This is a genomic window from Fischerella thermalis PCC 7521, assembly GCF_000317225.1.
Taxonomy (GTDB): Bacteria; Cyanobacteriota; Cyanobacteriia; order Cyanobacteriales; family Nostocaceae; genus Fischerella; species Fischerella thermalis.
In genome coordinates this window covers 57,672-115,342 of record NZ_AJLL01000012.1, presented here as the reverse complement: position 1 = coordinate 115,342, position 57,671 = coordinate 57,672, and the positions used below count along the sequence as shown (strand labels likewise).

At 42.1% G+C, this 57,671-nt stretch carries 56 protein-coding genes (2 of these 56 cut by a window edge); 28 read left to right on the top strand and 28 right to left on the bottom strand.

Translation table 11 applies throughout. From position 1 onward, the window contains the following. The 4 genes from UYK_RS0103880 to UYK_RS0103865 all read right to left on the bottom strand — a co-directional run. Nucleotides 1-270, bottom strand: the 5' portion of a protein-coding gene (locus UYK_RS0103880; RefSeq protein ID WP_009457465.1) for a hypothetical protein. The gene continues 111 nt to the left of window position 1, outside the view; the window shows 270 of its 381 coding nt (coding positions 1-270); it begins with the start codon at nucleotides 268-270; the stop codon falls past the left edge of the window. Between the two features lie 230 nt (nucleotides 271-500). Next, nucleotides 501-1,760: a glutathionylspermidine synthase family protein gene (locus tag UYK_RS0103875; RefSeq protein ID WP_016870936.1), complete on the bottom strand. Its 1,260-nt coding sequence runs from the start codon at nucleotides 1,758-1,760 to the stop codon at nucleotides 501-503. 13 nt (nucleotides 1,761-1,773) lie between these two features. Next, nucleotides 1,774-2,070 carry a hypothetical protein gene (locus tag UYK_RS0103870; protein ID WP_016870935.1) on the bottom strand — a complete coding sequence of 99 codons (297 nt, stop codon included), beginning with the start codon at nucleotides 2,068-2,070 and terminating at the stop codon, nucleotides 1,774-1,776. 121 nt (nucleotides 2,071-2,191) lie between these two features. Beyond that, nucleotides 2,192-2,614, bottom strand: a complete 423-nt coding sequence (locus tag UYK_RS0103865; RefSeq protein ID WP_016870934.1) for a GxxExxY protein — start codon at nucleotides 2,612-2,614, stop codon at nucleotides 2,192-2,194. Nucleotides 2,615-2,676: 62 nt separating this feature from the next. Between UYK_RS0103865 and UYK_RS0103860 the strand changes: the two genes are divergently transcribed. The 6 genes from UYK_RS0103860 to UYK_RS0103835 all read left to right on the top strand — a co-directional run bounded on the left by UYK_RS0103860 (nucleotide 2,677) and on the right by UYK_RS0103835 (nucleotide 11,075). Further along, on the top strand, nucleotides 2,677-5,679 hold the full coding sequence (locus UYK_RS0103860) for a valine--tRNA ligase (RefSeq protein ID WP_016870933.1): 3,003 nt from the start codon (nucleotides 2,677-2,679) through the stop codon (nucleotides 5,677-5,679). A 299-nt stretch (nucleotides 5,680-5,978) separates the two neighbouring features. Next, complete coding sequence (locus UYK_RS0103855) at nucleotides 5,979-6,422, top strand: hypothetical protein (protein ID WP_009457477.1); 444 nt, start codon at nucleotides 5,979-5,981, stop codon at nucleotides 6,420-6,422. Nucleotides 6,423-6,512: 90 nt separating this feature from the next. Next, nucleotides 6,513-7,115, top strand: coding sequence for a DUF4129 domain-containing protein (locus UYK_RS0103850; protein WP_009457479.1), 603 nt, complete (start codon nucleotides 6,513-6,515; stop codon nucleotides 7,113-7,115). 6 nt (nucleotides 7,116-7,121) lie between these two features. Beyond that, entirely contained in the window at nucleotides 7,122-8,219 is a 1,098-nt protein-coding gene (locus UYK_RS0103845) for a DUF4350 domain-containing protein (RefSeq protein ID WP_016870931.1), read from the top strand. A 519-nt stretch (nucleotides 8,220-8,738) separates the two neighbouring features. Next, nucleotides 8,739-9,689 (top strand): AAA family ATPase, encoded by a 951-nt coding sequence (locus UYK_RS0103840; RefSeq protein WP_009457484.1) that lies wholly within the window; start codon nucleotides 8,739-8,741, stop codon nucleotides 9,687-9,689. A gap of 51 nt (nucleotides 9,690-9,740) precedes the next feature. Then, nucleotides 9,741-11,075 (top strand): DUF58 domain-containing protein, encoded by a 1,335-nt coding sequence (locus UYK_RS0103835; protein WP_009457486.1) that lies wholly within the window; start codon nucleotides 9,741-9,743, stop codon nucleotides 11,073-11,075. Here UYK_RS0103835 and larE read toward each other — a convergent pair. Both larE and UYK_RS0103820 read right to left on the bottom strand, forming a co-directional pair. Further along, on the bottom strand, nucleotides 11,067-11,873 hold the full coding sequence (larE, locus tag UYK_RS0103830; protein WP_009457488.1) for an ATP-dependent sacrificial sulfur transferase LarE: 807 nt from the start codon (nucleotides 11,871-11,873) through the stop codon (nucleotides 11,067-11,069). The two genes, UYK_RS0103835 and larE, sit on opposite strands and share 9 nt — an antisense overlap. 278 nt (nucleotides 11,874-12,151) lie before the next feature. Further along, the gene (locus UYK_RS0103820) at nucleotides 12,152-12,637 is read right to left on the bottom strand and encodes an allophycocyanin subunit alpha-B (RefSeq protein WP_009457489.1); all 486 of its coding nucleotides are present in this window, start codon (nucleotides 12,635-12,637) and stop codon (nucleotides 12,152-12,154) included. A 124-nt stretch (nucleotides 12,638-12,761) separates the two neighbouring features. Here UYK_RS0103820 and rlmD point away from each other — a divergent pair, with 124 nt between their 5' ends. Both rlmD and UYK_RS0103810 read left to right on the top strand, forming a co-directional pair. After that, the gene (gene rlmD / locus UYK_RS0103815) at nucleotides 12,762-14,135 is read left to right on the top strand and encodes a 23S rRNA (uracil(1939)-C(5))-methyltransferase RlmD (protein ID WP_016870927.1); all 1,374 of its coding nucleotides are present in this window, start codon (nucleotides 12,762-12,764) and stop codon (nucleotides 14,133-14,135) included. A gap of 429 nt (nucleotides 14,136-14,564) precedes the next feature. After that, nucleotides 14,565-15,020, top strand: a complete 456-nt coding sequence (locus UYK_RS0103810; RefSeq protein ID WP_009457491.1) for an ATP-binding protein — start codon at nucleotides 14,565-14,567, stop codon at nucleotides 15,018-15,020. A gap of 66 nt (nucleotides 15,021-15,086) precedes the next feature. Here UYK_RS0103810 and UYK_RS0103805 read toward each other — a convergent pair whose 3' ends face one another. Further along, nucleotides 15,087-15,365, bottom strand: coding sequence for a DUF6439 family protein (locus tag UYK_RS0103805; protein ID WP_009457492.1), 279 nt, complete (start codon nucleotides 15,363-15,365; stop codon nucleotides 15,087-15,089). A 44-nt stretch (nucleotides 15,366-15,409) separates the two neighbouring features. Here UYK_RS0103805 and UYK_RS0103800 point away from each other — a divergent pair, with 44 nt between their 5' ends. Together UYK_RS0103800 and asnS are read left to right on the top strand one after the other, a co-directional pair. Further along, nucleotides 15,410-15,778, top strand: a complete 369-nt coding sequence (locus tag UYK_RS0103800) for a sll0565 family protein (protein WP_009457493.1) — start codon at nucleotides 15,410-15,412, stop codon at nucleotides 15,776-15,778. A 106-nt stretch (nucleotides 15,779-15,884) separates the two neighbouring features. Next, a complete protein-coding gene (gene asnS / locus UYK_RS0103795; protein WP_009457499.1) occupies nucleotides 15,885-17,276 on the top strand; it encodes an asparagine--tRNA ligase in 1,392 nt (463 codons plus the stop codon). 449 nt (nucleotides 17,277-17,725) lie between these two features. Here the strand turns inward: asnS and UYK_RS0103790 are convergent, their stop codons facing one another. Both UYK_RS0103790 and UYK_RS0103785 read right to left on the bottom strand, forming a co-directional pair. Beyond that, nucleotides 17,726-18,403, bottom strand: coding sequence for a response regulator transcription factor (locus UYK_RS0103790; protein WP_009457500.1), 678 nt, complete (start codon nucleotides 18,401-18,403; stop codon nucleotides 17,726-17,728). Between the two features lie 278 nt (nucleotides 18,404-18,681). Continuing rightward, nucleotides 18,682-19,203, bottom strand: coding sequence for a (2Fe-2S) ferredoxin domain-containing protein (locus UYK_RS0103785; protein ID WP_009457501.1), 522 nt, complete (start codon nucleotides 19,201-19,203; stop codon nucleotides 18,682-18,684). Between the two features lie 143 nt (nucleotides 19,204-19,346). Here UYK_RS0103785 and UYK_RS25915 point away from each other — a divergent pair, with 143 nt between their 5' ends. From UYK_RS25915 to groL, 3 genes are all read left to right on the top strand, one after another. Continuing rightward, the gene (locus tag UYK_RS25915) at nucleotides 19,347-19,484 is read left to right on the top strand and encodes a hypothetical protein (protein ID WP_157221806.1); all 138 of its coding nucleotides are present in this window, start codon (nucleotides 19,347-19,349) and stop codon (nucleotides 19,482-19,484) included. A 225-nt stretch (nucleotides 19,485-19,709) separates the two neighbouring features. Then, nucleotides 19,710-20,021, top strand: a complete 312-nt coding sequence (gene groES, locus UYK_RS0103780; protein WP_009457502.1) for a co-chaperone GroES — start codon at nucleotides 19,710-19,712, stop codon at nucleotides 20,019-20,021. 105 nt (nucleotides 20,022-20,126) lie between these two features. Then, complete coding sequence (gene groL / locus UYK_RS0103775; protein WP_009457507.1) at nucleotides 20,127-21,764, top strand: chaperonin GroEL; 1,638 nt, start codon at nucleotides 20,127-20,129, stop codon at nucleotides 21,762-21,764. Between the two features lie 341 nt (nucleotides 21,765-22,105). On the opposite strand, the gene UYK_RS0103770 is transcribed toward groL, so the two are convergent. Continuing rightward, nucleotides 22,106-22,810: a hypothetical protein gene (locus UYK_RS0103770; protein WP_009457508.1), complete on the bottom strand. Its 705-nt coding sequence runs from the start codon at nucleotides 22,808-22,810 to the stop codon at nucleotides 22,106-22,108. Between the two features lie 286 nt (nucleotides 22,811-23,096). On the opposite strand from UYK_RS0103770, the gene UYK_RS0103765 reads away from it, so the two are divergent. After that, nucleotides 23,097-25,001: a DNA polymerase III subunit gamma/tau gene (locus UYK_RS0103765; protein ID WP_016870926.1), complete on the top strand. Its 1,905-nt coding sequence runs from the start codon at nucleotides 23,097-23,099 to the stop codon at nucleotides 24,999-25,001. Here UYK_RS0103765 and UYK_RS0103760 read toward each other — a convergent pair. The 3 genes from UYK_RS0103760 to UYK_RS0103750 form a co-directional block, all read right to left on the bottom strand. Next, a complete protein-coding gene (locus UYK_RS0103760; RefSeq protein ID WP_016870925.1) occupies nucleotides 24,998-26,155 on the bottom strand; it encodes an iron uptake porin in 1,158 nt (385 codons plus the stop codon). The genes UYK_RS0103765 and UYK_RS0103760 overlap by 4 nt on opposite strands. 631 nt (nucleotides 26,156-26,786) lie before the next feature. After that, complete coding sequence (locus tag UYK_RS0103755) at nucleotides 26,787-28,193, bottom strand: glycosyltransferase family 2 protein (RefSeq protein ID WP_009457511.1); 1,407 nt, start codon at nucleotides 28,191-28,193, stop codon at nucleotides 26,787-26,789. Continuing rightward, complete coding sequence (locus UYK_RS0103750; RefSeq protein ID WP_009457512.1) at nucleotides 28,147-29,121, bottom strand: radical SAM protein; 975 nt, start codon at nucleotides 29,119-29,121, stop codon at nucleotides 28,147-28,149. Before UYK_RS0103750 ends, UYK_RS0103755 begins: the two co-directional genes overlap by 47 nt. 291 nt (nucleotides 29,122-29,412) lie before the next feature. On the opposite strand from UYK_RS0103750, the gene ebsA reads away from it, so the two are divergent. The 3 genes from ebsA to UYK_RS0103735 all read left to right on the top strand — a co-directional run bounded on the left by ebsA (nucleotide 29,413) and on the right by UYK_RS0103735 (nucleotide 31,675). After that, a complete protein-coding gene (gene ebsA / locus UYK_RS0103745) occupies nucleotides 29,413-29,787 on the top strand; it encodes a type IV pilus biogenesis protein EbsA (protein WP_009457513.1) in 375 nt (124 codons plus the stop codon). Nucleotides 29,788-30,061: 274 nt separating this feature from the next. Next, nucleotides 30,062-31,156, top strand: a complete 1,095-nt coding sequence (locus UYK_RS0103740; protein WP_016870924.1) for a phosphotransacetylase family protein — start codon at nucleotides 30,062-30,064, stop codon at nucleotides 31,154-31,156. 147 nt (nucleotides 31,157-31,303) lie between these two features. After that, entirely contained in the window at nucleotides 31,304-31,675 is a 372-nt protein-coding gene (locus UYK_RS0103735; RefSeq protein ID WP_009457515.1) for an ATP-binding cassette domain-containing protein, read from the top strand. Between the two features lie 454 nt (nucleotides 31,676-32,129). On the opposite strand, the gene chlP is transcribed toward UYK_RS0103735, so the two are convergent. Beyond that, nucleotides 32,130-33,386, bottom strand: coding sequence for a geranylgeranyl reductase (gene chlP / locus UYK_RS0103730; protein ID WP_009457516.1), 1,257 nt, complete (start codon nucleotides 33,384-33,386; stop codon nucleotides 32,130-32,132). 181 nt (nucleotides 33,387-33,567) lie between these two features. On the opposite strand from chlP, the gene UYK_RS0103725 reads away from it, so the two are divergent. Both UYK_RS0103725 and UYK_RS0103720 read left to right on the top strand, forming a co-directional pair. After that, nucleotides 33,568-34,017, top strand: coding sequence for a PDZ domain-containing protein (locus tag UYK_RS0103725; RefSeq protein ID WP_009457517.1), 450 nt, complete (start codon nucleotides 33,568-33,570; stop codon nucleotides 34,015-34,017). A 377-nt stretch (nucleotides 34,018-34,394) separates the two neighbouring features. Beyond that, a complete protein-coding gene (locus tag UYK_RS0103720) occupies nucleotides 34,395-35,024 on the top strand; it encodes a hypothetical protein (protein ID WP_009457519.1) in 630 nt (209 codons plus the stop codon). Nucleotides 35,025-35,555: 531 nt separating this feature from the next. Here the strand turns inward: UYK_RS0103720 and ftsH are convergent. Then, a complete protein-coding gene (gene ftsH, locus UYK_RS0103715; RefSeq protein WP_009457520.1) occupies nucleotides 35,556-37,496 on the bottom strand; it encodes an ATP-dependent zinc metalloprotease FtsH in 1,941 nt (646 codons plus the stop codon). A gap of 86 nt (nucleotides 37,497-37,582) precedes the next feature. Further along, nucleotides 37,583-38,251: a DUF1614 domain-containing protein gene (locus tag UYK_RS0103710; RefSeq protein ID WP_009457521.1), complete on the bottom strand. Its 669-nt coding sequence runs from the start codon at nucleotides 38,249-38,251 to the stop codon at nucleotides 37,583-37,585. Between the two features lie 97 nt (nucleotides 38,252-38,348). On the opposite strand from UYK_RS0103710, the gene UYK_RS0103705 reads away from it, so the two are divergent. Both UYK_RS0103705 and UYK_RS0103700 read left to right on the top strand, forming a co-directional pair. Then, nucleotides 38,349-38,561, top strand: coding sequence for a hypothetical protein (locus UYK_RS0103705; RefSeq protein ID WP_009457522.1), 213 nt, complete (start codon nucleotides 38,349-38,351; stop codon nucleotides 38,559-38,561). A 160-nt stretch (nucleotides 38,562-38,721) separates the two neighbouring features. Further along, the gene (locus UYK_RS0103700; protein ID WP_009457523.1) at nucleotides 38,722-39,873 is read left to right on the top strand and encodes an AI-2E family transporter; all 1,152 of its coding nucleotides are present in this window, start codon (nucleotides 38,722-38,724) and stop codon (nucleotides 39,871-39,873) included. A 612-nt stretch (nucleotides 39,874-40,485) separates the two neighbouring features. Here the strand turns inward: UYK_RS0103700 and UYK_RS0103690 are convergent. Both UYK_RS0103690 and UYK_RS0103685 read right to left on the bottom strand, forming a co-directional pair. Then, entirely contained in the window at nucleotides 40,486-41,274 is a 789-nt protein-coding gene (locus UYK_RS0103690) for a helix-turn-helix domain-containing protein (protein ID WP_009457525.1), read from the bottom strand. 34 nt (nucleotides 41,275-41,308) lie between these two features. Continuing rightward, nucleotides 41,309-42,064, bottom strand: coding sequence for a pseudouridine synthase (locus tag UYK_RS0103685; RefSeq protein WP_009457526.1), 756 nt, complete (start codon nucleotides 42,062-42,064; stop codon nucleotides 41,309-41,311). A 164-nt stretch (nucleotides 42,065-42,228) separates the two neighbouring features. Between UYK_RS0103685 and UYK_RS0103680 the strand changes: the two genes are divergently transcribed. Then, nucleotides 42,229-42,945: an LmeA family phospholipid-binding protein gene (locus UYK_RS0103680; protein WP_009457527.1), complete on the top strand. Its 717-nt coding sequence runs from the start codon at nucleotides 42,229-42,231 to the stop codon at nucleotides 42,943-42,945. Between the two features lie 216 nt (nucleotides 42,946-43,161). On the opposite strand, the gene dps is transcribed toward UYK_RS0103680, so the two are convergent. The 4 genes from dps to cbiT form a co-directional block, all read right to left on the bottom strand. Next, nucleotides 43,162-43,710: a DNA starvation/stationary phase protection protein Dps gene (gene dps, locus UYK_RS0103675; RefSeq protein WP_009457528.1), complete on the bottom strand. Its 549-nt coding sequence runs from the start codon at nucleotides 43,708-43,710 to the stop codon at nucleotides 43,162-43,164. 420 nt (nucleotides 43,711-44,130) lie between these two features. Beyond that, nucleotides 44,131-45,024 (bottom strand): helix-turn-helix domain-containing protein, encoded by an 894-nt coding sequence (locus UYK_RS0103670; protein WP_009457529.1) that lies wholly within the window; start codon nucleotides 45,022-45,024, stop codon nucleotides 44,131-44,133. Between the two features lie 391 nt (nucleotides 45,025-45,415). Further along, nucleotides 45,416-46,297 carry a phosphatidate cytidylyltransferase gene (locus tag UYK_RS0103665; protein WP_016870920.1) on the bottom strand — a complete coding sequence of 294 codons (882 nt, stop codon included), beginning with the start codon at nucleotides 46,295-46,297 and terminating at the stop codon, nucleotides 45,416-45,418. Between the two features lie 91 nt (nucleotides 46,298-46,388). Continuing rightward, a complete protein-coding gene (cbiT, locus tag UYK_RS0103660; RefSeq protein ID WP_009457531.1) occupies nucleotides 46,389-46,991 on the bottom strand; it encodes a precorrin-6Y C5,15-methyltransferase subunit CbiT in 603 nt (200 codons plus the stop codon). 219 nt (nucleotides 46,992-47,210) lie between these two features. Here cbiT and UYK_RS0103655 point away from each other — a divergent pair, with 219 nt between their 5' ends. Both UYK_RS0103655 and UYK_RS0103645 read left to right on the top strand, forming a co-directional pair. Then, a complete protein-coding gene (locus UYK_RS0103655) occupies nucleotides 47,211-47,534 on the top strand; it encodes a YkvA family protein (RefSeq protein ID WP_016870919.1) in 324 nt (107 codons plus the stop codon). A gap of 194 nt (nucleotides 47,535-47,728) precedes the next feature. Then, a complete protein-coding gene (locus tag UYK_RS0103645; RefSeq protein ID WP_009457533.1) occupies nucleotides 47,729-48,520 on the top strand; it encodes a nucleotidyltransferase family protein in 792 nt (263 codons plus the stop codon). 308 nt (nucleotides 48,521-48,828) lie between these two features. On the opposite strand, the gene UYK_RS0103640 is transcribed toward UYK_RS0103645, so the two are convergent. Further along, complete coding sequence (locus UYK_RS0103640) at nucleotides 48,829-49,503, bottom strand: phosphoribosyltransferase (protein ID WP_016870917.1); 675 nt, start codon at nucleotides 49,501-49,503, stop codon at nucleotides 48,829-48,831. A gap of 255 nt (nucleotides 49,504-49,758) precedes the next feature. Between UYK_RS0103640 and UYK_RS0103635 the strand changes: the two genes are divergently transcribed. Then, nucleotides 49,759-50,457 (top strand): uracil-DNA glycosylase, encoded by a 699-nt coding sequence (locus UYK_RS0103635; RefSeq protein ID WP_009457535.1) that lies wholly within the window; start codon nucleotides 49,759-49,761, stop codon nucleotides 50,455-50,457. A 523-nt stretch (nucleotides 50,458-50,980) separates the two neighbouring features. Here UYK_RS0103635 and UYK_RS0103630 read toward each other — a convergent pair. The 3 genes from UYK_RS0103630 to tyrS all read right to left on the bottom strand — a co-directional run bounded on the left by UYK_RS0103630 (nucleotide 50,981) and on the right by tyrS (nucleotide 53,624). Beyond that, nucleotides 50,981-51,655, bottom strand: coding sequence for a hypothetical protein (locus UYK_RS0103630; protein WP_009457536.1), 675 nt, complete (start codon nucleotides 51,653-51,655; stop codon nucleotides 50,981-50,983). Then, nucleotides 51,652-52,371, bottom strand: a complete 720-nt coding sequence (gene pyrF, locus UYK_RS0103625; protein WP_009457537.1) for an orotidine-5'-phosphate decarboxylase — start codon at nucleotides 52,369-52,371, stop codon at nucleotides 51,652-51,654. Before pyrF ends, UYK_RS0103630 begins: the two co-directional genes overlap by 4 nt. A gap of 83 nt (nucleotides 52,372-52,454) precedes the next feature. Then, nucleotides 52,455-53,624, bottom strand: coding sequence for a tyrosine--tRNA ligase (tyrS, locus tag UYK_RS0103620; RefSeq protein ID WP_016870916.1), 1,170 nt, complete (start codon nucleotides 53,622-53,624; stop codon nucleotides 52,455-52,457). 176 nt (nucleotides 53,625-53,800) lie between these two features. Between tyrS and UYK_RS0103615 the strand changes: the two genes are divergently transcribed. Beyond that, nucleotides 53,801-55,720, top strand: coding sequence for a transglycosylase domain-containing protein (locus UYK_RS0103615; RefSeq protein ID WP_009457539.1), 1,920 nt, complete (start codon nucleotides 53,801-53,803; stop codon nucleotides 55,718-55,720). A gap of 113 nt (nucleotides 55,721-55,833) precedes the next feature. Here UYK_RS0103615 and UYK_RS0103610 read toward each other — a convergent pair whose 3' ends face one another. Further along, nucleotides 55,834-56,157 carry a DUF1825 family protein gene (locus UYK_RS0103610; protein WP_009457540.1) on the bottom strand — a complete coding sequence of 108 codons (324 nt, stop codon included), beginning with the start codon at nucleotides 56,155-56,157 and terminating at the stop codon, nucleotides 55,834-55,836. A gap of 334 nt (nucleotides 56,158-56,491) precedes the next feature. On the opposite strand from UYK_RS0103610, the gene UYK_RS0103605 reads away from it, so the two are divergent. Both UYK_RS0103605 and UYK_RS0103600 read left to right on the top strand, forming a co-directional pair. Then, entirely contained in the window at nucleotides 56,492-56,866 is a 375-nt protein-coding gene (locus tag UYK_RS0103605) for an NINE protein (RefSeq protein WP_026086346.1), read from the top strand. A gap of 119 nt (nucleotides 56,867-56,985) precedes the next feature. Then, on the top strand, nucleotides 56,986-57,528 hold the full coding sequence (locus UYK_RS0103600; RefSeq protein WP_009457542.1) for a ComEA family DNA-binding protein: 543 nt from the start codon (nucleotides 56,986-56,988) through the stop codon (nucleotides 57,526-57,528). Nucleotides 57,529-57,641: 113 nt separating this feature from the next. On the opposite strand, the gene lepB is transcribed toward UYK_RS0103600, so the two are convergent. Continuing rightward, nucleotides 57,642-57,671, bottom strand: the 3' portion of a protein-coding gene (gene lepB / locus UYK_RS0103595; protein WP_009457543.1) for a signal peptidase I. The gene runs 543 nt beyond the window's last position; 30 of the gene's 573 nt are visible here — the last part of the coding sequence; its start codon lies off the right edge, out of view — the gene reads right to left on this strand; its stop codon occupies nucleotides 57,642-57,644.

Below are 57,671 nucleotides of genomic sequence, written 5' to 3'. Positions count from 1 at the left end.
CTGTGTCATCATCCCTTGGACTGAACCTTGAAGCAAGTCCTCACGAAATTCTTGTTCGCAAATTACAGCACGCCACTTTTTCGCCAAAGCGTCCAACCACTCTGAGTTACCTGTTTCCGGCTGTTGTCCGGCTCGAATGGCTAGTGTCATTGTTGCATCTTCCAAATCACCATCACAATCCTCAATGACATCTAATGCTTCCATCACCGTGGAATTTTCTGCTAACTGAGAGCGAAACTGTGCTATTTCTTGCGCTGTGACTTTTGTCATAATTATACTTTGTTCTTAGCCGAGGGACTGAACGACCACTCAGTTATGTTATACTGCTACCACCATCTATTCCTAAAACATAACTCATATTATTTTGAATCTGAGATTGTGAAATAATACGGAACGAAGAATGCGATCGCCTTCCCTACCTGAAAATACTATACTATTTTTTCTTCCTTTCAATGAATAAATAGCACAGAAATCATACCAGGAACAGTTAATACTACAGATTAACACCCAACCGGACACCAATAGGCGATATTATCTGTAATTTCTCCCTCAGAAACGCGCATTCCTAAACCACCAGCAATAAACTTGTCATAGCCATTGTTATATAACCAAGCACCCCAAACAGCAGTCATAGATTGCCCAACAATTTCTACCTTGGGAAACTCTAATAACTCTTGATAAACATAAGCTTGTTCCGTGTACCATGGATTATTACTGGTACTTTTTGCAGTTATTCTTCCAGAATTGACAGCAAATCCACCCTCACCTTCCCTGCCTAAAATTGGTTTAGCAAAATAGGAATCCCTGATATCATTTTTATTCAATGACGTCTTAGGGAAATATTCAAAAATTGTCTCTGCATCTTTACCACTAAAAAAATCCAATCCCAAATCATAAATTAAAGCAAATACACTCTTTGGTTGCAGTGCAAAAGCCGAACCAAAATTCACAATCACAACCTTTCTTTCCAAAATCAACTTTTCCAAAGCCGGCCATAATCTTTCGCCATTTTCATCAGTATCATGGATTGCCCATTCTAGCGGATACCACATAAATAATATATCTATAGATTTGCCAGTTCTTTGGTCAAATAAACATTTACCATCTTGAATCCGCAAAAATTCCAGCGGCATAATAGTACTTCGATGCACATGGCTACTTAACCATTGCATCGTTCCTAAATCCTCCGCATTATTTAAAGTAGTAAAAACAACTTCACATTCCTCAAACGGTTTATCTAAAAATACTGCTGCCCTTTTTATATGCTGATTGAGTGTAAACTTGAGCGTATCGTGAGCATTTACATCAGGCGATCGCAAGCCAAAATGTTCTGCAACCCTATGATTCCCAACCGTACATTCAAACCAGAAACTCGGCGTTTGGGGATTAGTTTCCACAACCTTCTTCACCCCAGTTTGTTCATTCCAGCACCAATCAAGACGCATACAAAAAGGTGCAAGCGCATCATACTTCACCAACCTGATACTTTCTTCGGGAAAACCATAATAAAGTAACGCTTCCTCATCAAGATTGCGAATCACCGACCAAGCTTGCATCAGTACACAACCAACAACTTCCGAAGCTTGCTTAATTTCCCTGATAGTTTGCGGCGAAACTTGCTGACAATGGTAAAGAGCATAAGGACTTGCTTGCTCAGTCAACAGCATACCCGTTGTTTCATCAATTGGGCAAACATTATACCAACCCATTTTCATCGAGCCAAACAAGCGATCGCGCTGGGGACAATCAAAAATATTCATCGTACTACTCACTTTATCCACTCACCCGACTACCACTACCGAAACTACCAAAACCACCACGCCCTACTTTAGAACTGCTAGATTTGCTCTTTGTCGTGGAAGTACCAGACTTACTTCTGTAAGTGCTAGAACGATGGTGACTGCTGCTATGACCACCAGAGTCATCATCACAGTCATCAGCTTGCTGTGCAGATTGTTGCGGATTGTTGCAGTATGACTGATTTGTATTTGAGCTTGTGGTACAGGAAGCCAGTAGTGATACTGTCATTAAGACAACGATGAGTTGGAATAAGCTAGGTTTGAGTTTCATACTTTGGGTATAAGGTAGAAATTGATCAATAAATAAATACAAGGGTTGGGGGTAGATTTCGCTTTATGGTGTTATTTTTTAATGAACCGCACCAGACGCAGAGGACACAGAGAAAAGAGATTTAGGAGAGGATGATGCGTTTTATACCTTCTTTCAGGAGAGGAACGTTAAAGTTGATGAGTAGACCGAGTGAGTTTTTGGTCATTTTTAAGTAAGACATGACTTGTGCTTCGTGAATGGGGGCTAACCTTTCCACAGCTTTCAATTCAACGATAAGGAGATCACTAACGAGAAAATCTAATTCGCCCTCGCCAACTTGATGATTTTTATATTTAACTGCTACAGGGTGCTTAAACTTGTGAGGTATCCCCCGCATCTCAAACTCAAACCTTAAAGCTTGGTGATACACCGACTCCAAAAACCCCGGCCCTAATAACCGATGCACCTCAATCGCTGCACCAATTACCATTCCTGTCAGCCGACTCATCTCCTCTCCTAACTCTCTTTTCTCTGCGCCCTCTGCGCCTCTGCGGTTCATTTCCATAAAACACACTCCAACCCTGTGGCAAAATTTATTAAAGTCCTTCCGCACTTAGTTTTCCCAGCATGACCGCAACAATTACTAATCTCCCTGATCGATACGATCCCTTTACCACCGAAGCCAAATGGCAAAAATTTTGGGAAGAAAATCAAACCTACAAAGCCGACCCCCACGCAGGCGGTGAACCTTATTGCATCGTCATCCCACCGCCCAACGTCACCGGTAGCCTGCATATGGGTCACGCTTTTGACAATAGTTTGATTGATACCCTCGTGCGCTATCACCGCATGAAAGGAGATAATGCTCTCTATCTGCCCGGAACTGACCACGCCAGTATCGCCGTCCATACAATGCTGGAAAAGCAACTCAAGGTAGAGGGTAAAACTCGCTATGAATTAGGACGTGAGAAGTTTTTAGAAAGAGCTTGGCAGTGGAAGAGGGAATCTGGGGGGACAATTGTCAACCAACTGCGACGTTTGGGTGTATCTGTAGATTGGTCGCGGGAACGCTTTACCCTGGATGCAGGTTTAAGCAAAGCTGTTTTGGAAGCTTTTAACCGTCTCTACGAAGAAGGGCTGATTTATCGTGGCAAATACTTAGTCAACTGGTGTCCAGAGTCACAATCAGCTGTTTCTGATTTGGAAGTGGATGCGAAAGAGGTTGATGGTCATCTTTGGCACTTCCGTTATCCGTTGAGTGATGGTTCTGGTTATGTGGAGGTGGCGACGACTCGACCAGAAACCATGCTGGGTGATACGGCGGTGGCGGTGAATCCCAATGATGAACGTTATCAGCATTTGATTGGGAAGACTATCACGCTGCCAATTATGAATCGGGAAATTCCGATTATTGGCGATGAGTTGGTTGACCCGACTTTCGGAACTGGTTGTGTGAAGGTGACTCCTGCCCATGATCCGAATGATTTTGAAATGGGCAAGCGTCACAGTCTGCCATTTATCAATATTATGAATAAGGACGGCTCTCTGAATGAGAATGCCGGCGAGTTTCAAGGACAAGACCGCTTTGTTGCCAGAAAGAATGTGGTTGCTCGTCTAGAAGCAGATGGTTTTCTGGTGAAGGTGGAAGATTATAAGCATTCGGTTCCTTATAGTGAGCGTGGTAAAGTGCCTGTGGAACCTTTGCTGTCAACCCAGTGGTTTGTCAAAATTCGCCCACTGGCAGACCGGGCGCTGGAATTCCTGGATGAGAAAAATTCCCCCCGGTTTGTACCTCAACGCTGGACGAAGGTTTATCGTGATTGGTTGGTGAAGTTGAAGGATTGGTGTATTTCCCGGCAATTGTGGTGGGGACACCAAATTCCGGCTTGGTACGCTGTGAGTGAAACGGGCGGTGAGATTACTGAGAACACGCCGTTTGTGGTGGCGCGGAGTGAAACAGAAGCACGGGAAATGTTAGAATCACAATTTGGTGAAAATGTCAAGGTAGAACAAGATCCAGATGTACTGGATACTTGGTTTTCTTCTGGACTTTGGCCGTTTTCCACTTTGGGATGGCCGGAACAAACCCCGGATTTAGCGACTTATTACCCTACTAGTACTTTGGTGACCGGCTTCGACATTATCTTTTTCTGGGTTGCCAGAATGACGATGATGGCAGGACATTTTACTGGTCAAATGCCGTTTAAGGATGTTTACATCCACGGGTTGGTGTTGGATGAAAATGGTCAAAAGCAGTCTAAGACTAAGGGTAATGGTATTGACCCGTTGATTTTGATTGAGAAGTACGGTACGGATGCCCTGCGCTACACGATGATTAAGGAAGTAGCTGGTGCTGGTCAAGATATCCGCATGGACTACAACCGTAAGACGGATGAGTCGCCGTCGGTGGAAGCATCCCGCAACTTTGCTAACAAGCTGTGGAATGCGGCACGGTTTGTGATGATGAATTTGGATGGACAGACGCCGCAGCAGTTGGGTGAACCTAATCCTACAGAGTTAAGCGATCGCTGGATTCTTTCGCGTTACCATCGTGTTGTGCAGCAAACCCGCAATTATCTGGATAATTACGGGCTGGGTGAAGCTGCTAAGGGTTTGTATGAGTTCATCTGGGGTGATTTTTGCGACTGGTATATTGAACTCGTCAAATCTCGCCTGCAAAAGAATGCTGATCCGATATCACGACGGGTAGCACAACAAACTTTGGCATACGTGCTGGAAGGGATTTTGAAACTGCTTAGTCCTTTTATGCCTCATATTACGGAAGAAATTTGGCACACTCTCACTCAACAAGGAGCAGAGACTAAGCAAAGTTTATCTCGGCAATTGTATCCAGAAGCACAGACAAATTTCATTGATTCTGAATTAGAAGAACAGTTTGAACTGTTGATTGCTACAATCCGCACAATCCGCAACTTGCGCGCCGAAGCAGATGTAAAACCAGGAGCAAGGGTAAATGTCAACTTGCAAACTGACAGTAAGAAGGAAAGGCAAATTCTCACCGCCGGACAATCTTATATTCAAGATTTGGCGAAGGTTGAGAATTTAACAATTACTGGTGGTGAAAGTCAGCAACCAACAGAAAAACCCCGGATTGGTTGGGAGAATATTGCTGTAACTATTGCGTTAATCTACTTTTTCCGACTTGGTTTAGCGATCGCTGATGCAGTTGATGATATTCCTTTGCTGGGAAGTTTCTTTGAAGTGATAGGTTTTGGTTATGCTACGTGGTTTGTTGGCCAAAATATACTGTCTGCTGAGGCTCGACAAAAGTTCTGGCAACAATTGTTCAAACCAAGTGCTGAGCAAATGGCATCATCGGAAGTATCACCACAACCACAAGCACCAGAAAAAGCGATCGCAGGTGTGGTTGGTACGGTACAAGTTCTACTACCCCTCGCTGGCGTGGTAGATATAGATGCTTATGTCGCCAAACTGCAAAAGCGCCTAACAAAGTTGGAAGGAGAGATTAAATCCCTCAGTGGTAGATTAAGTAATCCTAAGTTTGTAGAACAAGCCCCGCCAAATGTGGTAAGGGAAACACGAGACGCCTTAGCAGAAGCCCAAAAACAAGCTGAAATTTTGCGCGATCGCTTGCGTCAGCTAGCATAACAATAAAGAATTATGAATTGTGAATTATAAATTACGCCCAATGTGAATGAGTTTCTAAAGTCGAACACAGATGTAGACGCGCTTTGCGCGGCTTCGGTGCAGGGTACACAGATGCACACAGATAGATTCAGTGTGTATCTGTGTATCCCCCCTTAACCTGCCTTTGGAGGCGTCTACGTTAACCAAAACCAAACTGGACGATCACCAAAAACTTTATGTTGCTTCTTCAATTTACATTAGACGTAAATTATGAAATTTCTTATCATTCATAATTCATAATTCATATTTTTTCTAAAGTCATGTTATATCTAGCTCAAGTACACAAAAACGAATTTTTAGACCAGTTCCAGTTACATTTATTAGCACGTCAGGAAGCTCAAAATATATGGGTGAGAATCCCAGAAGAAGCTTTTATTATCCTGGGAAAGGGAAAAACTCTGACGGAAAAATTGCTGGTTTTAGTTGAGCTTTCCCCCACAGGCGATATAGAAAGAATAGAAGAAGCTACCAACTGGGTACTGGATTTGATAGGTACTTACCTCACCACTGGTATTACTCCAGATTTCTTGCGCCAAGAAGCAGAACGCGCTGAACAGTGGCGACAAAGTCTTACTTTGCAAAACCAAGACTTAGCACGGCGTACTCTAGAATTAGAAGCACGTCGAGAACAAATTCAAGCCCTTGAAGAAAGTCTGAAACGAGAAAAAAACCTGGTTAATAAAGGTGATAATCCTGGGGAATAGGGACTTGGAATCGGAGATGGAGTGATGGGGAGTCCAATAATAACCCCAGCAACAACCAACAACCAACAATCAACAACCAACAACCAACTAATGACAACAGAATTTGAAAAAACAAGTTTAGGTTGGCAGAGTTCTCAATTTCAGCAACAAATTGGAGAGTGGCTGGAATACCAGTGGTCTCGTCTTCATCCTACACTACCAGAATTGCCTTCTGGTTGGTCGATAGATTCTTGGTTTATCTCGTTATTAAAGTTTTTGTTGTGGTTGGGAGTCGGTGTATTTGTGGTTTGGCTAGTTTGGTGGTTGTGGCGAGAATTTAGTCCTTACTTATATTCGAGACTACCTGGGGTTAAAGGTTCTGACTCTGCTTCCCAAACAGCAAATATTGAATTGTCAGCAGCAAAATTATTGATGCGATCGCAAGAATTTTACCGTCAGGGTAACTATCGTGACGCTTGTCGCTATCTTTACTTGGCGATGTTACAGCACTTGCACGAAAAAGGTATTCTACCCCATAAAAAAAGCCGTACCGATGGCGAGTATTTACAACTTTTGCGCTTGTCATGTCCCCAAATCCAGCCCTATGAAACTCTCATTACCACTCATGAGCAGTTATGCTTTAGTGATGCTGAGATGCTTGCTGAAAATTACGAGCATTGTCAGCAAGCATATCGGGAAATCTTTCAAGAATAGTATTAGATGAAACCTTCAAATCGCCTAATCTGGCTGGGTGCGATCGCTATTGCAGTATTAATTTTACTAACCATCATTGCTGCTCCCAGTAATAGCAAAATTAACAGTGGCTCTACTTATGGTCTTGCTCCCGATGGCTACGGAGCCTGGTATGCTTTTATGCAAGACCGTGGAATCACAATCCAGCGCTGGCAAAAGCCTTTTGATGAATTAAAGAAAGAAAAACGTCCTGTAACACTGTTGCAAATTTACAGCCAACTAAACCACCCGGTTCTATTATCCCAAGAAAGAGAATGGGTGGAAGCTGGTAATACTCTAGTAGTTTTAGGTGTGCGCCAACGGGTAACAGCAGCCAACTTTAGCACCATGCAAAATTCGCCCTTTGGCGATGTCAAAATTGAAACACGACGACGATTGGCATCTATATCTGATCAGGAAAAAATATCTTTAGGCGATCGCTTTGGTGCTGTTGTTTGGGAAGAAAGGCGCGGTAAAGGCAAAATAATTTTTTCTACTACTCCCTATTTAGCCGCCAATGCCTACCAAGATTATCTCAGTAATTTCCAGTATTTAGCCAGCTTAGTCAGTCAAAAAGGTAACTTATTATTTGTGGATGAGTACATTCACGGTTATAAAGATCCCGAAGTCAGAAAAAGTCAAGGGGAAGGGGATTTGTTTAGTTATTTAGCTAAAACCCCATTATTGCCAGCATTTATTCAGGTATGTATCTTATTATTCGTGTTAATTTGGGCGCAAAATCGCCGCTTTGGTAAGCCTGTAGCTTTGGAGACACCAGAACTAGATAATAGCGAAGCTTATATTCAAGCACTAGCGGGAGTACTGCATAAGGCTCAATCCACCGATTTTTTGGTACAAATGATCGGCAAAGAAGAGCAGTTACAACTGCAAAAAAATTTAGGTTTAGGCTCAGAGATACTCGATAGACAAACTTTAGTCAATACTTGGCAGCAACAAATCGGTACTGCAACGACGGAACTTGATGCTGCTTTGCAACAATCTCAAAAGCGTCGCATGAGTGAACGAGAGTTGATTAGTTGGTTAGGAAAGTGGCAAACCCTAAGGAGAGTTAAAAACAATACTTAATTATGAATAATCGTTAGTTTCGAGAGCAGTGATACAAATAATCTATCGGTGTTCATCTGTGTTCCATGAGTGTTCGTTAATCAAATCAAACTCTGGACAATTGCCAAACAACCTTATGTTGCTTCTTCAATTCACATTAGAAGTAAATTGAGGTTTAGAGACATCGAACACCGATGCACACGGATGCAGACACCCCTAAGGGCGGCTTCCCGTAGGGTACACAGATAGACACTGATAGATTACCCGTAGGTATTTATGTTATGTGTTGGTGTTTGTTTGCTTAACAATAGGGTATACTGCTTCATCGGTGTGTATCTGTGTGCATCGGTGGTCGCTTTTCCCACCTAATTGCAAACCGCTATATAATTTGTTGCTTAAATTCGATAACTGTGGATTAAGTAAAAAAGTTTTGGTTGGTAGTTGGTTATTCTATATTACCACTAACCAATGTAGAGACGTGCCATGACGTGTCTAGTACAACCACTAACTACTAACCACTAACAACTAACAATTCAAAAAATGAGCGAAACCCATTCTGTATTTCATCGCCTAAGTCAAGCTTTAAACCGAGTTATTGTCGGGCAATCCAGTATTGTACAACAGCTACTCATTGCACTGCTAGCAGGTGGACACGTAATTTTGGAAGGTGTACCAGGAACTGGTAAAACACTTCTGGTAAAAGTTTTAGCACAGATCATCCAAGCAGAGTTCCGTCGTATCCAACTGACGCCGGATGTTTTACCCGCAGATATTACTGGTACTAATATTTTTGACTTAAATAGTCGCAGTTTTACCCTGAAAAAGGGGCCAGTGTTTACTGAAGTGCTTTTAGCAGACGAAATTAACCGCACTCCCCCCAAAACCCAGGCGGCGCTACTAGAAGCAATGGAAGAAATGCAGGTAACGCTGGATGGTGAAAGTTTGCTACTCCCAGATTTATTTTGGGTAATTGCTACACAAAACCCTTTGGAGTTTGAGGGTACCTATCCTTTACCAGAAGCACAACTAGACAGATTTTTATTCAAGCTGGTAGTAGATTACCCCGATGAAGTAGCAGAAAAACAAATGTTATTAAATCGACAGGCGGGGTTTGCAGCACGACGCTTGGATATTGCTAGCCTCAAACCAGTGGCGAATGTGGCAGAAATTTTACAGGCGCGACAAGAAGTCAAACAAGTGCAAGTATCTGAGGCAATCATAGATTATCTTTTGGCATTGGTGAGAACATCGCGACAGCACCCAGATTTAGCTTTGGGTGCATCACCCCGGGCTGCTACTTCTTGGTTTGTGACAGCACAAGCAACGGCGTATTTAGCAGGTAGGGATTTTGTTACTCCCGATGATGTCAAAACGGTTGCAACTCCACTGTTGCGTCATCGTTTGCTGTTGAAGCCAGAAGCACTGTTAGATGGTTTGCAAATTGATGCTGCGATCGCTTCAATACTTAACAAAGTGCCAGTACCAAGATGAAGGATGAAGAAAAATTTCATCCTTCACTCTTCATCCTTCATCCTTGAAAATATGATTCCCTCAAAACGAGTTTATTTACTTTTAATTTTAGGAATTGCGATCGCCTCTAGTTTAGCCATCTTTTTTGGTGTTCGTGCCAGCATCACCATGATTTTGCTATATGATGCTGTAGTTTTGGCATCTATGGTTGTGGATGGTTTGTTAGTTCGTCGTCAGCGAGTGCAGGTGTCACGGGAATTACTACCGCGCTTGTCTGTGGGACGGGATAATTTGGTAGTACTGCGAGTTACTTCGGGAAAAGCTAAAGCAATCATTCAAATTCGCGACTATTACCCAAGTGAGTTTGGCGTATCTACACCAACATTGCAGGCTGCGATTCCGAGTCAAACTACTGAGGAATTAACTTATACAGCCCACCCAAACCAACGCGGGGAATTTTCTTGGGGAGATATCCAAGTCAGACAACTCGGTGCTTGGGGTTTAGCTTGGGACGATCGCAAGATTCCCCAAAGCCTAAAAGTTTGGGTTTATCCAGATTTAGTCGGATTGCGATCGCTTTCTATTCGCTTGACATTGCAATCTTCTGGTGCTATTCGTCAGTTTCGCCAGTTGGGAATTGGCACGGAGTTTGCAGAATTGCGAAACTATCGTACGGGTGATGATTTGCGGTTGATTGACTGGAAAGCAACGGCGCGGCGGGTTGGTTATGGAAATACACCGCCATTAGTCAGGGTGTTAGAACCAGAACGAGAGCAAACTTTGTTGATTTTGCTGGATCGGGGAAGATTGATGACAGCAAAAGTCCAGGGTTTGCGACGGTTTGACTGGGGTTTAAATGCGACTTTATCTTTAGCTTTAGCAGGATTACATCGAGGCGATCGCGTCGGAGTAGGTGTATTTGATCGCCAGATACATACATGGATTGCACCAGAGAGGGGACAAAATCATTTAGGAACTCTCATTGATCGCTTGACTCCCATTCAACCAGTGTTACTAGAATCAGATTACATGGGTGCGGTAACTCATGTTGTCCAACAACAAACTCGTAGAGCCTTAATTGTAGTCATCACCGATATAGTTGATAATACAGCCTCTGCCGAACTGCTGGCTGCCCTTTCCAGACTTACACCCCGCTATCTATCCTTTGCTGTGACTTTACGCGATCCCCAAGTAGATCGTCTGGCGCATATTTCCCCAACAGCAGACTTTGAGGGAGTGAAAAATGCTTATACCCGCGCAGTTGCTTTAGACTTATTAGCACAGCGCCAAGTAGCATTTGCCCAACTCAAGCAAAAAGGTGTGTTAGTACTCGACGCACCCGCAAATCAAATTACAGAACAACTAGTAGATAGATATTTGCAACTCAAAGCGCGGAATTTACTTTAAAACCCGATTTAATTTGCCACTGCTATAACCTTCTAAATCTAGAGTTACGTAAATAAAACCAAACTCTTGAAATTTGGTGACAACTGTGTTTAAATCTGTGCTCAGGACAAAATCTTTGATTTTTTCTGGCGGTAATTCAATCCTAGCAGTATCACCTTCCGAACGAACGCGTAAATTCTGCCATCCCAACTTACGCAGAAAAATTTCTGCCCTACCTACACGTTGTAATTTCGCTACAGTAATTTCTTCGCCATAAGGAAAACGAGAACTTAAACAAGGTTGCGCGGGTTTATCCCACCAAGGTAAACCAAGTTGTTGGGAAATTTGCCGCACTTCGGCTTTGGTAATCCCAACTTCTGCTAGAGGCGATCGCGCACCCCTTTCTTTAGCCGCCTGAATTCCTGGGCGATAATCATGCAAATCATCAGCATTCACCCCATCTACTACGTAGGGATAGCCCATTTCTACAGCTAAAGGTTTGAGGGTATCGTGCAATTCACTTTTGCAGAAATAACAACGGTTAACTGGGTTAGAAGTGTAATTAGGATTTTCCATCTCATGTGTAGCGATGATTTGATGGGGAATCCCAATCGTTGCTGCTTGAATTTTAGCATCTTCCAATTCTTCAGGTAACAGACTCGGCGAAACAGCTGTCACTGCCAAAGCGCGATCGCCCAAGACATCATAAGCAACCTTAGCAACCAAAGTACTATCAACACCACCAGAGTAAGCAATTAACGCTTGGTTCATCTGGGCGAATATAGCTTTAAGTTGCTCAAGTTTTTCCACCAGCATCATTTTCTAACCTAGCCAAAACCCCATAATTTACATTGTAGTTAGTGGATAGTGGTTATTGGTTAGTGGTTAATTACCCATTACCCATTACCAATTACCGACCCCAAAATAAAATATCCCCACAACTGGTTGGTAACTTGACAGAGATTCCGCCAGAGCCACTAGCAAGTGTGGGGAGTATGATGGTATTAAGAAATAATGATCAATTTCAAGTGCTATTTTGCACTTAGACAAGCTCAAGCGAAACTACACCTTGAGACAGTGTGGGTACTGACTTATGATTAAGACATCGCTTGAATGATGTAATCAAAGTAAGGTGCTGCTTCAGCAGAATCGTCTGCATTGAGTAAATCAAGGGAGGCTTTTTTCAAGCAGTTGATGGCTTCTACCATTCCAGGTACAGGAACACCCAAAGAATTGTACATTTCTCGCACACCAATCAAACCAATTTTTTCGATTGGTTCTTTGTCGCCAGCAAGTACGCCATAAGTAATTAGGCGTAAATACCAGCCAAAATCACGGATACATAAAGCACGTTGACGTTCTCCGTAGGCGTTACCTCCTGGCGAGATAAAATCAGGACGCTTTTGCCAAAGCTGTTTGGTAGCTTCCTGAACAATCTTTTTTTCATTTTCAGCTAGGGTGCTAGCAATGCGTACCCGCTGTTCGCCAGTTTGCAAAAACTCTTTGATACTTTTGAGTTCACCACTGCTGGGATAACGCAGTTCGTCGTCGGCTTTGAGAATAACTTGGCTTACTACAGTCATGATATTGAATCACGAGATTTATTATTTGCTAGTTTAACGAGTCTTGTGGACACAAGTGAAGGGGTAGAGGAATTACCACTAACTACTAACAACCAACAATCAACAATCAACAACTTATTGACAAATGACAAATTCTTTTTGGAAACAAGGTGAATTAATAGAAGTTCAGATCACAGACACAACTGATACAGGCGATGGTGTAGGACGATCGCATGAACGGGTGGTCTTTGTACCAGATACTGTACCAGGCGATCGCGCTATTGTCCGTCTAGTACACGTCAAGCCTAATTATGCTCACGCCAAGCTTAAACAAGTATTACAACCCTCAACTCACCGCATTCGACCAAGCTGCATAGTCGCTGATAAATGTGGTGGCTGTCAGTGGCAACATATAGATTATGAATATCAGCTAGAAGCGAAACACAATCAAGTTATTCAAGCTTTAGAACGTATTGGTGGTTTTGTCCAACCACCTGTAGATTTGGTTTTAAGGGCTGCTTCACCTCTAGGTTATCGCAATAAAGCCACTTATCCTATGGGTGTATCTGCAACTGGAAATGTCCAAGCAGGCTACTACCAAAAAGGTAGCCATCAATTAATTAATTTAAATCAATGTCCAGTCCAAGATCCACGATTAAATTCTTTATTGGCAGAAATTAAACAAGATATTCAAAAGCGAAATTGGGCAATTTATAACGAAAAAGACCACACAGGAACAATACGTCATCTTGGGTTACGCATCGGTCGGCGGACAGGAGAAATATTATTGACTTTAGTTGTGAAAGATTGGAATTTACCAGGCATAAAAGAGCAAGCACAGGAATGGTTAAATCGCTATCCTACTTTAGTAGGAGTTTGTTTAAACTATAACCCTAAACGCACAAATACTATTTTTGGCAGTGAAACTCTCTGTATCGTTGGTGCTGATTATCTGCGAGAAGAATTTGCTGGGTTAGAATTTCAGGTGCGTCCAGACACATTTTTCCAGGTTTCCACGGAGACAACGGAGACATTGTTACAGGTTATTCAATCAGAACTGGATTTAAGAGGAACAGAGGTGCTACTTGATGCCTATTGCGGTATCGGTACGTTAACCTTACCCCTAGCAAAACAAGTTCACCAAGCGATTGGGTTGGAAATACAACCAGAGGCGGTAGAACAGGCGATTTGCAATGCTCAAAACAATCAAATTCATAATGTGATTTTTATGACGGGTGCAGTGGAAAAATTACTGCCCCAACTGGAAATTAAACCGGATATTGTTTTGCTAGATCCACCGCGCAAAGGATGCGATCGCCAAGTAATCGCAACTCTATTAACGTTTCAACCAGAACGTATCGTTTATGTCAGCTGTAAAGTAGCAACTCTGGCACGCGATTTGAAATTACTTTGCGAAAAAGGTGTATACACTCTTACACGTGTACAACCAGCAGATTTTTTCCCTCAAACCGCCCATGTAGAAGCAGCAGCCTTTCTTGTGCGATCACAGTTGCATTAAACAAAAATATATGGTTCTTTTAAAAAACTCAAATTGAAAATTTGTAGTCTAACTGATAGTAAAAATGCTAGACTTGAATTAAGCTAAAAATATAATCTTAACTGTGCAAAAAATAGAAGCTGCATGGGCTACTCTCAGATATGAATTGGGTCGTCTAAACTAAAATTCGGCAAATAAAAGAGTATGTTTATACTCTATTTGTGAAAGCAAAGCTTTTTTTGAATTGCTATTTGCTTGGGTAAGTTTACATCAGCCGTTTTATGTGAGAACAGCCCAAAATCATTAGGAGAGCCAATGCTCCCTAGCATTTTCAAAATTTAGTTCCAAAGACGTTAGGTTTGAAGGCAACACGACCACCTCACAAATAATCAGGGTGCCTGTGACAGCAAACTGATGTCTAGCTAACTCTGAAGCTGCGGGGTTTCTCTTGTGATCACCATTTCACTTCGTCCAGTTGGACGTAGTTGGGGTACTATTAGTTTCGCCTCAACTTTATATCTCTGTCCAATATTAGATTTGCTTCTGGCAGAAATTCCAACGCCCATGCAAGCCGAACTACGACTAGGGCTTCAAGAAGCTTTAGTCAACGCAGCTAAACATGGCAACAATCTTGACCCTAGTAAGAAGGTAATAGTACGTTATTCCTTAATAGATAATAAATATTGGTGGATCATCTCAGACCAAGGCGGAGGTTTCACTCCTGCTTGTGATTGTGATACAGATCCAACCGAGTACCTGCCACCGGATGAGTCAGAATGCGGTCGTGGTTTATCGATTTTGCATCTTGTTTTTGACGAAGTAGAGTGGAATACTAAAGGTACAGAATTAAGGCTGTGTAAGCAATTAGAGCAAGCTCGACCGCGTATACCATTATTGCGAAGTTAAACAATTGATAATAGGTGATTGGTAATTGGTAATCGGAAAAAGCCATTACCAATTACCCATTACTAATTACCCTTTTCCGTGTGTCGGACAAGGTGGTGCAGAAATAGAGTGGTCTAACCAACCTGTTGCTTGTTCTAACCTCGTGAGAGCTTCTTGTGGTTCTTCCTTGAGGAGGAAGACAAGAGCTGCTGCTGCTTGCTCACCAGCGCGAGCTTTACGATTAGATTTGAGGCGATGCCAATCATTAGGAGAAATACTCAACCTCTCCATCAGAGCTTGAGCTAATTCTAAAGTAGTAAATTCATTCAGTTGACTGTTTTTAAGTGGCTGTGTAGATTGAGACATACACTCCAAGGTATTGTCGCATTTACTTTTACTCTACTACTTTAATGAAGCAGCCTCAAAAACCGTCAGAACCACCAGAAGAGCATAATCAGGAACTTGATTTTGAACAAGAACTCTTAGAAGTTGAGCGATCGCTTGCAGCTTTAAGAGAACGCTACCAACAGGTGCAGCGTGATCTTCGTCAACAAAAACAACTGCAATACAAACTTTATAAACTCAGTCAAGATAAAAAACCCACACCAGAAATAGAAGCTGAGTTACGGCAAATTCAACAGCAATTAGAAGTATTAGAAGTCTGCTTAGAGAGTCAACTGTTTTCCTGGCGCAGTATCAAAGAACCTTTTTGGCAAGCCATACGCTTTGGTGGAATGGGCGTTATCATAGGTTGGATATTAAAGTCTTTTGCTGGGTAGGGATCGCAGATAGGCAATTTATTTAAGATTTAATTCTTTTAAATTGAAATTTAGAGTCTACAATTCTAAAAATGTCAAACTCTAAATTTTATGCTCTGATACAAACATGCTAAATCAAAGAATTGTCGAAATTTTACGAAATGGTAAGCCTGATGAGTCACTAAAAGTTAAAGGCTGGGTGCGTACTAAACGCGAATTAAAAGGTTTTGCTTTTATAGAAATAAATGATGGCTCATCTCTGGCTAACCTACAAGTAGTAATTAATCAAGATTTGCCAGATTATGAAAATATCTTGAAAAAATTAAATACAGGTGCTTCTGTAGAAGCGTCTGGGATTTTAGTAGCTTCTCCTGCCAAAGGACAGCGTGTAGAATTAAAAGCAGATAGCATCAAAGTTTACGGAGAAGCTGATCCCGAAACTTATCCTCTACAAAAGAAACGTCATTCCTTTGAGTTTCTGCGGACTATCGGACATTTGCGATCGCGCACTAATTCCTTTGGTGCGGTTTTCCGTGTCCGTAATGCTTGTGCTACCGCCATCCACCAGTTCTTTCAAGAACGCGGTTTTATGTGGGTACATACTCCTATTATTACCGCCAGTGACTGTGAAGGTGCAGGAGAACTTTTTAGCGTCACTAGTTTAGATTTAAAAAATATTCCCCGCACAGAAAATCAAGCAGTAGACTATAGTAAAGACTTCTTTGCCAGACCAACATATTTAACAGTTAGCGGTCAACTAGAAGCCGAAATCATGGCGATGGCATTTAGCAACGTCTACACCTTTGGCCCTACCTTCCGCGCCGAAAACTCCAATACTTCCCGTCACCTCGCAGAATTTTGGATGGTTGAGCCAGAAATGGCTTTTTGTGATCTCCACGGGGATATGGATTTAGCAGAGGAATTTCTCAAATATATTTTTAAATATGTACTGGAAAAATGCCCAGAAGACATGGAGTTTTTTAACCAGCGCATTGATAACACTGTGTTAGCAACCGCAGATAATATAATTAACAATCAGTTTGAACGTATCACCTATACAGAAGCCATCAAACTTTTAGAAAAAGCCGATGTGCAGTTTGATTATCCTGTTAGTTGGGGCTTAGATTTACAATCAGAACACGAACGTTATCTTTGTGAACAATTATTCAAAAAAACAGTAATTGTGACTGATTATCCAGCCCAAATCAAAGCTTTTTATATGCGCTTAAACGACGATGAAAAAACCGTCGCGGCGATGGATATTCTTGCACCGAAAATTGGTGAAATAATTGGTGGTTCCCAACGGGAAGAACGTTTAGAAGTTTTAGAAAAGCGGGTACTAGCACAAGGAATGAAACTAGAAGACTTGTGGTGGTATCTAGATTTGCGCCGTTACGGTACTGTTCCCCACGCTGGTTTTGGATTGGGCTTTGAAAGACTTGTGCAGTTCATGACAGGAATGGGGAATATTCGTGATGTGATTCCTTTCCCACGTACACCAGAGAGTGCGGAGTTTTAGTTTGAGAATTAAAAAACTAGGCGATTAGAATCCTACCCAATACTGCTTGGATAAGACAAATCGATTGACATTTAAAACCTGTAGAGACGTTGCACTGCAACGTCTCTACAGCAACGTCTCTACAGCAACGTCTCTACAGCAACGTCCCTACAGACCCAAAATTATGACAACAAATCCTTAACCGAGCAGCATTGGAATCCTGCTCATACCATTTCACGTTAATCACGATACACATAAATTTGTACCAGAGGCGAAATTTCGCGTCTCTACACCATCTGTATTTCTACTGAGGGGGCGACATGAAAGCTAAAACGTCGATAAAACAAGCTTCATAGACTTAATATAAAAACTTTCTCACCAGACAGCTAGAAGAAATAAGCAATTGAGCTATGAGTTTGAAATCGTAACAAATCAACTCATAACTCAACAATCACAAATTAGAGCTTGATCTATGCCATTTGATTTTCAATCGCCCACCGTGCTAACTCAGTACGATTGTGGAGATTGGTTTTGCCCAACATGTTGGACACATGGCTTTCAACTGTACGCTGACTAACATTTAGTTCTTCAGCAATTTCGCGGTTAGCTAAACCCCTAGCGACAAACTGAACTACTTTCAGTTCGGTTGGGGTTAACTGCACATCAAAGGGAACTTGAATACGCGAACCGTTGTCTCCTCCTTTGGCTTGGTGTTCTTTCCAACGAATGGTTTGCTTGAGAGACGATTCTACTTGCGCCACCAATTCTTCTGGTTCAAAGGGCTTGACCATGTATACATCAGCACCTTTATTCAGTCCTTTAACCCGGTCTGCGCTTTGTCCTTTTGCGGATAGAAATAGAACAGGAATCCAACTAGTGCGTTCGTTTTGCCGGACTTGTTCAACAAAAGTATATCCGTCCATTTCCGGCATCATCACGTCGCAGATGATCATATCTGGAACATCCTGCTCTAAAATTTCCAAAGCTTCTCGACCATTTTCTGCGGTGATGACTTCATATCCCCGGAATTCCAAGTAATCCTTCACCAGCAAGATGAGGTTAGGGTCATCATCAATGAGTAGAAGTCGTTTGTATTCTTTCATGCTGGGTTCTTTCATAGCAGTGGCACTTGTCGCGCGTAGATCCATAGGGGCCTTGTATAGCGATCCTTTTTGGTGGATGATTGTGATGTCGTGCTTTTTCCCACTTAACTTGCCTTTGTTGAGTAAATGTTTCAAAATTGAAATTTACTTTCCCTGAAACTACTCTATCAACGGCAAAAGTCCAGTAAGGATACGTAGAGCAGTAGTATTTATAATGCGTTATTATATATCGCTTTGAAAGGAGCGAGCAAAAAACTTCAATAGAATAATAATCCTTATAGATTATCAAACTCCGCTAGTTCTAAGATGCTCCTGGTAAACACTTAACCCGCACTTGTGTGACTTACCGCTTCACCATATCCCTTGGATGTTAAGCTCCTATTGTGCTGCTCCTCAGTAACCACAGAGGTTTTTGACAGAGGATGAACTAAAAAAGCATATTCTTCCACAATCTTATTTTCGATTAAATGTTCTTGGATAATCCGCTCAATGACTTCCGGGGTTGCTTGGCGATACCAGACACCATCCGGGTAAACCACCATTATCGGCCCAGAGCAACAAACTCGCAAGCAATTAGCTTTGGTTCTGAATATGCAGCTAGGTCGCTCTTGTTGAGGAACATCTAACCTTAATTCCTTCAGACGTTTTTTTAAATACTCCCATGCTTCTAGACTTGCTTGCTTTGAACAACATTTAGGCAATGTTTGATCAGCACAGATAAAAACATGTCGCTGAATTTTTGTAAGTCCTAAAGTTTCTATAGAGTAATTTAGGGCTTGATTTCCTGGTGGTGGAGTTGCTTTCTCTATTTTGTGGCTGGACTGGATCACTATTTTGTTACCCATCTCGCGCTTTCTGATTTCTGTTCTATAACAATTTCTAAACTTTGCAAATAAAGTTGACCATATATAACTATTCGTTACTTATATAAAAAAACCTGAAATCCTGAAATAATTGAGTATTTTTACTTGAATTGGTTAGTGATTGTTTGTTGTTTGTTGGTCGCTGGTGGTCATTAGTCATTTTTCATTGGTTAGTAGTTAGTGGTAATTCCTTTACCCCACCCTTACGGGAAGCCCTCCGGGTACTCTACCTTGAAGCCGATGAGCGCGTCTACGCCAGGTGACGCCACGTGCTACAACTCTTGGAACCCCCAAGGGCGCAGTGGCTCCTTTATGCCGGGGAAAGAGTCCACCGCACTGGCTCACCGCTACGCGTCTACACACTCCTCATACTCCTCAAACTCCCCAAAAGTTCGGGAACCCGTACAAACCCAAATATTGCCATTGCATCCAGTGGTTCGCTAAATTAGCACTCAGGAGTTGAGAGTGCTAACTCTGGAGAAATTCGTATGGCAGCTGTATCTCTTAGCGTTTCTACTGTAAAACCTTTAGGCGATCGCGTGTTTGTAAAAGTGAGCGCCTCTGAAGAAAAGACCGCTGGTGGTCTATATTTACCCGACACCGCCAAAGAAAAGCCCCAAGTTGGCGAAGTTGTTGCGGTTGGTGAAGGCAAAATCAAAGATGATGGTTCTCGTCAGCCAATGGATGTCAAAGTAGGAGATAAAGTTCTCTACTCTAAATATGCTGGTACTGATATCAAGCTAGGAACCGACGAATACGTATTGCTTTCTGAAAAAGACATTTTAGCAATTGTTTCTTAGTGATTGGTCATTGGTCATTAGTCATTGGTTTATTGCAAATGACAAATGACAAAAGACAAAAAATAAATGACAAATAACGTAATGACAAAGGACAACTAAGAAATTATGGCAAAGCGCATTATCTACAACGAAAACGCTCGTCGCGCCCTAGAAAGGGGTATGGATATCCTGGCTGAGGCTGTGGCTGTTACCCTCGGTCCCAAAGGTCGTAACGTAGTACTAGAGAAAAAATTTGGCGCACCCCAAATCATCAATGATGGTGTGACCATTGCTAAAGAAATTGAATTAGAAGACCACGTTGAAAACACAGGCGTTTCTTTGATCCGCCAAGCTGCTTCCAAAACCAACGATGCTGCTGGTGACGGAACCACCACCGCTACTGTTTTGGCACACGCAATGGTTAAAGAAGGCTTGAGGAACGTTGCGGCTGGTGCAAATGCCATTCAGTTGAAGCGTGGTATTGATAAAGCTACCAACTTCTTAGTAGAAAAAATTAAAGAACACGCTCGTCCTGTTGAAGATTCTAAAGCGATCGCTCAAGTTGGTGCAATCTCTGCTGGTAACGACGAAGAAGTCGGTCAGATGATTGCAGAAGCGATGGACAAAGTCGGCAAGGAAGGCGTAATTTCCCTAGAAGAAGGGAAATCTATGACCACCGAATTGGAAATCACCGAAGGGATGCGCTTTGACAAAGGCTACATCTCTCCCTACTTCGCCACCGACGCTGAGCGGATGGAAGCAGTATTTGACGATCCTTACTTACTGCTGACCGATAAGAAAATAGCTTTGGTACAAGATTTAGTACCTGTTCTTGAGCAAGTGGCACGCCAAGGCAAACCCTTGGTAATTATTGCTGAAGATATTGAAAAAGAAGCTTTGGCAACCTTGGTAGTTAACCGTCTGCGGGGTGTGCTGAACGTAGCTGCTGTCAAAGCTCCTGGATTTGGCGATCGCCGCAAAGCGATGCTGGAAGACATCGCCATTCTCACTGGTGGTCAAGTGATTACCGAAGATGCTGGTTTGAAGCTAGAAAACACCAAGCTGGATAGTTTGGGTAAAGCCCGTCGCATCACCATCACCAAAGACAACACCACCATCGTTGCTGAAGGTAACGAGCAAGCTGTGAAAGCTCGTTGCGAACAGATTCGTCGTCAAATGGACGAAACTGAATCTTCCTACGACAAAGAGAAATTGCAAGAGCGTTTAGCTAAGTTGTCCGGCGGTGTAGCAGTAATTAAAGTTGGTGCTGCTACCGAAACCGAAATGAAAGACAAGAAACTGCGCCTTGAAGACGCGATCAACGCTACCAAAGCTGCGGTAGAAGAAGGTATCGTTCCTGGTGGTGGTACAACTCTCGCTCACCTAGCTCCTCAACTAGAAGAGTGGGCAAATAGTAACCTCAAAGGTGAAGAGTTGACTGGTGCGCTGATTGTTGCTCGCGCCTTGTCTGCTCCCCTGAAGCGGATTGCTGAAAACGCCGGTCAGAATGGTGCTGTCATCGCTGAACGCGTGAAAGAGAAGGAATTCAACGTTGGCTTTAACGCAGCCACCAATGAGTTCGTCGATTTGTTGGCTGCTGGTATCGTTGACCCCGCCAAAGTCACCCGTTCTGCACTCCAAAACGCAGCTTCCATCGCTGGTATGGTGTTGACTACAGAATGTATCGTTGTTGACAAGCCAGAGCCTAAGGATAATGCACCTGCTGGTGCTGGCGCTGGTATGGGCGGCGACTTCGATTACTAAAATATTGCAAAGGGTGAGTAAGATACTCATCTCTATAAAAAAAGCAGCTATTTCCTGTCGGAAGTGGCTGCTTTTTTATTAACCGATACAGCAATTTAGAGACATGCCATAGGTACGTCTCTAAACCACTGAACCGTATTGTTTTATGAACAGTTCTTTCCCAGTGTTTGACATTTTGTCTTTTGATGATTTAGTATTTATGTACTATTAAATATAACTACAAATATCAATGCAGCTATTGAAAAATTCTCATGAACTGTGTACACCAGAATGAAACAAATCTAAAAACTTCGTGCCTCCGACTACAATATTTGAACTGCGCCCACAAGGAGCGCAATAATTTATCCTTGTTCTGTATTTGATTGGTTAGCAGCATGAAATTGATCAATCAATGCTTGGATAATCATTTGCGGATCTTCCGTATCAACTCCCAATTGTTGAGCAATCATCTGGCGTAGATTTTCATCCTGCTGCATGATCACCAGTAATTCGTCTAAAGTTACAGTTTGGAATTCTCCTTCTGGGAGACTTCCTAGGTCATCTGTTGCTTGGAAAACTTGACTGGATGGGAAGTTTTCTACATCATTGTCTTCTGTAGAACCAAAAGTTGCAATTTGAGCATCTGGACCTTCATACTCCCATACAGGTTCTCCTTGATTGCGTGTCAGTAATTGCATCCCAATATCATGGGCAACATCTCCCACTTCTCCAACTTCCAATTCCCCTAGTTGCACCATCCGAGCGGCTAATTCATTATTGGGAGTAGGTGATGCCAGTAGTTTTTCACCAAAGCCATGCAACCACTCTATCCAACGTTCTGTTGGGACACGATGCTCTATATTATGTAGCCACTTCAGCGCCCATTGTTGTCCTCGAGCTTGATGTACTCCTTCTAACAGTTCGGTGAACAAAAATTCTAAATCTGTGTCAGTTAAAGGTGGAGGTGGTTCTTTGGGATGATTACCCGCAAATGTTGTTGGCACTTTTTGGTTGCCAAATAAGCGTTGAAAAAACCTTTTTAGCCATAAAATGAGCCGTTTGAGCATTCTCTGGCACCCGCCGAGTTTTGTTTACCCTAAGATTGTAGCGATGTCTACGACTAGTCGCTACGCGTTTGAATGGGGAAGTGGGGAGATGGGGAACTCGGGACCCCTGGTGGGGATTAGGGGCAGTGGCGAGTATGGATTGGAAAAATGATCAATATTCTAATTATCATCCCCCGTTCCCCGTTTCCTGTTCCCTGTTCTTGAAAATTCCCCTCTTTAGCTAAAATGATTGAATCCCAAACTCGACTGGGTGCGACTCATAAAGATTGAAAAGGCATTGCCATCCATGTCTTACGAACCCCTGCACCATAAGTACCGCCCAAAGAGTTTTGCTGAACTGGTGGGACAAGAAGCGATCGCTACCACTCTGACTAATGCTATCCGGGCATCCAAAATCGCACCGGCCTATTTATTCACAGGGCCAAGAGGCACAGGCAAAACCTCCAGCGCCCGCATTTTGGCTAAATCACTCAATTGTCTTAAAAGTGACAAACCTACAGCTGAACCTTGTGGTGTGTGTGATGTTTGTCAAGGAATCACCAAAGGCTACTCCTTGGATGTAATTGAAATTGACGCAGCCAGCAACACAGGCGTAGACAACATCAGAGAGATTATCGAAAGAGCGCAATTTGCCCCTGTTCAGTGTCGTTATAAAGTGTATGTGGTCGATGAATGCCACATGCTCAGCACGGCAGCGTTCAATGCACTACTAAAAACTCTAGAAGAACCACCTAAACATGTAGTCTTTGTCCTGGCAACAACTGACCCCCAAAGAGTACTACCTACAATTATTTCCCGGTGTCAACGATTCGATTTTCGCCGCATCCCTCTAGAAGCAATGGTGCAGCATTTGAGTACTATTGCTACAAAAGAAAACATTAATATTAATCCTGAAGCAATTACCCTTGTAGCTCAAATTGCTCAGGGGGGATTGCGGGATGCTGAAAGTTTACTTGACCAATTAAGTTTATTATCAGGAGAAGTCACACCAGACCATGTGTGGGATTTGGTGGGTTCAGTAAGCGAACGGGACTTGCTCACACTTTTAGGGGCGATCGCCACAGACAACCCTGAAGCTGTTCTTGATTGTACTCGTCAAATCCTAGATCGTGGTCGAGAACCTCTGATTATTCTCCAAAATCTTGCCGCTTTATACCGCGATTTACTCATAGCTAAAACTGCACCTAGTCGTCAAAACTTAGTTGCTTGCACTCCCCAAACTTGGCAAGCACTGGTTAGCTTTGCTCAACAGTTAGATATCAGCACAATTTTACAGGGACAACAACACCTGAGAACTGCTGAATTACAACTAAAAAATACCACCCAACCCCGTTTGTGGTTAGAAGTAACCTTGCTGGGATTGTTACCTTCAGCAACTATTCGCACTCAGCCATCAACAACAAACCGTGTAACACCCGCAGTATCACCAACCCCTTCTGTCCCACCTTCCCCAGTTTCTAACGGCAAGGTGACACAGATACAACGTGACACGGGTAATCAACAAAACACAACGACACAGCAACACAGCAACAACGAAAAATCTTCCCTCTCTCCCCCCACTCCCCCACCTTCTGAACAAAAGGAACTAAACTCTTCCACTCAAGAATCATTGGAAGCAACTTGGCAAAAAATAGTAGAATCTTTGCCTATACCTGCCAAAGCATTATTAAATCAACACGGACGCTTATTAAGTATTGGTGATAATGCCGCTGTTGTGGGTGTACCACCAAAGCTGATCAAACTTGCTCAAGGCAAATTAGCCGATGTGGAAGCTGCTTTTGTGAAAGTTTTTCAGCAAAAATATAAAGTGAGCTTGGTTGCAAATCAGGGAAAAACTGCACCTAGTAACGAAAAAAAAGAAATTCCTAAAAATAATACTCTTCAAGCTCATCAGCCGCCTGCACCTAGTTACAATCAACAACCACCTGTAGTTGATAATCATCAACCAGTAAAACCAGTAATCACAAAAACAGAATCAGTAACAAATGCTGCTGTGGCGCAAATGCCCCCACCACAGCCTCAGATGCCATCAGCCAATTGGGAGAGTGATGAGGCTGCGATCGCAGCCCAACGTCTGGCACAATTTTTTGATGGCGAAATTATCCGCTTTGCAGATGATGTAGTGGAATTCACTGACTCTAGCACGACTTCAGAGTGGGAAAACGAAGGAGAAACAGATGATGACTTTTAAAAAGTGAAGGTAGTACGGAGTACACCAACTGTTGTTGTATCGTTTCTGTTGTCGCCTTCGGGGTTAAACAGCACAAACGCCCCAGGAGTAATGCTCACATTATCACTTAGTTTCAAGCGGTAATAAGCTTCATTAGCACTGACATCTGATAAAGTCTTAACATCAATACCAGGAAACTGAGGTTCAAAACTAGTACGAGCGCTACTAGCACTAAGTATAGGCGAAGCTAATCCCAAAGATTCTTGTAGGCTACCGCTACCATCCAAACCGCCCAAAAAGTTATGAGATTGCAAACCAGTAATTAGTAAGTCTTTACCTGTAAAACTGGTGTTGAGATTTAAGCGCACTCTATTTGTCAGGATGATATTAGGGTCATCTCTATCTGGAGAACCGCCTGTAGCACCAATCGCGGCAATAATTGCCTCGCCATTCAGTTTGGTAGTTGTGGAAAACTGATTTGCTTCCAGTTCTGCGGTGCGGGCTTCCAGCGCATCTACCCGACCCCGCAGTGTCGCCAATTCCGCAGCAAACTCTTCTTGCAATCTCTGCAAAGTGGCTAAATCTTCTTTTGTTACCAAATTAGTAGTCGCCGTAGCAATTAGTTCGCTGACTCGATCAAGACAGGCATTTAAGCCAGCAGCAAATTCATAGCGAGTCATCGGACGATTGCCGCGATATGTACCATTGGGATACCCAGCAATACAACCGTAGCGCTCAACCAAAGATTGTAATGCACCGAAAGCCCAGTCTGTTGGTTGCACATCAGATAGTTGCGATACAGATGTGACTTGTGCGATTTTGTCTGATGTTTGAGGTGAATTTGCAGATTGTGAGGAAGTTGGTAATGAAGAATTAGGATCTGGAGTTAACTCTAAATTTTTGTCTTCTTGCTTTTGATTTGAAACAGGTGAATTTTGTTCATCCTCACTAGCTATAATTAATTTGTTTGGAGAATTATTAGGTTTCACTCCGTCATTAATATTTATTTTTTCAGGGGTGTTACCAACGTGAGAAATTGCTATTTTTTCAGAATTATTTCGTACTTGCTTGTTATCTGCAATCTCAAAATTAGTCAGGGCTTGTACTGGTAACAGTCCCATAATTAAATATAATAAACTTGCTCCACCAGCAGAGGCTAGCAGATATCTCGTCATGATAACTCCTCACAGACTATATAGAAGATATGGAAAATTTGACTACGATATTTAACACCAATAGACAAGTAGATGTGAAGCGTATTTTGCAAAGGAATATTGCCTGCTTTACATTTTTTAACCCAGGAAATTATTTCACTGAGATTTACTAGGCTACTGTGTGAATTTTGTCGTAAGTATTAAATTCTAGTAAATACTATTTTTATGATTAGTTCAAACTATTTATGATTTATAGCTTTTATAACTACTATATAAGAATCCTAATTATGGCAACCTAGCTCTTTAATAGAAAAGATAAAGGCAAAATGCTTAAAGTCAACCAATTTTGGATTTTGAAGCAAGCTATTTTAGATTGAGCAATAGACCTCATGCACAAATATTTTTACCCCACCTTAACCCTCCCTGTTCACGCGGGATGGGGGTTTTCAGAATTGATGCAAGAGGTCTAATGATTCCTTAACAGTGCAAGAAAGCGGATTTATTCGTGGAGTCAATCCAAAATCTAAAATCCAAAATCCAATAATTGTCTGGCAAACCGCCAAAGAGTATCATGGCAGCCTTGAGCTTTGAACAAAATTCTAAAATGAACTAGGAAGCCCGCGCTCTACGCCAAGCGTGAGCGCTGGGTAATCTAATTACTTCCTGTATGTACAGTTTTCACCCATTTCAAACGCTTAGGACGCACAGACATGCGAGCGGTGGTGCTACTGATTACTATTAACCAGTGAAGCATATAAAGAGTACCACGCACAGTCTGAAGCAGCAGCATAAAATAACTAGACAAATTTAGCCCCTTTTGTTTTCTGATCCGTACCAGACCAGCAAACATACCTGCCATTGACATTGTAATAGTCAAGCCTGTCATAGGACTAAGTATTGGTAGACGATGCCGAGCGATCGCCATCAATAAATCTGGTACTGCTGCTGTGGGTAAGATGTACTGGCTGAGCAGAAAAACTAGTAAATCCCAGGTTTTGCGGCTACCCATGCGGTTTTTGAGAATTAAATCCCAATAATCTAAATACCGCTGATAACCGCCTTCTGCCCAACGGTTACGTTGATGCCAAAGAGCGATCGCACTGACTACGCCCTCTTCTTCAACTGCGGGGTCAAAGACATTTTCAATGTCCCAGTTGTCTAGGTGTAAACGGAATGTTAGATCCAAATCATCAGTGATCGTCTCTTCATTCCAGCCACCACAACGTTTGAGTGCTTCTCGCCGGACAAATTGACCGTTACCCCGTAGTTCACCCAATCCACCAATAACAGTCCGCCCTTGTTGGAAATAGGCATCTAATGCCATTTCTGCCATTTGTCCCTTTGTCCAAAAGTTTTCTTTGGCGTTGGCGATCGCTTTTCGCACTTGCACCGCTCCTACCTTTTGACGTTCAAACAAGGGAACAACTCGTAGCAGTATGTCTGGTGGAACTTGAGCATCAGCATCAAACACCGCCAAAACCTCACCCTGAGTTAGTGGCAAAACCTGATTCAAAGCTCCAGATTTGCCGCCACCTGCTCCTGGTGAACGTTGCAGAATTTTTAATTGATCGTATTTTTGGGCTAGTTCTGCTAAAAACTGCGGCGTGCGATCGCTGCTGTTATCATCAATAATCCAAACTTCGTACTTTCCTTCTGGGTATTCCAGACTGCAAAGATTTTTGACGAGTTTGCCAATCACAGCTTCCTCGTTTTTGGCAGCTACTAACACCGAAACATAGGGGTAATCACCCTCTAATTGCTCATGAGTACGGCGGGGTTTAGCAAACACCAGCACAAATACATGAAGCCCGATGATAGTAGTCAGTCCTAGTACGAACAAATAACCCCAAGAAACAAGATGCAACGCGATCGTGCCACTCCAGATCATAGTTAGAACTAGAGCCGCTTTGCGTCTGCGACCTTGAAACCGGGACGGATGAGACACACAAGGCGATGTCTCTTCTGCTAACTCCTCTTCCACCGCTAGCTCAGAAAGCAAAGAGTCAAGCGGATCAAGCTCTTTGTAAGAATCGTTTTCGGGCCAGAAATTCGCTGGCATAGGTCACTTGATTTAACCACCAGTATTTGTCAACACCCATAAAGAAGCTGGGTATTAGGTAACACCAAACTGTACACCCCTCACACACTTTTAACTTACCTTGAGATTGGCGGTAATTTTCTACCTCCTTCGACTCCCGATAAAGTTCGTAGAGCCGCCCCTGAATAGGAACTCCGGTTTGGGCAAAGTGATAACAAGGTAGCAACAGCTCGTCGTTAGGAGAAATTGCAATGACTGCATCTACCGCTTTGCAACGGGGATTTTTAGTGTCATTGCCCCCAGCTTCAATAAAAGCCAATGCAGCCTTATTGTACCCGACATTTTTGTATTTCTTGGCAGTAGCTTCTATTGCCGCCACCATTTGAGGAGTAGGATTTTTATTGGAGTTATAGTGTTCATGGGCTGTAAAAGCAGGGTTCAGCCAGACGCGCACACCCAAATTTTTACCCAGTTCACCCACTTCATCAATACGTTCGTAGTTTTGGGCAGTGACGGTATGATTGAGTACTGGAAATTCTCCCAGAGACTTAGCTATTTTTACCGACTCGACCAAATTGTCAAAAATTTTCACTCCACGCGAGTGATCGTGAGTCTCTGCATCCGCCCCATCCAAAGAGAAATTCAAAAAGTCCACTAAACCCTGAATTTCTTTTGCTTTGTGCGGATACAAAATTGTATTTGTGGTCATACTAGTATAAAAACCTTGGCGCTTCGCCTCGGTATATATCTGACCCACATCTTGCCGCAACAGTGGTTCACCACCTGTGAAGTCTACATATTTAACTCCCAGACGGCGTAAATCCTGCAAATTATGTTTGATCGTCTCAAAATCAGCTTCTTTTCCTGGCTCTAATGCCCAAATGTTACAAAAATGACATCGAGCATTACAACGATAAGTCAAGTAGTAGTTTGCAACCAGTGGTGCCATAAAATCCTATAGTGTTAAACCACTAAAGTTTTCCTTAAGACATCTTTAAACGTAGTTTACACACAGTCAATCATTATTTAGTTATTTGTAATTTGTCATTGGTTAGTGGTTGATTGTTGGTTGTTAGTGATTAGTAGTTAGTGGTAATTCCTCTACCCCTCATACTCCTCATACTCCTCATACTCCCCCCATCTCTCTCATAGAAAGTGTGTATAACAACACTCCTTTTGGGAACACTATGTAAGACCACTAGTATCCTTCGTTGTCAACTTACGTGAGGAATATTACAGTATGTCTTTTGAGCAACTTCAGCCTGCGACGCCACAACAAACAAATGTCTACTTGCCATACATTCAAAGCAGCAAGCGCAATTTCTTACCCTATGCCATCAGCCTCTATCACAAAGGTGTTTTGGAAGGACAACGCAAAATAGAAGGCAGTGAGAATATTCCTTTTGTGGCAACTTGGAATACTGCCACCCTACCCTCAGACTTAACCCGTTGTCGAATCCAGTTTGAAGGTAACGCAGAGCTAAGCTATGAAGTGATGATGGCTAGCTTCGAGTTCATAAATTTTTTAATTGAGATGATGGAAAATTATAAACGCTATCGACTTACCGATTTTTCTCAGAGCTTTTACCGTAAACTCTTACGGATAGATGAATGATATTGGTTGGTGGTTAGTAGTTAGTGGTTAGTGGTTAGTAAGTAGAGACGCGAGGAACATCGCAATCTGTACAATAATAGTTAGTGGTTATTCCTCCACTCCCCCCACTCCCCACACTCCCCCTACTCCCCACACTTCCCCCACTCTCCCCACTCCCCCCACCTCCCAATCCCCTAATGTCTCCTATGGCAACAACGCGATCGCACTAGTTCGCCCTAAAATTAGGAAACACCAAGCAAAGGTTGTGCCGACTTTTGAATTTAGGAGTGCATGTGTGCCAAAATCTGCTAAACATTTGCTAATTGGTTCGACGGAGGCTTACAGTGGCAAATCTGCAACTGTCCTGGGTTTGTCTCATCTGCTACAGCAAAAAGGATTGGATGTTGCCTATGGCAAACCCATAGGAACTTGTTTAAGTGAGTCTGCTGGTAGCATGGTTGAGGAAGATGTCCAGTTTATTGCAGGTAGCCTCAATCTGCCCGAAAACCGCATCGTACCATCCATGCTGGCTTTAAATGAAGCCACAATTCAAAAACGTCTGCGCGGGGAAGACAAAACCGATTATTGCCAAGCTTTAGTACAGCAATATCTACAAATATCGGTTGGTCATTTGGTGTTGCTAGAAGGGCCAGGTAATCTGGAAGAAGGCAGTTTGTTTAACTTGTCTTTACCACAAGTGGCTGAAATAATTGATGCTGCTGTGGTATTAGTTAGCCGCTATCAATCGCTGCTCTCGGTTGAGTCCTTGCTGTCTGCTAAACAGCGACTAGGAAAACGTCTAATTGGTGTCGTGATCAACGACGTTCCTGCACAACAAATACCAGCTTTAGATAAAACTATTCGTCCATTTTTGGAACAGCAGGATATAGCTGTGTTAGGAATATTGCCCAAAAACGACTTGTTACGTAGCGTCAGCGTTCGTGAACTAGTAAATCAATTAAATGCCGAAGTTCTTTGTCGCAGCGATCGCTTAGATTTAATGGTGGAAAGTTTAGCTATTGGAGCAATGAACGTCAACGCTGCTGTTAAGTATTTTGGCAAGCGTCGGAATATGGCAGTAGTGACAGGGGGCGATCGCGTCGAAATTCAGCAAGCAGCTTTGGAAACTTCCACCCAATGTCTGATTCTGACTGGACAACTACCACCACCTAATTTCATTCTCACCCGCGCTGAAGAACTAGAAATACCTATCCTATCAGTAGATTTAGATACATTAACTACTGTAGAAATTGTGGATCGGACTTTTGGGCAAGTGCGCGTCCACGAACCAGTTAAAGTCCACTGCATTCGTAATTTAATGGCTGAACATTTTGATATTGCTCGTTTGCTCAGTCTCCTGGATTTAAGTCCAGCAGCTGCCTTGCCATAAAGTATACTCGTTCTCTACGGATTAAGGTTGCTAAGGTTCACAGCAAAATTACTAACAGTTTAGATGTTTTGGCTGGTGTTCCCTCAATTGTGTTTGGGTTATTTGGCAATGTTTTCTTTTCTGAGTTGTCTAAATCGCTAGACAGATATGATTCCCCAGTGTCGCATCAGGGGGCAAATTCGGGTTGGGAACTTAGAAGTTTTACATAGCAAAACAAATGCGATCGCACTCCGGCGTCAAGTCGGGATGATTTTCCAAAAGCCCAACCCCTTTCCTTTGTCAATTGGGAAGAATTTAGAATTACCACTGCAAGAACATGGTATTCGCGAACGCCACCAAATCAAGGATGTAGGACTGTGGGATGAAGTCAAAGATAGACTGCAAGCCTCAGCCTTGGCACTTTCTGCCATCGCCAATCAAGTGGCCTTGTTTTGGGTGCAAGAGGGTGTGGGAAAATTAACTAACCCTGTTCTGTCACTCTCGGAAAACAATAATCTCATCCAAATTCTGAGACTTTGATTTAATCCGGGTTTGAGACTTTATTTTCTAACAGAAACTAAAATTTGTAGACGAAAAGTGGAAACTAAAGCCCCGTAACCATTTGAGCGATTGGATTCTCCCAAAGTGACAAATGAGGGCTAAATCCGGTTCAGTAGAGCAAATTTTTGATCATCCCCAACATCCCCTGACAACCGCTTATGTAACAGGTGCGAGAGCTTGATGATGTCAATCTGTGTTTATCGCCTTGCACTGTGTTCGATTTCCAAAAAATGATTTTTTCATATCCAAGGACAAAAATACCCTGAAAAAATTAGCTAAGTCGACGCTGTCAGAAAACCATTTATGAGTCAAGTCTACTGCTTGATAGTGGTTTATTCCTCAAGACTAGACGCACCCAAAACGGAGAATTTCCCCAAATCAGGTGCGTCTTATGTGTCCTCTTCTCAATAACCCTTTGTCTCAACTTCTGAGATCAGGGAGCAAGGGCATTACCGCGAATTAAGCTACCAATGGTCTTGGCAGTAATTTTGAGCTGGGTAATAGGATTAGCCGGCACAACGGTTTTGTACAGATAGCTATCAAAAGTTAGCCTTTGTACATCAAGGTCAGCACACATTTCCACAAATGCCTCGCGGGTGGCATCGGAACGATAAAATACGGTTTGTAGCAGGTCTAATACTTTGTAGGTGAGTCCGTATTTCTTATCCCAACGCTTTAAGTAAACCTTAAGGTCAGCTTCCGTGGGGATGCGAATACCGCCGTTGGACACTTCTACAATGGTTTCAGCACACATGCGCCCAGATTTAGCAGCAAAGTAAATACCTTCTCCAGAGGATTTGGTAACATAACCTGCTGCATCTCCGACCAAGGCGACACGACCGACGACGCGACGGGGACGGGGGTGTTCCGGGATGGGATGTGCTTCTACTTTAATGATTTGACCGCCTACTAGTTTACGGGCAGCACGGGCGCGGATACCAGCTTGCAGTTGTTTGATGCTGGCTTTGTTTACATGCATTGTGCCAGTACCGACGGCTACGTGGTCGTATTTGGGGAAAACCCAAGCGTAGAAGTCGGTAGAAACGTCGTCACCGACGTACATTTCTGCTAGGTCATTATAATAGGCCATTTGCTCTTGGGGCAGGCGAATCCGCTCTTGGAAAGCGATCGCATAATTATAATCCCCAGCATCTATCTCTTTGGCAATACGGGAGTTTGCCCCATCCGCCCCAATGATTAAATCAACTTTGAGGGTTTTGGCAATGCCTTGGGCCCCACCTTCTGTATGGTCTACATAATGGATGGTATAGGGGTCAGTGTTGTTTCTGGGTATATCTAGTTTATGAACAGTCGCATTTATTAAATTTGCGCCTAGCTTTGCCGCACGATTCCGCAGATAACCATCCAGCACCTCGCGACGGCACATTCCTATATATTCTTCTTGTTTTACTAAATTGATATCAACCTCACGATTAGAGGGTGAAATCATTTTCATCTTCCGCACTTGGCGATCAATAATATCCTGAGGCAGGTCAAACTCACTGACCATGCACAGGGGAATTGCACCGCCACAGGGCTTGGCATTGTCTAGCTTGCGCTCGAACAAGTAGGTTTCAATCCCAGCTTTTGCCAAAGTTTCTGCGGCAGATGAGCCAGCTGGGCCTGACCCAACAACAGCAACCCGTAGTGTCAAAGGTCTACTCCCAATCTTAACTTTTACCGAAAGCATCGTATCACGGACTTTTGGGTCATTTCTCTCTGTCTGTTGGGATTTCACGGAATTGCAATATTCCTTAATGTTTCGCAATCAAAAATGCACTTTAATAATATATTCTTATGTATTTGATTGTACACAGTCTATAGTCAGACAATTTTTGGATCAATGAGGCACGGGTGGCAAAGTTTCACTTTTGGTCATTGATTTTTCCCATTACCTATTACCAGCCTACGCGACAGTATTAAGTATTCATCAAAGAATCGCCCAAGAGCTGATTACTGAGGGAAAAGTTGAATATCCCTACTTGGGTATTGAGATGCTGCCTATCACACCTGAAATTAAGCAAAGAATTAATAATTATCCTAATAGTAATCTTCGTATTGAAGCAGAGCAAGGACTTCTGATTGTCCGTATAATTTCTGGTTCTCCGGCTGCTAGATCCGGGCTACGCATAGGAGATGTTATCCAAGAAGTTAATAATCAACCAGTTACTACTCCTAGCCAACTTCTCCAGATTCTTGACAAAAGTGGGGTAGGTAGCAACTTGCAAATCGAAGCGCTGCGTAACGGACAGACTTTGCAATTTACAGTACGACCTGAACCACTTCCATCTCCAACTAATACTAATCCCAACAACTCGTAGTTAATAGCAGTGTCTTTACACAATTGATTAATCACATCAAAAAAGCTTTGTTTGCTGCGGCTATCATCTTTAATTTTGAAATATTACAAGTTAGTTACGCAGTATAATTTTCATTTTGACTTCTCTCTTGAGAGTCAAATCTTTATCTATCTGTAGTTTTAATTTGTGAGCCATCAGAAGAGTAGAAAATATTATAAATGCATGAATACTATTTCTTAAGTAGTAATTTTTCAACTTATATTCCATAAGTCACAATTTTTTCACTATTGGAATTTAAGCTGGAATTAAAGGAATATTTCTACCTATTCTAAATGAGAAATAAAAATCAAAATTAAATCTTGTACTTGCCAATTTATATTGAATCAATGGAGATATCTATGAATCAACAAAATCTCAAAACAACAAGACATATAGAGCTATTAGGAAGTATCTTTGGCGGTTTATTAATCGGTTTGTCAGTTACATCCCTAGCTGCATCAGCAGCTCCTTCTTCTGCACTCAACCCCTGTCCCAGAATTTTCTACGAAGAGCCACATAATAATCGAGTTTTGGTTCCGCAGGGATGTCCACCGAATGCTGCAACCCTGAGACAGCAAGGTCAAGTATCTGGAGAACAGACTACTCCTGTTGCTCCTGGTGTTACAGGCGTAACTCCGATACAACCACCTTTGCCAGAAACTAGACAGAATCCGATCGCCACCATCACACCAACAGCAGGTACGGTAGATGTGAGAATCAAAAATAACACTAATGCCAGTGTTTCCTATCAGGCGATCGGACATACCGAGCCACGATCGCTTGCAGGTAGAGAAGAAATTGTCTTGCAAGGTCTACCAACACCTGTAACCATAACAATGGTACGTGAAGATGGAGGACTACTCCAAGTTCAGCCCACCTCTGATTCCCCAGAGGGAGTACTAACAGTTTTGCTGGATGAAACAACTAACTTCAATAACAGTCGGAGTGCATTGAGAATTCAACAGGATGGTCAGGTCTTTTTGAACTAAATCAGCTTAAAAGTTGCTGTTGCAAATATCTATTTAGTGTCGTTTGTATACCTTTTGTATCCCTACCCAACACATACTTACACTTATAAACATGTGGGTGTGTGAATAGGGATTTTTCACAATTGCTCCACAATTTGAGCATTGTTGTGATGTATTTTTGGAAGTGACAATAAATAATAATAGACCTCTTGAGCATATCTTTTACTCCACCCTAACCTTCCCCCGATAGTCGGGGGGATTAAGGGGATAAATCCAACTTGTGTATTGCGGCGTTCAAGGGGGTTTTGAGGATTCACGCAAGAAGTCTAATGAGCAGAAATATTACTAAAAAAGTGATCGCATATCTACTATATAGAGGCGATCGCTTTTTTGGGATTCATTGATACGAACTACCTACGCACTCCGCTTAAGCTACGTGCGAGGTTTCTGACGCTTCAACTGCTGAACTTTCCTAAACCCTCCACAAGGCTGCGGGTTTTTAGAAAGAGGTTCAGCATCGGCGTTTGAGAGGCTAGTTCCTAACCCCTTGGCTTAAACTAGAAGTGTTTGCATTAAAGGCTGATCTTCTGATATCTTGCCTGTCCGCAACCATTCTTCTAACTGTGCTGGTGCTTTGGCTTGATTGAGTTTCTCGCGCAGTTCTGCACCCTCGAGAATTTCTTTTTGCAACAGTTCCTGAGCGGTTTGTTCTAGCAAGTCACGGTTTTCGTGCAAAATAGTTAAAGCTATGTGATGAGCATTATCTACTATTTGCTTTACTTCACGGTCAATTTCCTCAGCTACTTGTGGACTAATAGAGCGACGCGGATTACCGTAACCTTCAATGAACTGTTGTTGAATCTTCTCAAATGCCACAGGGCCAAGTTTATCGCTCATTCCGTAGAGAGTAACATAGCGTTCTGCTAAATCAGTGGCTTTTTGGATGTCGTCACTAGCACCAGTGGAGACTTTACCAAACACTGTTTCTTCTGCGGAACGTCCACCCAAAAGGATAGCAATACGACCACGAATTTCATCTTCAATCATCAAGAAGCGGTCTTCTTCCGGCATTTGAATTGTATAACCTAAAGCACCCACGCCTCGAGGTACAACGGAGATTTTTTCGACTTTACCAGATCCTGGCATCAAAGCACCAATAATGGCGTGACCAACTTCGTGATAAGCTACAGTCTTCTTCTCGGTTTCATTGAGGACGCGAGAGCGTTTTTCTAAACCAGCTACAAGGCGCTCGATCGCTTCGTTGAAATCTGCCATTGTCACTGCTTGGCGATTTTGCCGTGCAGCCATCAGTGCAGCTTCATTCACTAGGTTAGCCAAGTCTGCTCCAGCAAAACCAGGGGTTTTAGCGGCGATAATGCCCAAGTCTACATCTTCAGCTAATTTAACGTTGCGAGCATGAACTTTAAGAATTGCTTCTCGACCAATTTTATCAGGACGATCTACAACTACTTGACGATCAAAACGTCCGGGACGGCGCAAGGCTGGATCAAGGACTTCTGGGCGGTTGGTTGCAGCAATAATGATGACACCGGTATTCGCATCAAAGCCGTCCATCTCGGTGAGTAACTGGTTGAGGGTTTGTTCCCGTTCATCGTTACCACCCATGATTGGACCTGCACCACCACGAGATTTACCCAGGGCGTCTAATTCATCAATAAAGACGATACAGGGTGCTTGTTGTTTCGCTTGTTCAAATAAGTCACGCACACGGGCTGCACCTACACCCACAAACAGCTCGATAAATTCGGAACCAGAGATGCTGAAGAAGGGAACACCTGCTTCCCCAGCAATGGCTTTGGCTAACAGGGTTTTACCAGTTCCGGGAGGACCTACCAACAATACACCTTTGGGGATTTTAGCGCCCAAACGGGTGTATTTAGCAGCATTTTTCAGGAAGTCTACGATTTCTTCTAGTTCGGCTTTAGCTTCATCTACACCAGCAACATCTGTAAATTTTACACCTGTTGTTCCTTCGGAATAGATACGAGCTTTGCTTTTACCTACAGTAAGTGCAGCAGGGCCACTACCACCACGATTGAGTAAAAAGCCCCAAATTCCAAAGAATATTAATGGTGGTACAACCCAACTCAAAAGAGTGGAAATCCAACCATTTTGGTTTGGTGGCGGTGCTGCAAATTCGACATTATGGTCGCGGAGAATCTTAGGTAAATCCAGATCAACTGCTATGGGTGTGGTTTGGAAAACCTGTTCAACAGTTTTGCCATCGGGCGTTTGAGTTTTGATGGAATATTCAATGCGATCGCTACCTACAACCGCCCGATCAACTTTGCCTGCTTCTACCTGAGCCACAAAATCACTATAGGGGACTTGTGGCAACCTGGGGCCAAAAAAACTGGGAACAATAAAGTTAAGGAGTAACAGTAGGGTAAAAAGGATCAGCAAACTACCACCAAACTGTCGTACCCTTGAGGGTTTAATGGGATTTTTATTATTGTTAGTTTCTACAGGCATTTTTGATTTACTCTCCGATTGAAAAGTTTGTTTTGTTGTTTGTTGGTGGTTGTTGGAATCACCAATCAACAACTAACTACCAACCATCAACTTAATAAAAGCGCAAATAAACCACACAAAGCGATACCATCAAATACGCCAGCACCTCCAATACTTAATACTCCTGAACTTTTAGCGACAATATCCTTCAGGTGCAATAAATCAGCACCAATTAAAGTTCCCAAAATGCCGCCTGCAAAAGCAACAGGCGCTGCATGGGAAGAAGCAATTAACATAGCTGACACAGCAGCAGTCAAGGGCGCTAGTAAGGGGTTCATTTGGATACCAATGCCTGGCACTACCCGCGCTGCATAGTAGCTTACTGCTGTGACAATCGCAGTCACTGACAAAATAGCTAATATATTTCCTTGCGTAAATTGATACAACGCTAATAGTACAGGGATTAAACCACCACCAACATTGAGAGCTATGATAGTGGAACGTTGCACCTTCCTCAGAGGAATACCCCAAAATTCCTTTAACCACAAATCAATAAAGTCATTTGCTACAACAATATCAGATTGAGTCTGATACAAAGGTATATTGATGGTGCTGCCTAAAATCACCAGTGCCAACAATAGAAAAGCTATATTAGGAGAAAATCCCAACTTAGCTACTGCGATTTGTACCACATCTACTGCTAGCGCTAACCAGAGAAAAGGGACTAGTAGCAGCAGCAGCAGAAATAATAGTAGTGAAACTGGCAAATAGATCATAAAGGGTGTGCAAGCAGGGGGTTTGCTTTTGCTCTGCTTGAATTTATTGTAAAAATTGGGTGTTACAATTCGTTTTCGTGTGTACCCCCCTATCACAATGGCAATAGCCGTACTTTCTATGAAAGATCAACTTAGCTTTGTTTTAAAGGTATTTTTACTCTCTGTTGTGATTTCGCTATTGATTAAGTATGTGGGTCCTTTTATCTTTATACCTGCGACGTCAGTCAACGCTTTGATTATAGTTTTATTCCCGACTGTGATGATGGCGATCGCTCTGGCGTGGCGATTTCAAGCCCACAAACAAAGTTAGCTTATCCCTAAAAGGTGAAAGTTGCTAAAATCAGCTAACCTAGCTGCTTTTTACAGTTATCAGTTATCAGTTAACAGTTATCAGATTTGCCTGTTCACTGAAAATTGGTAGGTGATGACTGATTTCAGATAGCAGCCTATTAACTGCCAGGAGTTAAGGCGTGAATCTAGGTCAATGGATAGGCTTAATTGCCATACTTTTATCACTGTATATATTATGGCAACTTAAAGAAGTACTTCTACTGATATTTGCTGCGATTGTACTCGCAACTACCTTAAATCGTCTCGCTCGCAGATTTCAACGTTCGGGCATGAGACGCGGATTTGCTGTAGCTTTGTCAGTAGGCATTTTTATAGCTGGTATTATTGGTTTTTTCTGGCTCATCGTCCCGCCTTTTGCCGTTCAGTTTCAACAACTCACCTATCAGGTTCCTAGAGGTATAGAGCGTTTTAATACTTGGCTTTTCCATCTCAGATCAGCCCTTCCTAGGGAGATCACTCCATATATTCCTGATATCAACAGTTTGAGCCAACAAGCACAACCATTTATTAATCGTGCAGTTGGTACTTCTTTTGCCGTTGTTTCTGGCTCTTTAGAAGCTGTTCTCAAAATATTATTAGTGCTTGTTTTAACAGGGATGTTCTTAGCTGAACCCCAAGCGTACCGCAAGTTATTTATTCGGTTATTTCCTTCCTTCTATCGACGACGAGTAGATGGAATTTTGGATAGATGTGAAGTTTCCTTAGAAGGATGGGTTACAGGCGCTTTTATCGCCATGTCTGTAGTAGGACTGATGAGTGTCATCGGCTTATCAATTTTGCGAGTTCCCGCCGCCCTAGCTTTAGGGGTTTTAGCAGGATTTTTAAACCTGATTCCTAATCTAGGCCCAACACTCAGTGTCATCCCAGCAATGGCGATCGCTCTTTTGGATGCTCCCTGGAAATCTCTGGCTGTCTTGGGACTCTACTTTTTTATTCAACAAGCTGAAAGCAATTTCATCACGCCAGTGGTGATGGCGCATCAGGTTTCCTTACTACCAGCGATTACTTTAATTGCTCAACTATTTTTCGCCTATTTATTTGGCTTTTTAGGCTTATTTTTAGCTCTACCACTAACTGTTGTAGCTAAAATTTGGTTGGAAGAAGTTTTTGTGAAAGATGTTTTAGATAAATGGAATGGTAAGTCTAAAAGAGAAACTGAATTTGTCATAGTTTCTGATAAATTAAACGAGGAAACTGCAAAAGCAACAGATGATTTAGTAGTCAAAAAAATCACAAATAACGAAGAACAATCTGGCATTGATGACGATTAAAAGAGGGGAGATAAGGGGGACAGGGGAAAACGAGAGAAAATAAAAAACTAACCACTTAACCAATGTAGAGACGTGCCATAGCACGTATCTACAACAACCACTGACCACCAACCACTAACTACTAACCACTAACAAAACTCTAAAACTTCTCCACTGCAGGTCGCAAATCCAGTTCTAAAGTCCAAGCAATTGTATCCTGTTTGTAGAGTTACCAGTAAGTTTCGGCTATAGCATCTGGTGAAACTAAAGTGTGTGCATCTTGGTATTAATCAGTATGAGTTGAAGGCGATCGCACTACTATTTGACATGATTGACTGGATTGTCTTTATCTTCTGCCCAGTGTATAGGATTTTCAACAATGTATTGGCGAATTCTATGCCATGATTCCTCATTACGATTACCTATGACTGCTAAAAAAGCGTTGCTGAATCAAAATATGAATTTACAATTTACGGATGGGATCATACGTAGCAATGCTACGTCTGGTCAAGGATTTGGCATATAACTACAAAATATACACAAACATAATTCATGACCAAATTCAGCAACACCAAAAAAATAGTGCTGCCATGTTTTGGACATGGCAGCACAAGTTTATAATTCACAATTTAATTAAAACCTTGTATTAGCAGCGATCGTCACTTCTTTTTGTTTTCCTGGTTCTCCCAGTTGCTTAGCTTTTTCTTTATTGATGCTTACTAATACACCACCAGCATTGTTAGTTCTGACTGTTAGTTGCTCTTGAGCTTTCCAAGTCTTGTGAGTTCCTTCTGGTAGTTCACCTTCATACTCTACCTTGCCATCAACTAATACCTGAATCCAAGATTTTTCTGTGAGGGTCAAACCAATTTGCACTTGTTGAAGATTTACACTTTTATTTATATCACTAACAGGCTGAAACTTTTGCGATTGAATTACAGTCTCTTGATTCTGGTTGGGCTGATTTTGATTATTTTTTGCTGCTTGCAAAGCATTAGCATTTAATAACTGAGATAAGCCACCTACAGAAAACAAAATCATAAATATGTAAAGTATGTAAAGATGCAATGGACGTAACTCACCTATTGGTGCACGTTTCCAACTAGATTTTAAGCTCACTCGATGAGTTCCAATCGGAAAACTACTGGCAAATTCGGCACCATTCAAACCTAATGCATCAGCAAATTGCCGAATTAAACCCTGAATGTAAACTGGTTCGGGTAGTTCTGCTAAATTACCTTCTTCAATTGCCTGCAACAGCCGCCGGGGTATTCTGGTTAATACAACCATTTCGTCTAATGATAAACCTTTTTCCTTACGTGAGGAGTTAAGTTGTACACCCATTACTGCTAACTTTTCCCTTTGCTGTTGTTCTAATGAAATTGTCAACTCATGCTTATTTTTCTTGCTTAACCAATTCATGTCTTATTTTTACTCCTCAAATCTAGCTCAATCGTTAATAGGAATCTGCTTTAACTTTTTGTAAAAAGCGAATTTCACTTTCTTCTAGGTGACGATATTCACCTTCAAGTAAGGGTTTATTTCCAGGCGATTTTAGTTGAATCGGGCCTATGGCGGTACGATGCAATTTAATTACTGGATGTCCTAGGATTTCGGCGACACGGCGAATCTGACGATTTCTTCCCTCCTTTAAAATGATTTCCAAACAAGTAGTATCAGCAAATTTTTTGATTAATTTCACCTGTGCTGGTCGTGTCTTTCTTCCGTCTAACAGCACACCCTGACGCCATGTGCGTAGTACTGATTCGGTAGGATGTCCTTCTACTAAAACACGATAAGTTTTGGGGATACTATGGCGTGGATGGGTAAGCCAGAATGTTAACTCTCCGTCGTTTGTCAGGATGATTGCTCCTGTGGAGTCTATATCCAAGCGACCAACAGGGTGAATACCTTGACCAAAGTGCAATTCTGGTGGTAACAGATCTAAAACAGTCTTTCTTCCTTGGGGATCATGGCAAGTGGAAACTACACCTATGCCTTTGTGTAGTAGCAGATACACTAAAGTCGGACGCTGCTCAGATGATACTGGCTTGCCGTCAACCGTGATTGTATCTTTTTGAGGATCTACTTTTTGGCCCAAGTGTGCTAAATCACCATTGACCCGGACGCGCGATCGCCTAATCATTTCTTCGGCTTGACGGCGTGAGGCAATACCCCATTGGGATAAGATTTTTTGTAACCTTTCCTCCATGCGGAAATTACTTGACTTTTAGTCAATAATAAAACACACGATTAATTGCACAAAATTTTACCTTTGCGGTTGGTACTGAGTAGCCGCAAATGATACAGTTAAGACTTGTTTAAATATTTATAGATTTGTAAGTAATTAATCATAAGCAAATAATAGAGTGGTAGATGGCACAAAACAACTTGGAAAGGCTAACTCAAAACAAAAAAATTCACATCATTACGAATGTGCTGACGAAAGCACTCAAATTATGGCTAAAATCCCAAGTTAGCCAAGTCTCTCAGTTGGAAGTCGAGATTAAGGCGAGCGATCGCGATATTCTCTCTGGTTACATTCCTTGGGTGTCGATTTTTGCTAGTCACGTCGTTTACCAAGATATTCATCTTACGCAAATTCAACTGGTGGCAGAAAATATTCGTATCAACATTGGCTCAGTACTCAAGGGTCAGCCACTACGGCTGTTAGAAACTGTACCAGTGGTTGGCGAAGTCATAGTAGAGGAGGACGAACTTAACGCTTCTGTTTCATCTTCTTTGTTGTCAACTGCTTTAAATGATGTACTGGATAAACTTTTACCAGAACAGTGTCCAAAATCCAAGTCAATTTTTTACCAAAAAATTATTCTTGATGACAGTCGGATAATACTTTACATTTCTCAACCTACTGAAACCAACCCCACAGTTTTAGAAGTGTGTGCAGACATTGAGTTACTCAGCGCTCATGAGTTGCACATATCATACATCCAGGCAAAAAACAATAGGGGAATAGTTCTAGAAAGCTATAATGGACACTATCTCAATTTGGGTTCAGATGTTGATATCCAACACCTAAAACTGTTCCCAGGAAAATTAGTTTGTCACGGACGAATTAGTGTTAACCCTTAATCAGGGGAAAAGAGAAAAGGAAAGAAAGATACCTTTTTCCTTTAACCCTTATCCTCCTCCCCTGCGAAGCTTATATCAAGTTCGGCTAATTGGTTACGATATTATGCTTCGTTGTTGGGTATTGGGCATTAGGCATCGGGCATGGAAAAATCATCAGTATCTTAATTACCCATTACCAGCCTGCGCGACAGTATAAGTATTCAAGCGAACATAATATTAGTTATATTCTGCCAGTTGATTACTCACTTGCAAAACCGAATTGACCAGATGAGCATCTAGGAACCATAAACGCTTATCAACCACCATAGAAACTTCTGCATAAAGATAGGCTGTGTCAGCGTCCCCCAAAACGGCTGTTCGATCAATGTTTTCCCAGAGTAAATTTCCGTATATAGCCAAACGCTCTGCGATCGAACTCACATGATCTTTACCTTCTACAATATGAAGGGGATATTCAGGTAAAACTGATAACCCTGCTGCACTCCGAGCAGTACCAATTGCCAAACCTCCAAGAGTTGTGACTCGCTGCGCTAGCAAATCAATATACAAATCTAATTCAGCTGCGATTTCATTAAACAACTCGTGCAGATTGTGGGAATTTGTAATATCAACATTCCAATATGCCTGCTTAATTTGAGTCTTGAGATCGATCGTGGTTGCCAGCGTTTGATTGAGAATATCAATAAGTTGCGCTCGAACTTGTAAGGGTAGACTAATTTCATATGTATCCAGGCGCTTACCACAAGGCTCACTACTACCGTTCATTCGCTCTCCTTAGAGAAGAAAGGAAAAATATCTAGTGGTAGAACGCCCAGCTAGCGCTTTTGGCACAAGTATCTGTTGAGATGCACTTTCAGACTTTTGCTTAAAGCTTTGCTCCCCCTCACACCTGTTGATTACCTTACAAGCACCAGACTCATCGCAGAGGTTAGGGTAAAGAAGAGGGGAAAAAGGGAAAGGGTTAATTATAGATGAAAAGTCCCTTTACCCTTAATATTTAAACTTTACCCATCGGTTTACTTTGGGTTGTAGACAGCTAGCTACCTGTTAGGGCAGATATTGAGGGGATTGCTAGGGCTGAACACCACTAGCCGATACCAATAGGGATTTTAAATCTTCTATCTAAATGTAGATGAACTTGATTGTTGCTGTATAGATGATTATTGCTTTTTTAGAATATTATTGCTATTTCCTACGTAATTCTTTGGGTGTAACTCCCAATAGACGCTTGAAATGACGTGTAAATTGGCTTTGATCTGCAAAACCTACGATGGAAGCAACTTCAGATATTTTGAGTTTACTCTGTAAGAGTAACATCTTAGCACGCTCAATTCGACAGTGAATTACGTACTGATAGGGAGAAAGACCTGTGGATTGCTTGAATAATCGGGCAAAGTGATATCTACTCATACCAACTTCCTGAGCCATTGCTCCCAACAACAAATCTTCTGCCAAATGGTCAATGATATATTCTGTTACCCTTTGTAGCTTGTGTTTGGGTAAACCTCCTCGGTAATCTTGCAGAGAGTGTTTTGGAGCAGAGTAATGCTGCAACAAATGGGCTGACAATGCAGTTGCCATAGAATCAGCATACAGACGACTAACAGAATTGTTAGATTCTAGTGCGCTCTTGAGGGCAAGCCCAATTTGATAAATCAAAGGATCAGGTTTGGAAAAGTGTGGTATGATTTCAACTACGTCTGAATCAAGTGATTCATTGGCAATTCTGGCGACTAATTCAGAATCCAAAGTCAAAGCAATAAATTCAGATTCCTCTACAGTGATTGCTCTGTGAGTTACGTAGGGTGGGATGACTGCAACATCCCCTGGCATGGAGGTCTCACTTTTATGGCATTCACCTAGCCATCTTTCCAATGCTAACTGACATCTAATCCTGATTACAAGCACATAATTAGTAGAGTAATGTTCCGGGCTTTCATAGGCAGGCTGGACGTGATACTCCAAACCTAGTTTTTCCCATCCTGATTCATGGCTTGATAATATGGGCGGTTTGGTGAGAACATGCTTACGAACATCTACTCTAGTCACATCAATGGCCAGGGACTGTTCCCCTCGCATTAGCTTCTCCTTTGCCGCTGGGCTGTTATTGCCACTTTTTCAAAAAATTATTTGTATGAGTACGAAGTGGTTGGTTGAATGTAGCCTATAAATTGATATAGTTTGTCAATAACTGTTATGTAACAACGTTGTCTATTGTATTGAGATAATATAATATTTGTTATCTTTATTAAAGTATATTTTTAGGGTTACTTTTTAAAGTCAATAGTTGAGATTTCTAATCTTTGCCATCAGCACCACTAGAAATTCAATTAGATTTATGAAGTTAGGCTTTGGGGAGTGGGGATTAGGGGCAGTGGGGAGATGGAGAGATGGGGAGTAAGAGATAACAACTAACAACTAACTACTAACTACTAACTACCACCAACCACCAAGAAACTATAACCACTAACTAAATCAATAACGGTAATAGAAGAGATATAAAATAGTAAACTAAAGGAGCTGTAAAAATATAACTATCAGTACGGTCTAAAATGCCACCATGACCAGGAATTAGTTGTCCTGAATCTTTGACGCCAGCATCCCGTTTTAGCATTGATTCAGTTAAGTCACCTAAAAGACCAGCGACCCCAATTAACAAGCCCAATATCAAACCAGTAATAGGGTATTTAGGCCAGTTAAAATAGTAAGCCGTAGCAAATGCAACCATTACACTCGCAGCAACACCAAACACAGCACCTTCTACAGTTTTTTTCGGGCTAATATCAGATAAGGGGGTTTTGCCAAAAAATTTACCAAAGGTATAAGCACCAATATCTGCTGCCCAGATACAAAGGAAAGTCATCAGTGTAGCTGTGAGACCATCTGGTAAAGTAACTGAGTGTTTATGTGCGAAGAAATCTGCCCAACTTGGAGGCCAGTAGCCTCCCAGAGGAAGATTGCTATCTGTGGTGTTAAATGCTCGCAATCTTACCCAGTAACTCGGTAAATAGCCGGTATAAAAAAGCCCCAAAATTGAAGCGGAAATATCCGCGATCGTAGCCATTTTGGGTTGAAATAGCAAGTAAAAACAGATAAAAGTACCTGCCAAGGGCATAACAGCATCAGCCAAGTAGCCATCTAGTGTACAAATTGCTAGGAGAATTTGACTGACAACCATAGTGGTTTTGACAGTAGGAGCTATGCTTTTTGCTCTGACCAAATCAAAAAATTCGTTTTGACCTAAAAAGATAATGATTGCAAATACGATAGTAAAGTACCATCCACCCAAAACAGTTGCTGATAAAGCAACAGCGATCGCAACAATTCCACTAAAAATTCGAGACCAAGGCATAGGTAGAAAATAGAGACTAGGGACTGGAGACTAATCAATTAAGATTTTTTAATTTTGAATCGAGTAATCTCCTAGCTTTTTGTTATTGAATTTAATCTAACTTTTCACCACTGAGGATAAAAATTGGATCGACAGCAGTGAAAGTTTGAGAAAAACCACGTGTTTCCAAGCGGTTAATCCCAGACTGTACAACTTCAATATTTCTCGCTTGCAGTTGGGCAAAGCTTAGAGAAATCGCATACAGACTTTCTAGATTAGCAGCTGTGGCGACCACTCTACCTGATGGTGGCAAATAATCCCAGACTGCTTGCAAAATTTCCTGGATAGCCCGTCCACCTTCTATACAGACACGGTGGGGTGTTTCTTTGAGATTATGCAAACATTCAGGAGCGCTACCTTCAATAACTTCAACATTTTTGACTTCAAAGCGATCGCAGTTACGGCGAATTAGGTTAGCAACTTCTTCATCCCGTTCTACTGCAATGATTCGTCCTTGGGGACATAGCAATCCGACTTCTACGGGAATAGTACCCGTACCTGCACCAATATCCCATAAAACCGTGTTGGGTAATAGGCGTAATTGAGCAATCAACAGTAGTCTAATTTCTCTTTGACTAAGGGGAATTCCTGGCAAATGCTCAAATAAATCATCGGGAATACCAGGACTTAGGTATGGCCAGAGTTGGGAAGACATACAAGTTTAACTAGGAGTTTAGGATTAGGGATTGAGGATAGGGGATCGAGGATCAGGTATCGGGAATTGGGGAGACAAAAAGAAAAATACTTCCTTCCATTTTCCCTATCCCCTATCTCCCAATTTTGGTAGCAACTTCCAGACATGTTATGACGGTTATTTGCCCAAGAACTATAAAGAATCATTTGCCAAAATTAAAAATAACTAGAGGTGATGGTCATGAAATTTTCAGTTCAATCTCTTTATACTTGGTATCGCGACTTGATTCGTAATCCCAAATATCGGTGGTGGGTAATTTTAGGAACACTATTATATTTTGTCAGTCCATTTGATATCGCCCCAGACTTCTTACCGATTGTGGGACAAATTGACGATGTTTTTCTTTTAACTTTGCTGGTAACTGAGGTATCAGGGCTGGTGATTGAAGGCTTCAAAGCGCGTCGGGGTAATATAGACGCCAATGTAGAGGTTCAAGCCACTGATTCTACTAAGGATTCTACCTCCAGCACGACTGTAGATGTTGATGCAGTTTCTGTTAAGTAGTCACAACCGAATCTTAAAATTGAATTACCCCCTTCTGTTGCCAGAATGGCCTGGGAAGGGGGTATTTTTTATACAATTTTGCATTGGGGATTGGAAGGGAAGGGGGACACGGAGGACAAGGGAGAGGTGGAGAAAAACTAATAACTACTAAACTCATGACAAATGACCACCAATCAACAACCAATAAATAATTTATGAGCGATCGCCAAGTTATTGGACTGCTACCAGCAGGTGGACAGGCAAAACGGATTTCTCCTTTACCATTAAGCAAAGAGTTATATCCTGTCGGTTTTCAAGATTTTGGTGAGCCAAATAACTGGCGACCGAAAGTGGTTTGTCAGTATCTGCTAGAAAAAATGCAACTGGCAGGCATTAATCAGGCATACTTTATTTTGCGTCCGGGGAAGTGGGATATTCCGGAGTATTTTCGGGATGGTGCTATGCTTTCTATGAGCTTGGGCTATCTAATTATGGGTTTACCTTATGGTGTGCCGTTTACCTTAGATCAAGCTTACCCTTTTGTTCGGGATGCAATAATTGCATTGGGTTTTCCTGATATTTTATTTCAACCCAAAGATGCCTTTGTAAAGGTGTTAGCACGTCAACAGGGAACTCAAGCAGATGTGGTTTTGGGATTATTCCCTACTGATCAACCAGAGAAAGCAGGTATGGTTGACTTCAATGATACAGGTAGAGTGCAGCAAATAATCGAAAAACCCCGTCAATCAGACTTGCGTTATATGTGGGGTATTGCCGTTTGGACACCAGCTTTTACTCAGTTTCTGCATGAGTACCTCATTCCTCTCAAGGCTAATCCTAATTTGCCTCAGTTATCAGAAGTGCCGATTGGAGACGTCATTCAAGCTGCAATTACACAGGGTTTTCACGTACAAGCAGAAGTATTTGCGGATGGAACTTACTTAGACATTGGTACACCAAATGATTTAGTGCGAGCTGTGCAGCAATTGAGTCATGAGGTTTTTTAACTCATACTCAAAAGTGGGTAAATTCACTAGATGATGCTGACAATAGCAGTATCTGATGTTTTACTTGCATTGTTGTTTTGTGGTGTGTACTTTGCGATCGCACTTAGTAAATAGTAGACTCGACAAAAATTTCAGTCCACTTAAGTGGACTTAGGCTATGAGTTCTGGGCGGGATAACAGAAGACGCGAACAATGACAAGCCCTTGAGGGATGGGGATAAGCCCGTAGGGGAATTTTTCAAAAATTAAATTTCTCTAAAGATGATCGCTTTGTCATTGATCTTAAAAACAGCGATCGCTTTGTTTTTTTCATTCCTCTTGAGCTAGTTGTAGATACATTAAAGCTTCTGTGATTTCTAGTTGGGGGAATTCTTGATAAAAATTACTCACACTGGCAAATGGTTCTGGTGTGGCTAAAACAATGACGCGATCGCCCCATTGATGCAACCAGGGTACTAATCGTAGTGGTGCGACTGGCGCACACAACCAAATCTCTGCTGGAGAACGTTTTCTGATCGCAGCAGCAGCCACTGCCATTGTCATTCCCGTGGCAATACCATCATCAACGATAATGGCTATAGCGCCTTCTGTATTCACCTGTGGGCAAGCAACACTTAACTTTGCTTCCAAAGATTTAGCTTGGTTAACTGCTGTATCTAATGCTGTGTGCGATCGCCAATTCTGTCTTTGAGATAATCTTCTTGACTGCTCCCAAATTACACTCCCACAAGCAGTCACCGCACCAATTGCCAACTCTGGATTTTCTGGATGGCTAATCTTTTTCGCTACTAATATTGTTAATGGACAATGCAAAACACGCGCAACTGGTGCTGCTACCTCTAGTCCACCTCGCGGCAAAGCATAGACAATTGGTACAGGCTTGATTTCAGATGCCGATGCTTGTTTAATTAAAGTCGCCTGAACTACTTCGGCTAGTCTCTCTCCAGCTTGGGTACGATCATTAAAAAGCGGGGTATTTGACATTGTTTTCCCCCAGTACATGACAATACCATTGCTTTGATCATGACTGAATTTTTGTGAAATTGAACAAAATTTCTATTTTGTTAAACTAGAAACAGTTTTGTTGGTAGAAAGGTTCACCAATAGCCCAATGAAAGTATAATTTCGTAATGTTAGCAGACACGAGGTACTGCACTGCTGGGCTAAACGTGCAAGCTTTTGGGTTAAAAATTTTACTCAGATTAGACACCTTGTGCTTAGATTAATATTGCAAGTTTCATGAGCAGCGAACATCAACTTAGTCTTTTTGGGGAATCTAATTTACAGGCATCTAATTTTGATAAAAAAGAATTAATACCCACAGATGCCAAAATTCCCATTCCTACAGGAGTTTATGCCGATATAGTCGAGTTAGCACAGCATTGCAATCAGTGTCATCGCTGTGATTTAGGAAACACTCGTACCCATGCTGTTATCGGACGCGGTAGCCTCAAAGCACCGATCATGGTTGTAGGTGAAGCACCTGGACAAAACGAAGATGAAACAGGGCTACCATTTGTGGGTCGAGCAGGACAGCTTTTAGAAAAAATTCTGCAATCGGTAAAACTAAATACAGAAAAAGACGTATACATATGCAACGTAAATAAATGCCGACCACCAAATAACCGAGTTCCTACCAATGAAGAAATCGAGGCTTGCAAACCTTATCTATTAGAACAAATTCGCTTAGTAAACCCAAAAATTATTCTTTTGACAGGTGCAACTGCTGTCAAAGGTTTAATTGGTGATAAACGAGGGATTACTAAAATTCGTGGAACTTGGATGGAGTGGGAAGGACGTTTATGTATGCCGATTTTTCACCCTTCTTACTTACTGCGTAACCCTTCCCGCGAAGTTGGTAGCCCTAAATGGTTGATGTGGCAAGATATCCAAGCAGTCCGCGCTAAATATGATGAAATTGTGAATAATGAATTATGAATTACGCCTAATTGTGAATTGAAGAAGCAACATAAAATTTTTGGGCAAATTGTCCAGGTTTTATTTTGGTTAACGAACACAGATGCACACAGATGCACACAGATAGATTATCGGTGTTCATCTGTGTTCATCTGTGTTCGAGTATAAAAACAGGATTGTTGTCATAGTTTTAATTCACATTAGGCGTAAATTATTCGTTGAGCTAAGGAACTTTTAACGGGTAATAGGGAACAAAAACTGTAGTGAGTTCCGTTCAAAAATCAAATAGGATTTCTATATCCTTGACAAGCCAGCACCAACTATCAACTTCAACGTCTTGATAGTTTCCGCAGTTGTGATTACCAGCTATCTGTTTTAAGCCACAGCCCACTTGGGTTTAAGACCCCCGCAAATCTTCTATTTGGTGGTCAACACGACAGTGGCAGATCCCAATCCCCCTAATTGTACATAGCTGTACATAGCTGCCTTCTGCTATCTGCCACGGCACTCCTTGAACTCGAAGGAGTACCTCCTGTGCCTTTCTTCAAAATCGCACATCTCCTGCACGACAATCTCTTAACCATGTTTGAATCCCTTGGGCAACAACACCGTGACTGCTATCCTGTGGTGGTGTGGGAGGATTTTGTTTAAGGTCAGAACCAGTTCGAGAAAACATCATTACCATCCACCATCCATTCTCAGCTTTGGCTAAAAATAGCCAGTGAAATTGTTGTAATTCCACAGCTTTTTTACCAATATATTGCCGCTCTAAAGTAGTAAAAAAGACTTGTTTAACATCTTTTTCAGTGTATTTTAATTCTTTAGGGATTTCTCCAGTTAAATTTAGGGGTAGTGGTGTAAACTCGGGTCTACCTGCTGCTAATACGTAACTAAAAATATCGGTTTTTCTACCAAAACGGCGGGCGCGTTGAATAACACGATTGGCATAACTAGGTAAATCTTGCAGAAGCTGTGTAGTCAATATTTCTAGATTTGGTTCTGAACAAAAAAACTGCTCCCTGCTGTTTGGTGAAGAGGTAGGATTCTGTGCGAATGCTTGAGAATTAAGGAAATTTGAGGTGAACAACCAGAAGTTACAAGCTGCAAGCCACAAGCAACAATTAGGTTTTTTGCAGGAGTCGGGTACAGGGTTAGCATTTTTCCCTTTACCGTTTAACTGTTCCTCCACTCTTTGATTTTTTTTAGCTTTAGACTTCATGCCACTGTTGCTAACTCCTCGCAAATTTGTTTCCAGGCTAACTCAGGTTCAGCAGCAGCAGTGACGGGACGCCCAATTACAAGGTAATTTGCTCCTGCTTGTAGTGCCTGGCTGGGGGTAAGCGATCGCTTTTGATCTCCTTTTTCTGCCCAAGTGGGACGTACCCCCGGACAAACTAGTAAAAACTCATTTCCACAACTATCCCGCAGTTGTGCCACCTCTTGGGGCGAACAAACTGCCCCATCTAATCCTGCTTCTTGTGCCATCAATGCCATTTCCAGAGCATATTCTGGCAATTCTAGGGGAATTTTTAAATCAAATGCCAACTGTCGGCAAGAAATACTAGTTAAAACTGTGATGGCAATCAGTTTGGGCGGTTCCACTCCTGCTTGTGCTGCACCTGTTTGCACTGCCTCTGTTGCTGCTTTGAGGGCGTCTCTACCAGCTGTAGCATGAATTGTCAGCAAATCAACGCCGTAACCTGCTGCCGCTCGACAAGCGCCAGCAACGGTGTTAGGGATATCATGAAATTTTAAATCCAGGAAAATCCGCTTCTGCCGGGATTTTAACTCCTGGAGAATCTGCGGTCCTGTACTTGTAAACAACTCTAAACCAACTTTCCAAAAGCTGACTTGTGGCAATTTTTCTATCAGGGCGATCGCATCTGTTATATTTGCCACATCTAAGGGAACAATAATTTTTTGCTCTGCGTTCATTTAGGGTCTATCACGTTAGTCTTGGTAATTGGTAATTGGTAATTGGTATTTTTTATTCCCTATTACCCATTACCCATTACCGATCATGGTACAAGTCTGACAAACTTATTTTTCCCGAGTTGCAAAACCCGTCCGTACAATTCGCTTTTATCTTGGAAAGCAGTATCGACATCGGTGATGCGATCACCATCTAGTCGCACACCACCCTCTTGAATTTTCCGCTTTCCTTCTCCACTGCTTTTGCATAAGCCACTAGCATTGAGAATATAGGATAATTTTGCCGGAAATTCTACTTTAGATAGAGAAAATTCGGGTAGATCTCCTGCTTCAATGTTATCGACGGCACTCTGTCCGTGATACTGCCGGACTATTTCTTGCGCGAGTAGTTTTTGGCGATCGCGTGGATTTTCTGGTAGTTTGTCTAGAGGTAAATCTGTCAACAGTTCAAAATAATCTTTGAGTAGGTGGTCTGGAATACCTTGCAGTTTTTGATACTTTTGACTAGGATGCTCTCGTAATCCTACGTAATTACCTAAAGACTTAGACATTTTTTGCAGACCATCCGTGCCAAGTAAAAGAGGCAGTAGTAAACCAAACTGGGGTTTCTGTCCAAAATGACGCTGTAAATCTCGACCTACTGCTATGTTAAATTTCTGGTCAGTACCACCCAATTCCACATCAGCTTCCACAGCCACAGAATCAAAACCCTGCATTAGCGGATAGAGGAACTCATGTAGAAAAATAGGATTCTCTCTTTTATAACGTTCAGCAAATCCTTCTTTCGCTAGCATTTGCCCCACTGTCATGGTTGAGAGCAACTCTAAAGTTTTGCCCAAGTCCAGCTTAGAAAGCCACTCTGAGTTATATCGCACCTCTAACCTTCCGGGTGTGTCAAAATCTAATATAGGTCGTACTTGATCAAGATAAGTCTGAGCGTTTGCTTCAACTTCTTGTTGTGTAAGTTGGCGACGTACATCTGACTTTCCTGTAGGGTCGCCAATCCGTGCCGTAAAATCACCAATAATTAACACTGCTGTATGACCAGCATCTTGAAAAGCTCGCAGTTTTCTTACTGGTATGCTATGACCGAGGTGAATGTCCGCGCCTGTCGGGTCAATGCCCAATTTGATCCGCAAAGGTCGGTCGGTTGTGGCTAAGCGCTTTTCTAAACTTTCAGATTCACTGTCCGAATCAGTTGGTTGTGGAAAAATTTCGACAACGCCGCGATGTAACCAAGAAAAATTCTGCGCCATACTATTAGGATATTGACTGTTATCTATACTTTGCAATATGGAAGTTGGGTGGGTTATAGTCACTAGCAATGCTTCCGTTCTTTTATCTGCCAGACTAATATAATTGCAAAAAATTAATCGTTTTGCTGACTTGAAGAAATTATAGTTATATTTACAAGTGAGGAAGTGAGAACGCCGTGTCGTCTAGGACTTTTGAAGAAAAGCAATCCCAAGGTAGCCCTTCATCTGGCGTTGAGTTTTTGAAAGGAGTCGGTCAGGTAGCTGGCGGTACTCTGCTATCAATTACCATGCTAGCGAGTTCCATTGTCGCGGGAGGATTAGTTGGTTTAGCCATCAGTTTCCGCAACTTGCCTGATGTGAGACAGCTACGTAATTTTTTCCCTTCAGAAACTACCTATATTTATGACATCAAGGGCAAGTTATTAGCGAGTATCCACGGTGAAGCTAACCGAGAGGTTGTATCACTAGATAAAATTTCCCCGCACCTCAAACGTGCAGTACTAGCAAGCGAAGACTCTGACTTCTACTTTCACCACGGCATTAACCCCAAAGGTGTGGGGCGTGCTGTTGTTACCAACTGGGTAGCTGGTGGCGTGCGTGAGGGTGGTTCTACGATCACCATGCAATTGGTGAAAAACCTGTTTTTGTCGCATAGACGTGAATTTACCCGTAAAATCGCAGAAGCAGTATTGGCAATTCGCCTCGAACAAATACTTACAAAAGACCAAGTTTTAGAAATGTACCTCAATCAAGTGTATTGGGGTCACAACAACTACGGTGTGCAAACAGCGGCGCGCAGTTATTTTAATAAGTCGGCAGAGTACTTAACTCTAGGTGAGTCGGCAATGATGGCGGGTTTAATCCAAGCCCCAGAGGAGTTTAGCCCGTTTGTCAGTATGGAAAAAGCTAAATACCAGCAAAAGGAAGTTTTGGGACGAATGCTGACTTTGGGCTGGATTACTCAAAAAGAATACGACGACGCTTTAAAAGAAAAAATCAAACTAGGTAGAATCCGGTCATTCCAAGGTAGTGCCTTACCTTATGTAACCAACGCCGTATCTCAAGAACTAGCAAGGAAATTTGGTCGTGAAGCTTTGTTAAAAGGTGGAATGCGGGTACAAACCACCGTTGATGCCAAGTTTCAAGCAATGGCAGAGGATACCGTCAGGAAGTGGCACAAAAAGTTACTTGGGCAAGGATTATCTAAGAACCAGATTGCCTTGGTAGCAATTGATCCCCGCACCCATTACGTAAAAGCGTTGGTGGGAGGTGTAGATTCCAAAACGAGTGAATTTAACCGCGCCACCCAAGCCTATCGGCAACCAGGATCTGCCTTTAAACCCTTTGTTTACTACGCCGCTTTTGCTACTGGCAAGTACGACCCAGAAACGATAGTGTACGATACTCCAGTTAGCTACCGAGATGGTAGTGGTTGGTATAGCCCCCGCAACTACGACGGCGGTTATGGTGGAGCTATGTCAATTCGTACTGCTTTGAAGTTGTCTCGTAACGTCCCTGTGATCAAGATTGGTAAGGCTATTGGCATGAACAAAGTTGTTGAGACATGCCGTACCTTAGGAATTATGAGTCCGATGGAACCAGTGACTTCTTTACCCCTTGGGGCAATTGGGGTGACGCCTTTGGAAATGGCTGGCGCTTATGCTACCTTTGCCAATTATGGCTGGCAGTCACCAACAACAGTAATTGTCCGCGTTACTGATAGTAGTGGTAATGTGTTGCTAGATAATACTCCCAAGCCCCAGCTAGTTTTGGAACCTTGGGCAGCGGCAGCTATTATTAATGTGATGCAATCAGTAATTACTGATGGTACTGGTAAAAATGCGGCTATTGGCCGTCCAGCAGCTGGTAAGACAGGAACAACTTCTTCAGAAAAAGATATTTGGTTTGTCGGTACTGTACCCCAGCTGACAACTGCTGTTTGGGTGGGTAGAGACGACAATAGACAATTAGCGACTGGTGCTACAGGCGGCACTATGGTAGCTCCTATCTGGCGAGACTTTATGCTGCAAGCACTTAAGAATCAGCCAGTAGAGTACTTCAAGCCACCATCTAAGTTTCCTCGTCCTAAAAAGTAGGAACTAGCAGCTAGAAATTGGGGATTAGGGACAAGTTAATTAAAAATCAGAAATTAAAAAATTTTAATTTTGTATTTTTCGTTTTTCATTTTCTAGCCTCTAGCCCCTAGCCTCTAGTTCTGTTTTTCCAGTTCTGCTTTCATCCGTTCTAGGGTGATATGCATTTGATCAAACATTTGTTGTGGTGTGACGCCAAACTGACTAAGCTGAGTTTTCAGCTGCTGGATAGTCATTTGCGCCATAAAATCTTCAGACAGTTCGAATCGCTTCATAAAAACGCGATAACGCTCCATCATCGCTTCCATTTGCTCAATAAACAGCTTCTTACCCTCTCGATCAAACTTGCCATAATTGCTGCCAAGTTTGATAAGCGCTTGATAATCTTCAAACAGCTGTTTTGCTTCCTGTTGAACTATCTCGGAGTCAAAGAATCCCATGTTGCTTCTGTACCCTATGAGTACTGATTACCAGTAGCTCACTTTGTCTTAAACTTTTGCCTCTAGGTCTATTTTAGTCTAGGGAACTAACCTAAAAAATAAGCTTCGGTTAAAGTACGGTTTTTTACCAAGATATCAACACTTGACGAATTTGTTAGTGGTTAGTGGTTAGTGGTTGTTAACCATGCCCAATTACCAATTACCCATTACCCATTACCCATTACCAATCCTCAGCTTCAATACAATAAATATTTAGATAGCAGCAATGCTAATTTTATCAAGGGTGTTTGCTACTATAGCTGTTTTGCGTGGTTGGTTGGATGAGGAAACAAAGATGTTGACTAAACGAAAAAGCCGAAGTGTTGCTGCAATTTTAGCTTTTGCTGGCACGTTAACAATTTCTGGTTTACATAAGTTTTATTTGGGACAGCCGTTGTGGGGCGTTTTATATGTGCTGCTGTCGTGGACGCCAATTCCGAAGGTAGCAAGCGCCATTGAAGGAGTTTGGTATTTAGCTCAAGATGAAGAAGCTTTTGATCAGAATTTTAATCAAGGTAAGTCTGTAGTTCGTTCTGTACACTCAGGAGCAAATCAAGTCGGGGCGGTTGCAGATGCTTTGCGTGAGTTAGATGCTTTACGTCAAGATGGATTAATTTCTGAATATGAATTTGAACAAAAACGCCGTCAATTGCTTGATCAAATTTCATAATTTGTTAGTGGTTGTACAGACGTGCCATGGCACGTCTGTACATTGGTTAGTAGTTGTTGGGCAATTTTAACTACTCAAGCACTATCTACTATCCACTAACCAGTATCCACAAAAATGCCATGAACCAAAACAGGTTGCCATTTACATTTAACTCTAGATTGCAAAAACTGCGTTCTAAACTGCTGAATGACCCCTACTACAGATTTCAGTCCATAGAAGAAATCGCGATCGCTGTATCTTTAGGCATACGTATAGACGTCAACCAGGCGAATGTAGATGATTGGTTGCGCCTACCAGGGTTGTCTATTCATCAGGCGCGATCGCTTGTAGAACTATCACGTACTGGTGTAAAATTCTACTGTATAGAAGATTTAGCTGCTGCTTTAAGTATATCGGTGCAGCGACTCAAGCCTTTAGAGGCGATTTTAAATTTTAGTTATTATGACGATGAATCTGTAGATAATATTACTTATACAATAAATCCTAATACAGCAACAGTTGAGAGTTTAGCAAAAATACCATTTATAGACTCATCCATTGCTCAAGCAGTCGTTGACAATCGCCAATCAGCTGGGCCCTATCGTAACTTAGTAGATTTCCAGCGACGCTTGAATCTCTCTGGTGACATCCTGGCCCAGCTGATGTATTATCTCAGGTTTTAAATGTTGATGGTTAGTTGTTGATTGTTGTTTGGAAATGACAGGGCAAAAGTTATTAGGTATTGGGCTTTAGAAACAACCAACCACCAACAAACAACTACCAACAAACAACAAGATTAAACAAACCCAATCCGATCAAAGGGCCA

Coding starts and splice junctions, on each gene's coding strand:
- tyrS (WP_016870916.1), bottom strand. CDS start 53,624: ATGGCGCAGAATTTTTCTTGGTTACATCGCGGCGTTGTCGAAATTTTT.
- UYK_RS0103790 (WP_009457500.1), bottom strand. CDS start 18,403: ATGGATCTACGCGCGACAAGTGCCACTGCTATGAAAGAACCCAGCATG.
- UYK_RS0103670 (WP_009457529.1), bottom strand. CDS start 45,024: ATGCGAGGGGAACAGTCCCTGGCCATTGATGTGACTAGAGTAGATGTT.
- UYK_RS0103750 (WP_009457512.1), bottom strand. CDS start 29,121: ATGGCACCACTGGTTGCAAACTACTACTTGACTTATCGTTGTAATGCT.
- UYK_RS0103765 (WP_016870926.1), top strand. CDS start 23,097: ATGTCTTACGAACCCCTGCACCATAAGTACCGCCCAAAGAGTTTTGCT.
- UYK_RS0103705 (WP_009457522.1), top strand. CDS start 38,349: ATGGCAATAGCCGTACTTTCTATGAAAGATCAACTTAGCTTTGTTTTA.
- UYK_RS0103850 (WP_009457479.1), top strand. CDS start 6,513: ATGACAACAGAATTTGAAAAAACAAGTTTAGGTTGGCAGAGTTCTCAA.
- UYK_RS0103720 (WP_009457519.1), top strand. CDS start 34,395: ATGAATCAACAAAATCTCAAAACAACAAGACATATAGAGCTATTAGGA.
- UYK_RS0103605 (WP_026086346.1), top strand. CDS start 56,492: ATGTTGACTAAACGAAAAAGCCGAAGTGTTGCTGCAATTTTAGCTTTT.
- UYK_RS0103800 (WP_009457493.1), top strand. CDS start 15,410: ATGAAGCAGCCTCAAAAACCGTCAGAACCACCAGAAGAGCATAATCAG.
- UYK_RS0103630 (WP_009457536.1), bottom strand. CDS start 51,655: ATGAAGTCTAAAGCTAAAAAAAATCAAAGAGTGGAGGAACAGTTAAAC.
- UYK_RS0103835 (WP_009457486.1), top strand. CDS start 9,741: ATGATTCCCTCAAAACGAGTTTATTTACTTTTAATTTTAGGAATTGCG.
- UYK_RS0103785 (WP_009457501.1), bottom strand. CDS start 19,203: ATGGGTAACAAAATAGTGATCCAGTCCAGCCACAAAATAGAGAAAGCA.
- UYK_RS0103710 (WP_009457521.1), bottom strand. CDS start 38,251: ATGATCTATTTGCCAGTTTCACTACTATTATTTCTGCTGCTGCTGCTA.
- UYK_RS0103680 (WP_009457527.1), top strand. CDS start 42,229: ATGGCACAAAACAACTTGGAAAGGCTAACTCAAAACAAAAAAATTCAC.
- UYK_RS0103635 (WP_009457535.1), top strand. CDS start 49,759: ATGAGCAGCGAACATCAACTTAGTCTTTTTGGGGAATCTAATTTACAG.
- asnS (WP_009457499.1), top strand. CDS start 15,885: ATGCTAAATCAAAGAATTGTCGAAATTTTACGAAATGGTAAGCCTGAT.
- UYK_RS0103685 (WP_009457526.1), bottom strand. CDS start 42,064: ATGGAGGAAAGGTTACAAAAAATCTTATCCCAATGGGGTATTGCCTCA.
- ebsA (WP_009457513.1), top strand. CDS start 29,413: ATGTCTTTTGAGCAACTTCAGCCTGCGACGCCACAACAAACAAATGTC.
- dps (WP_009457528.1), bottom strand. CDS start 43,710: ATGAACGGTAGTAGTGAGCCTTGTGGTAAGCGCCTGGATACATATGAA.
- UYK_RS0103770 (WP_009457508.1), bottom strand. CDS start 22,810: ATGCTCAAACGGCTCATTTTATGGCTAAAAAGGTTTTTTCAACGCTTA.
- UYK_RS0103640 (WP_016870917.1), bottom strand. CDS start 49,503: ATGTCAAATACCCCGCTTTTTAATGATCGTACCCAAGCTGGAGAGAGA.
- chlP (WP_009457516.1), bottom strand. CDS start 33,386: ATGCTTTCGGTAAAAGTTAAGATTGGGAGTAGACCTTTGACACTACGG.
- groES (WP_009457502.1), top strand. CDS start 19,710: ATGGCAGCTGTATCTCTTAGCGTTTCTACTGTAAAACCTTTAGGCGAT.
- UYK_RS0103655 (WP_016870919.1), top strand. CDS start 47,211: ATGAAATTTTCAGTTCAATCTCTTTATACTTGGTATCGCGACTTGATT.
- UYK_RS0103860 (WP_016870933.1), top strand. CDS start 2,677: ATGACCGCAACAATTACTAATCTCCCTGATCGATACGATCCCTTTACC.
- UYK_RS0103870 (WP_016870935.1), bottom strand. CDS start 2,070: ATGAAACTCAAACCTAGCTTATTCCAACTCATCGTTGTCTTAATGACA.
- UYK_RS0103855 (WP_009457477.1), top strand. CDS start 5,979: ATGTTATATCTAGCTCAAGTACACAAAAACGAATTTTTAGACCAGTTC.
- larE (WP_009457488.1), bottom strand. CDS start 11,873: ATGATGCTGGTGGAAAAACTTGAGCAACTTAAAGCTATATTCGCCCAG.
- UYK_RS0103840 (WP_009457484.1), top strand. CDS start 8,739: ATGAGCGAAACCCATTCTGTATTTCATCGCCTAAGTCAAGCTTTAAAC.
- cbiT (WP_009457531.1), bottom strand. CDS start 46,991: ATGTCTTCCCAACTCTGGCCATACCTAAGTCCTGGTATTCCCGATGAT.
- UYK_RS0103805 (WP_009457492.1), bottom strand. CDS start 15,365: ATGTCTCAATCTACACAGCCACTTAAAAACAGTCAACTGAATGAATTT.
- UYK_RS0103755 (WP_009457511.1), bottom strand. CDS start 28,193: ATGCCAGCGAATTTCTGGCCCGAAAACGATTCTTACAAAGAGCTTGAT.
- UYK_RS0103820 (WP_009457489.1), bottom strand. CDS start 12,637: ATGACTGTAGTAAGCCAAGTTATTCTCAAAGCCGACGACGAACTGCGT.
- ftsH (WP_009457520.1), bottom strand. CDS start 37,496: ATGCCTGTAGAAACTAACAATAATAAAAATCCCATTAAACCCTCAAGG.
- UYK_RS0103760 (WP_016870925.1), bottom strand. CDS start 26,155: ATGACGAGATATCTGCTAGCCTCTGCTGGTGGAGCAAGTTTATTATAT.
- UYK_RS0103865 (WP_016870934.1), bottom strand. CDS start 2,614: ATGGAAATGAACCGCAGAGGCGCAGAGGGCGCAGAGAAAAGAGAGTTA.
- groL (WP_009457507.1), top strand. CDS start 20,127: ATGGCAAAGCGCATTATCTACAACGAAAACGCTCGTCGCGCCCTAGAA.
- UYK_RS0103875 (WP_016870936.1), bottom strand. CDS start 1,760: ATGAATATTTTTGATTGTCCCCAGCGCGATCGCTTGTTTGGCTCGATG.
- UYK_RS0103600 (WP_009457542.1), top strand. CDS start 56,986: ATGAACCAAAACAGGTTGCCATTTACATTTAACTCTAGATTGCAAAAA.
- pyrF (WP_009457537.1), bottom strand. CDS start 52,371: ATGAACGCAGAGCAAAAAATTATTGTTCCCTTAGATGTGGCAAATATA.
- UYK_RS0103610 (WP_009457540.1), bottom strand. CDS start 56,157: ATGGGATTCTTTGACTCCGAGATAGTTCAACAGGAAGCAAAACAGCTG.
- UYK_RS0103645 (WP_009457533.1), top strand. CDS start 47,729: ATGAGCGATCGCCAAGTTATTGGACTGCTACCAGCAGGTGGACAGGCA.
- UYK_RS0103735 (WP_009457515.1), top strand. CDS start 31,304: ATGATTCCCCAGTGTCGCATCAGGGGGCAAATTCGGGTTGGGAACTTA.
- UYK_RS0103665 (WP_016870920.1), bottom strand. CDS start 46,297: ATGCCTTGGTCTCGAATTTTTAGTGGAATTGTTGCGATCGCTGTTGCT.
- rlmD (WP_016870927.1), top strand. CDS start 12,762: ATGACAAATTCTTTTTGGAAACAAGGTGAATTAATAGAAGTTCAGATC.
- UYK_RS0103690 (WP_009457525.1), bottom strand. CDS start 41,274: ATGAATTGGTTAAGCAAGAAAAATAAGCATGAGTTGACAATTTCATTA.
- UYK_RS0103845 (WP_016870931.1), top strand. CDS start 7,122: ATGAAACCTTCAAATCGCCTAATCTGGCTGGGTGCGATCGCTATTGCA.